This is a genomic window from Pseudomonas lutea (assembly GCF_000759445.1).
In the GTDB taxonomy this organism is placed as follows: Bacteria; Pseudomonadota; Gammaproteobacteria; order Pseudomonadales; family Pseudomonadaceae; genus Aquipseudomonas; species Aquipseudomonas lutea.
In genome coordinates this window covers 1,889,656-1,930,416 of the sequence record NZ_JRMB01000002.1, presented here as the reverse complement: position 1 = coordinate 1,930,416, position 40,761 = coordinate 1,889,656, and the positions used below count along the sequence as shown (strand labels likewise).

General features: G+C 57.2%; 33 protein-coding genes, 1 tRNA gene and 3 rRNA genes (1 of these 37 only partly in view). 21 read left to right on the top strand and 16 right to left on the bottom strand.

The window, feature by feature from the left end; all coding sequences use genetic code 11:
• From rrf to LT42_RS20765, 6 genes are all read right to left on the bottom strand, one after another.
• A 5S ribosomal RNA gene (gene rrf / locus LT42_RS20795) occupies positions 1–107 on the bottom strand; the annotation flags it as partial.
• A 144-nt stretch (positions 108–251) separates the two neighbouring features.
• Positions 252–3,125 (bottom strand): 23S ribosomal RNA (locus tag LT42_RS20790).
• Positions 3,126–3,442: 317 nt separating this feature from the next.
• Positions 3,443–3,519 (bottom strand) — tRNA-Ile (locus LT42_RS20780).
• 121 nt (positions 3,520–3,640) lie between these two features.
• Positions 3,641–5,177 (bottom strand): 16S ribosomal RNA (locus LT42_RS20775).
• A gap of 583 nt (positions 5,178–5,760) precedes the next feature.
• A complete protein-coding gene (locus LT42_RS20770) occupies positions 5,761–6,981 on the bottom strand; it encodes a CaiB/BaiF CoA transferase family protein (protein WP_037017167.1) in 1,221 nt (406 codons plus the stop codon).
• A gap of 10 nt (positions 6,982–6,991) precedes the next feature.
• Positions 6,992–8,173 carry an acyl-CoA dehydrogenase gene (locus LT42_RS20765; protein ID WP_037017165.1) on the bottom strand — a complete coding sequence of 394 codons (1,182 nt, stop codon included), beginning with the start codon at positions 8,171–8,173 and terminating at the stop codon, positions 6,992–6,994.
• A 172-nt stretch (positions 8,174–8,345) separates the two neighbouring features.
• Here LT42_RS20765 and LT42_RS20760 point away from each other — a divergent pair, with 172 nt between their 5' ends.
• From LT42_RS20760 to LT42_RS20715, 10 genes are all read left to right on the top strand, one after another.
• A complete protein-coding gene (locus LT42_RS20760) occupies positions 8,346–9,242 on the top strand; it encodes a LysR family transcriptional regulator (protein WP_037017164.1) in 897 nt (298 codons plus the stop codon).
• Positions 9,243–9,667: 425 nt separating this feature from the next.
• A complete protein-coding gene (locus LT42_RS20755; RefSeq protein ID WP_037017163.1) occupies positions 9,668–10,789 on the top strand; it encodes a Re/Si-specific NAD(P)(+) transhydrogenase subunit alpha in 1,122 nt (373 codons plus the stop codon).
• An 11-nt stretch (positions 10,790–10,800) separates the two neighbouring features.
• A complete protein-coding gene (locus LT42_RS20750) occupies positions 10,801–11,121 on the top strand; it encodes an NAD(P) transhydrogenase subunit alpha part 2 (RefSeq protein WP_037017162.1) in 321 nt (106 codons plus the stop codon).
• Positions 11,118–12,563 carry an NAD(P)(+) transhydrogenase (Re/Si-specific) subunit beta gene (locus LT42_RS20745; RefSeq protein ID WP_037017161.1) on the top strand — a complete coding sequence of 482 codons (1,446 nt, stop codon included), beginning with the start codon at positions 11,118–11,120 and terminating at the stop codon, positions 12,561–12,563. The genes LT42_RS20750 and LT42_RS20745 overlap by 4 nt, the downstream gene beginning before the upstream one ends.
• A gap of 185 nt (positions 12,564–12,748) precedes the next feature.
• Positions 12,749–14,242: an acetyl-CoA hydrolase/transferase family protein gene (locus LT42_RS20740; RefSeq protein WP_037017160.1), complete on the top strand. Its 1,494-nt coding sequence runs from the start codon at positions 12,749–12,751 to the stop codon at positions 14,240–14,242.
• Positions 14,243–14,561: 319 nt separating this feature from the next.
• Entirely contained in the window at positions 14,562–14,777 is a 216-nt protein-coding gene (locus LT42_RS20735) for a DUF1127 domain-containing protein (RefSeq protein ID WP_037017159.1), read from the top strand.
• A gap of 349 nt (positions 14,778–15,126) precedes the next feature.
• The gene (locus LT42_RS20730; RefSeq protein WP_037017158.1) at positions 15,127–15,444 is read left to right on the top strand and encodes a DUF2388 domain-containing protein; all 318 of its coding nucleotides are present in this window, start codon (positions 15,127–15,129) and stop codon (positions 15,442–15,444) included.
• Positions 15,445–15,571: 127 nt separating this feature from the next.
• Positions 15,572–15,856 carry a DUF2388 domain-containing protein gene (locus LT42_RS20725; protein WP_037017157.1) on the top strand — a complete coding sequence of 95 codons (285 nt, stop codon included), beginning with the start codon at positions 15,572–15,574 and terminating at the stop codon, positions 15,854–15,856.
• A 40-nt stretch (positions 15,857–15,896) separates the two neighbouring features.
• Positions 15,897–16,217 carry a DUF2388 domain-containing protein gene (locus LT42_RS20720; protein ID WP_037017155.1) on the top strand — a complete coding sequence of 107 codons (321 nt, stop codon included), beginning with the start codon at positions 15,897–15,899 and terminating at the stop codon, positions 16,215–16,217.
• A 23-nt stretch (positions 16,218–16,240) separates the two neighbouring features.
• On the top strand, positions 16,241–18,175 hold the full coding sequence (locus tag LT42_RS20715) for a DUF7844 domain-containing protein (RefSeq protein ID WP_194733998.1): 1,935 nt from the start codon (positions 16,241–16,243) through the stop codon (positions 18,173–18,175).
• A gap of 21 nt (positions 18,176–18,196) precedes the next feature.
• On the opposite strand, the gene LT42_RS20710 is transcribed toward LT42_RS20715, so the two are convergent.
• Entirely contained in the window at positions 18,197–18,598 is a 402-nt protein-coding gene (locus tag LT42_RS20710) for a GFA family protein (RefSeq protein ID WP_037017151.1), read from the bottom strand.
• A 322-nt stretch (positions 18,599–18,920) separates the two neighbouring features.
• On the opposite strand from LT42_RS20710, the gene LT42_RS20705 reads away from it, so the two are divergent.
• From LT42_RS20705 to LT42_RS20665, 9 genes are all read left to right on the top strand, one after another.
• Positions 18,921–20,228, top strand: coding sequence for a CitMHS family transporter (locus tag LT42_RS20705; protein WP_037017148.1), 1,308 nt, complete (start codon positions 18,921–18,923; stop codon positions 20,226–20,228).
• Positions 20,229–20,294: 66 nt separating this feature from the next.
• Positions 20,295–21,062: a TerC family protein gene (locus tag LT42_RS20700; protein ID WP_037017145.1), complete on the top strand. Its 768-nt coding sequence runs from the start codon at positions 20,295–20,297 to the stop codon at positions 21,060–21,062.
• 257 nt (positions 21,063–21,319) lie between these two features.
• A complete protein-coding gene (locus tag LT42_RS20695; protein ID WP_037017142.1) occupies positions 21,320–22,963 on the top strand; it encodes a Na/Pi cotransporter family protein in 1,644 nt (547 codons plus the stop codon).
• Between the two features lie 67 nt (positions 22,964–23,030).
• Positions 23,031–24,413, top strand: coding sequence for a M16 family metallopeptidase (locus LT42_RS20690; protein WP_037017139.1), 1,383 nt, complete (start codon positions 23,031–23,033; stop codon positions 24,411–24,413).
• Between the two features lie 71 nt (positions 24,414–24,484).
• Positions 24,485–25,660 carry a DUF5924 family protein gene (locus LT42_RS20685; RefSeq protein ID WP_037017136.1) on the top strand — a complete coding sequence of 392 codons (1,176 nt, stop codon included), beginning with the start codon at positions 24,485–24,487 and terminating at the stop codon, positions 25,658–25,660.
• A gap of 10 nt (positions 25,661–25,670) precedes the next feature.
• The gene (locus LT42_RS20680) at positions 25,671–26,840 is read left to right on the top strand and encodes an ABC transporter permease (RefSeq protein WP_037017133.1); all 1,170 of its coding nucleotides are present in this window, start codon (positions 25,671–25,673) and stop codon (positions 26,838–26,840) included.
• The gene (locus tag LT42_RS20675; protein ID WP_037017130.1) at positions 26,837–27,643 is read left to right on the top strand and encodes an ABC transporter ATP-binding protein; all 807 of its coding nucleotides are present in this window, start codon (positions 26,837–26,839) and stop codon (positions 27,641–27,643) included. The genes LT42_RS20680 and LT42_RS20675 overlap by 4 nt, the downstream gene beginning before the upstream one ends.
• Positions 27,643–28,581: an MlaD family protein gene (locus tag LT42_RS20670; protein ID WP_037017127.1), complete on the top strand. Its 939-nt coding sequence runs from the start codon at positions 27,643–27,645 to the stop codon at positions 28,579–28,581. The genes LT42_RS20675 and LT42_RS20670 overlap by 1 nt, the downstream gene beginning before the upstream one ends.
• Positions 28,578–29,216: an ABC-type transport auxiliary lipoprotein family protein gene (locus LT42_RS20665; protein ID WP_037017125.1), complete on the top strand. Its 639-nt coding sequence runs from the start codon at positions 28,578–28,580 to the stop codon at positions 29,214–29,216. Before LT42_RS20670 ends, LT42_RS20665 begins: the two co-directional genes overlap by 4 nt.
• Here LT42_RS20665 and LT42_RS20660 read toward each other — a convergent pair.
• From LT42_RS20660 to LT42_RS20635, 6 genes are all read right to left on the bottom strand, one after another.
• A complete protein-coding gene (locus tag LT42_RS20660; protein ID WP_037017123.1) occupies positions 29,189–30,427 on the bottom strand; it encodes a nucleoside recognition domain-containing protein in 1,239 nt (412 codons plus the stop codon). The two genes, LT42_RS20665 and LT42_RS20660, sit on opposite strands and share 28 nt — an antisense overlap.
• A 97-nt stretch (positions 30,428–30,524) precedes the next feature.
• A complete protein-coding gene (gltP, locus tag LT42_RS20655) occupies positions 30,525–31,856 on the bottom strand; it encodes a glutamate/aspartate:proton symporter GltP (protein WP_037017120.1) in 1,332 nt (443 codons plus the stop codon).
• Between the two features lie 704 nt (positions 31,857–32,560).
• On the bottom strand, positions 32,561–33,028 hold the full coding sequence (locus LT42_RS20650) for an inhibitor of vertebrate lysozyme family protein (protein WP_037017118.1): 468 nt from the start codon (positions 33,026–33,028) through the stop codon (positions 32,561–32,563).
• Positions 33,029–33,030: 2 nt separating this feature from the next.
• Positions 33,031–33,195 (bottom strand): DUF1328 domain-containing protein, encoded by a 165-nt coding sequence (locus LT42_RS25005; RefSeq protein WP_002555679.1) that lies wholly within the window; start codon positions 33,193–33,195, stop codon positions 33,031–33,033.
• Positions 33,196–33,283: 88 nt separating this feature from the next.
• Entirely contained in the window at positions 33,284–33,568 is a 285-nt protein-coding gene (locus LT42_RS20640; RefSeq protein WP_037017116.1) for a hypothetical protein, read from the bottom strand.
• Between the two features lie 270 nt (positions 33,569–33,838).
• Entirely contained in the window at positions 33,839–34,693 is an 855-nt protein-coding gene (locus LT42_RS20635) for a BON domain-containing protein (protein ID WP_037017113.1), read from the bottom strand.
• A gap of 256 nt (positions 34,694–34,949) precedes the next feature.
• On the opposite strand from LT42_RS20635, the gene algB reads away from it, so the two are divergent.
• On the top strand, positions 34,950–36,296 hold the full coding sequence (algB, locus tag LT42_RS20630; RefSeq protein WP_037017110.1) for a sigma-54-dependent response regulator transcription factor AlgB: 1,347 nt from the start codon (positions 34,950–34,952) through the stop codon (positions 36,294–36,296).
• 10 nt (positions 36,297–36,306) lie between these two features.
• Entirely contained in the window at positions 36,307–38,094 is a 1,788-nt protein-coding gene (locus LT42_RS20625; protein WP_037017108.1) for a KinB sensor domain-containing domain, read from the top strand.
• Between the two features lie 15 nt (positions 38,095–38,109).
• Here the strand turns inward: LT42_RS20625 and LT42_RS20620 are convergent, their stop codons facing one another.
• The 3 genes from LT42_RS20620 to LT42_RS20610 form a co-directional block, all read right to left on the bottom strand.
• A complete protein-coding gene (locus LT42_RS20620) occupies positions 38,110–39,729 on the bottom strand; it encodes an EAL domain-containing protein (RefSeq protein WP_037017105.1) in 1,620 nt (539 codons plus the stop codon).
• Positions 39,730–39,822: 93 nt separating this feature from the next.
• A complete protein-coding gene (locus LT42_RS20615) occupies positions 39,823–40,599 on the bottom strand; it encodes an N-acetylmuramoyl-L-alanine amidase (protein ID WP_037017102.1) in 777 nt (258 codons plus the stop codon).
• 99 nt (positions 40,600–40,698) lie between these two features.
• Positions 40,699–40,761, bottom strand: the end of a protein-coding gene (locus LT42_RS20610) for a GGDEF domain-containing protein (RefSeq protein WP_037017099.1). The gene runs 2,031 nt beyond the window's last position; 63 of the gene's 2,094 nt are visible here — the last part of the coding sequence; its start codon lies off the right edge, out of view; its stop codon occupies positions 40,699–40,701.

Below are 40,761 nucleotides of genomic sequence, written 5' to 3'. Positions count from 1 at the left end.
TGACCTACTCTCACATGGGGAAACCCCACACTACCATCGGCGATGCATCGTTTCACTGCTGAGTTCGGGATGGGATCAGGTGGTTCCAACGCTCTATGGTCGTCAAGAAATTCGGGTGCCGACTCGTCCTCTCGAACGCTTCGGCAAATCGGGTATGTGATCAGGTGTCTGTCTGTGTGGTCGCAAACTTTTCTTCATGCGTCTTCACACACCGCAATCTGCTGTCTGTCTGCAGATTGCTTGGGTGTTATATGGTCAAGCCTCACGGGCAATTAGTATTGGTTAGCTCAACGCCTCACAGCGCTTACACACCCAACCTATCAACGTCGTAGTCTTCGACGGCCCTTCAGGGAACTCAAGGTTCCAGTGAGATCTCATCTTGAGGCAAGTTTCCCGCTTAGATGCTTTCAGCGGTTATCTTTCCGAACATAGCTACCCGGCAATGCCACTGGCGTGACAACCGGAACACCAGAGGTTCGTCCACTCCGGTCCTCTCGTACTAGGAGCAGCCCTCTCAAATCTCAAACGTCCACGCAGATAGGGACCGAACTGTCTCACGACGTTCTAAACCAGCTCGCGTACCACTTATAAATGGCGAACAGCCATACCCTTGGACCGGCTTCAGCCCCAGGATGTGATGAGCCGACATCGAGGTGCCAAACACCGCCGTCGATATGAACTCTTGGGCGGTATCAGCCTGTTATCCCGGAGTACTTTTATCCGTGAGCGATGGCCCTTCCATACAGAACCACCGGATCACTAAGACCTACTTTCGTACCTGCTCGACGTGTCTGTCTCGCAGTCAAGCGCGCTTTTGCCTTTATACTCTACGACCGATTTCCGACCGGTCTGAGCGCACCTTCGTACTCCTCCGTTACTCTTTAGGAGGAGACCGCCCCAGTCAAACTACCCACCATACACTGTCCTCGATCCGGATAACGGACCTGAGTTAGAACCTCAAAGTTGCCAGGGTGTATTTCAAGGTGGCTCCACGCAGACTGGCGTCCACGCTTCAAAGCCTCCCACCTATCCTACACAAGCAAATTCAAAGTCCAGTGCAAAGCTATAGTAAAGTTCACGGGTCTTTCCGTCTAGCCGCGGATACACTGCATCTTCACAGCGATTTCAATTTCACTGAGTCTCGGTGGAGACAGCGCCGCCATCGTTACGCCATTCGTGCAGGTCGGAACTTACCCGACAAGGAATTCGCTACCTTAGGACCGTTATAGTTACGGCCGCCGTTTACCGGCTTCGATCAAGAGCTTCGCGTTAGCTAACCCCATCAATTAACCTTCCGGCACCGGGCAGGCGTCACACCCTATACGTCCACTTTCGTGTTTGCAGAGTGCTGTGTTTTTAATAAACAGTCGCAGCGGCCTGGTATCTTCGACCGGCATGAGCTTACGGAGCAAGTCCTTCACCCTCACCGCGCACCTTCTCCCGAAGTTACGGTGCCATTTTGCCTAGTTCCTTCACCCGAGTTCTCTCAAGCGCCTTGGTATTCTCTACCCAACCACCTGTGTCGGTTTGGGGTACGGTTCCTGGTTACCTGAAGCTTAGAAGCTTTTCTTGGAAGCATGGCATCAACCACTTCGTGTTCTAAAAGAACACTCGTCATCAGCTCTCGGCCTTGAAACCCCGGATTTACCTAAGATTTCAGCCTACCACCTTAAACCTGGACAACCAACGCCAGGCTGGCCTAGCCTTCTCCGTCCCTCCATCGCAATAACCAGAAGTACAGGAATATTAACCTGTTTTCCATCGACTACGCTTTTCAGCCTCGCCTTAGGGACCGACTAACCCTGCGTCGATTAACGTTGCGCAGGAAACCTTGGTCTTTCGGCGTGGGTGTTTTTCACACCCATTGTCGTTACTCATGTCAGCATTCGCACTTCTGATACCTCCAGCAAGCTTCTCAACTCACCTTCACAGGCTTACAGAACGCTCCTCTACCGCATCACTTGCGTGATACCCGTAGCTTCGGTGCATGGTTTGAGCCCCGTTACATCTTCCGCGCAGGCCGACTCGACTAGTGAGCTATTACGCTTTCTTTAAAGGGTGGCTGCTTCTAAGCCAACCTCCTAGCTGTCTAAGCCTTCCCACATCGTTTCCCACTTAACCATGACTTTGGGACCTTAGCTGACGGTCTGGGTTGTTTCCCTTTTCACGACGGACGTTAGCACCCGCCGTGTGTCTCCCATGCTCGGCACTTGTAGGTATTCGGAGTTTGCATCGGTTTGGTAAGTCGGGATGACCCCCTAGCCGAAACAGTGCTCTACCCCCTACAGTGATACATGAGGCGCTACCTAAATAGCTTTCGAGGAGAACCAGCTATCTCCGAGCTTGATTAGCCTTTCACTCCGATCCACAGGTCATCCGCTAACTTTTCAACGGTAGTCGGTTCGGTCCTCCAGTCAGTGTTACCTAACCTTCAACCTGCCCATGGATAGATCGCCCGGTTTCGGGTCTATTCCCAGCGACTAGACGCCCTATTAAGACTCGCTTTCGCTACGCCTCCCCTATTCGGTTAAGCTCGCCACTGAAAATAAGTCGCTGACCCATTATACAAAAGGTACGCAGTCACCCAACAAAGTGGGCTCCCACTGCTTGTACGCATACGGTTTCAGGATCTATTTCACTCCGCTCTCCGCGGTTCTTTTCGCCTTTCCCTCACGGTACTGGTTCACTATCGGTCAGTCAGTAGTATTTAGCCTTGGAGGATGGTCCCCCATGTTCAGACAAGGTTTCTCGTGCCCCGTCCTACTCGATTTCATTGACAAGAGATTTTCGCGTACAGGGCTATCACCCACTATGGCCGCACTTTCCAGAGCGTTCCGCTAATCTCAAATCAACTTAAGGGCTGGTCCCCGTTCGCTCGCCACTACTAAGGGAATCTCGGTTGATTTCTTTTCCTCAGGGTACTTAGATGTTTCAGTTCCCCTGGTTCGCTCCATACACCTATGTATTCAGTGTAAGGTAACTGTCTTATGACAGCTGGGTTCCCCATTCAGACATCTCCGGATCACAGTCTGTTTGCCGACTCCCCGAAGCTTTTCGCAGGCTACCACGTCTTTCATCGCCTCTGACTGCCAAGGCATCCACCGTATGCGCTTCTTCACTTGACCATATAACCCCAAGCAATCTGGTTATACTGTGAAGACGACATTCGCCGAAAGTTTGCATTTCACAAACTTTACCTTAGCCTGGACACGCACCAGTGAAAGAGGTGCCCAGTCTATATTTCAATCACATACCCAAATTTTTAAAGAACGATCTAATCAAAAGACTAGAAATCAACACTCATCATCCATCGGATGGAGCGCTCATTTCTAAGCTTTCAGCAGTCAGAAGCAGTTATGGTGGAGCCAAACGGGATCGAACCGTTGACCTCCTGCGTGCAAGGCAGGCGCTCTCCCAGCTGAGCTATGGCCCATAACAAAATTGGTGGGTCTGGGCAGATTCGAACTGCCGACCTCACCCTTATCAGGGGTGCGCTCTAACCAACTGAGCTACAGACCCAATTTCGAGCTTGTAACTGTTAGCGTGAGCTATCAGCTTGGAGCTTAAAGCTGCTTCTATCGTCTTCTTCAATGAATCAAGCAATTCGTGTGGGAACTTGCGAAGAAGCTGAGTCTTCGATTAAGGAGGTGATCCAGCCGCAGGTTCCCCTACGGCTACCTTGTTACGACTTCACCCCAGTCATGAATCACACCGTGGTAACCGTCCTCCCGAAGGTTAGACTAGCTACTTCTGGTGCAACCCACTCCCATGGTGTGACGGGCGGTGTGTACAAGGCCCGGGAACGTATTCACCGCGACATTCTGATTCGCGATTACTAGCGATTCCGACTTCACGCAGTCGAGTTGCAGACTGCGATCCGGACTACGATCGGTTTTCTGGGATTAGCTCCACCTCGCGGCTTGGCAACCCTCTGTACCGACCATTGTAGCACGTGTGTAGCCCAGGCCGTAAGGGCCATGATGACTTGACGTCATCCCCACCTTCCTCCGGTTTGTCACCGGCAGTCTCCTTAGAGTGCCCACCTTAACGTGCTGGTAACTAAGGACAAGGGTTGCGCTCGTTACGGGACTTAACCCAACATCTCACGACACGAGCTGACGACAGCCATGCAGCACCTGTCTCAATGTTCCCGAAGGCACCAATCCATCTCTGGAAAGTTCATTGGATGTCAAGGCCTGGTAAGGTTCTTCGCGTTGCTTCGAATTAAACCACATGCTCCACCGCTTGTGCGGGCCCCCGTCAATTCATTTGAGTTTTAACCTTGCGGCCGTACTCCCCAGGCGGTCAACTTAATGCGTTAGCTGCGCCACTAAAAGCTCAAGGCTTCCAACGGCTAGTTGACATCGTTTACGGCGTGGACTACCAGGGTATCTAATCCTGTTTGCTCCCCACGCTTTCGCACCTCAGTGTCAGTATGAGCCCAGGTGGTCGCCTTCGCCACTGGTGTTCCTTCCTATATCTACGCATTTCACCGCTACACAGGAAATTCCACCACCCTCTGCCCTACTCTAGCTTGCCAGTTTTGGATGCAGTTCCCAGGTTGAGCCCGGGGATTTCACATTCAACTTAACAAACCACCTACGCGCGCTTTACGCCCAGTAATTCCGATTAACGCTTGCACCCTCTGTATTACCGCGGCTGCTGGCACAGAGTTAGCCGGTGCTTATTCTGTCGGTAACGTCAAAACAGCGAAGTATTAATTAGCTGCCCTTCCTCCCAACTTAAAGTGCTTTACAATCCGAAGACCTTCTTCACACACGCGGCATGGCTGGATCAGGCTTTCGCCCATTGTCCAATATTCCCCACTGCTGCCTCCCGTAGGAGTCTGGACCGTGTCTCAGTTCCAGTGTGACTGATCATCCTCTCAGACCAGTTACGGATCGTCGCCTTGGTGAGCCATTACCTCACCAACTAGCTAATCCGACCTAGGCTCATCTGATAGCGCAAGGCCCGAAGGTCCCCTGCTTTCTCCCGTAGGACGTATGCGGTATTAGCGTCCCTTTCGAGACGTTGTCCCCCACTACCAGGCAGATTCCTAGGCATTACTCACCCGTCCGCCGCTGAATCAGGGAGCAAGCTCCCTTCATCCGCTCGACTTGCATGTGTTAGGCCTGCCGCCAGCGTTCAATCTGAGCCATGATCAAACTCTTCAGTTCAATACTGCAATTAGGTTTTGAGAAAACCTTATAAACTTGGCTCAGCAATCGTTGGTTAAACCATGATTTCTCGTGGAGTAACTTGCGATGCTGATAATCTTGCGACTTCAGTCTTACAGCACAAGCACCCACACGAATTGCTTGATTCAGTTGTTAAAGAGCGGGTGGTTAAGATCTTTCGTCTCAACCGAGGCGCGCATTCTACAGCGTCTCTTGTATCTGTCAAGCGGTTATTTTAAGAAGTTTTCAAAGTTTCCTTATCAACTTCAACCACTTGCGCTTCGTTCGACTTGGCGTCTCACGTCAGCGGGAGGCGAATTCTACAGCGTTACAACCTGCTGTCAACTGCCTTTTTCACCGCTGTCGATTCAAGCATCTGAACCGAAGCATTCCTCGCTGCTTACTTCGTCCAACCCTTTGATTACCAAGGAGTTTTCCGTTTCGTCTGCGCCGGAAGTGGGGCGAATTATAGACAGATCCAGAGGAGCGTCAACACCTAATTTGAACTTTTTGTGAAAAAGGTAAAACTTCAGGAGAATCAGCAATTTCCTTCTGTTTATATAGGCTCCCGGACAGCCTCCTGTTAAAGGACGCCAGCCTCACGTAGAGCATTCACTTCGGAACTGGACAATCCCAACACGCCGGCAAGCACTTCCAACGTATGCTCCCCCAGCAACGGCGGCGCATAGCGGTATTCAACGGGGGTGGCGGACAGGCGAATCGGACTTGCAACCTGAGGCACCGTACCACCCAATGAGTGAGGCAACTCAACTTGCAGGCCGCGCGACAGAACCTGCGGGTCAGCAAACACTTCGGCAACATCATTGATAGGCCCGCAAGGCACGCCCGCTCGCTCCAACGCCGTTACCCATTCTGCGGTGGTCTTGAATACTGTGGCCTGTCGGATGAGTGGAATCAGCTCCGCACGATGGGCAACACGAGCCTTGTTACTCGCGAAGCGAGGGTCTTCAGCCCATTGGGGATGGCCTGCAACTTCTGCAAATTTGCGAAACTGGTTATCGTTGCCCACCGTAAGAATGAAGTCTCCATCGGCCGTAGGGAAATCCTGGTAGGGCACAATGTTTGGGTGCGCGTTACCCAAGCGCCTCGGCGAGACTCCTGTCGTGAGGTAATTCATCGCCTGGTTCGCCAGACACGCCACCTGCACATCAAGCAGAGCCATATCGATATGCTGCCCCGGGCCACCCTGATCACGATGCGCTAAAGCAGCGAGGATGGCGGAGGTCGAGTAAAGCCCTGTAAGGATATCTGTAAGGGCCACACCGACCTTGACCGGTCCGGCACCATCCTCATTCTCGGCGCGGCCGGTTAAGCTCATCAGCCCGCCGAGGCCCTGAATCATAAAGTCGTAACCTGCACGCTTGGCGTAAGGCCCCGTCTGCCCAAAACCGGTAATAGAGCAGTAGATCAGCCTGGGATTCTCGACCTGCAGCGCCTCGTAATCGAGACCGTAAGCCTTCAATCCTCCAACCTTGAAGTTCTCGATGACAATATCGGACTTGGCCGCCAACGCCCGGACCAGCCTTTGCCCTTCAGGCTGGGTAAAGTCGATGGTGACAGACTGCTTGTTGCGGTTGGCTGAAAGGTAATAGGCCGCTTCGGAAGTGTCCTCTCCGCACGCATCCCTCAAAAAAGGCGGCCCCCACGCACGCGTGTCGTCGCCATTACCAGGCCGCTCGATCTTGATCACCTCGGCCCCCAAGTCCGCCAGTATCTGACCCGCCCAGGGCCCTGCAAGGACCCGGGACAAATCCAGTACACGTAGATGCGATAAAGCGCCCATTGCAGGCTCCTTAATAGAAGGCCTGAATGCCGGTCTGCGCCCGGCCAAGGATCAGCGCGTGGACGTCATGGGTGCCCTCGTACGTGTTGACTACCTCCAGATTGACCAGATGCCTGGCGATACCGAACTCGTCGGATATCCCATTGCCACCGAGCATGTCGCGCGCCATACGCGCGATATCCAGGGATTTGCCACAAGAGTTGCGCTTCATGATGGAAGTGATTTCGACCGCTGCCATGCCTTCGTCCTTCATGCGGCCCAGGCGCAAGCAGCCCTGGAGCGCCAATGTGATCTCGGTTTGCATATCTGCGAGCTTTTTCTGGATCAACTGATTAGCCGCAAGCGGACGACCGAATTGCTGACGATCCAGCGTGTACTGACGCGCGGTGTGCCAACAAAATTCAGCAGCCCCCAAGGCGCCCCAGGAGATGCCGTAACGAGCAGAGTTCAAGCAGGTGAACGGCCCTTTAAGGCCTCTGACGTCCGGGAAGATGTTTTCTTCCGGCACAAAGACGTTGTCCATGACGATTTCACCGGTGATCGAAGCGCGAAGCCCAACCTTGCCGTGAATCGTGGGAGCAGTAAGCCCCTGCCAGCCTTTTTCCAGCACGAAGCCGCGGATGTCCCCAGCGTCGTCTTTACCCCACACAACAAAAACGTCAGCGATCGGGCTGTTGGTGATCCACATTTTGCTGCCGGTCAGACGGTAGCCGCCTTCGACGCTCCGAGCACGGGTGATCATCGCGCCGGGATCCGATCCATGATTGGGTTCGGTAAGGCCGAAGCAGCCAATCCATTCACCGGACGCGAGTTTTGGCAGGTACTTCTGCTTTTGAGCTTCAGTGCCGAACTCGTTGATAGGCACCATGACCAGTGATGACTGTACGCTCATCATTGAGCGGTAACCGGAATCGACGCGCTCGACTTCGCGAGCGATCAAGCCGTAGCACACATAGTTAAGGCCGCTACCGCCGTACTGCTCCGGGATTGTCGCGCCAAGGAGACCTATCTCACCCATCTCGCGAAAGATCGCCGGATCTGTCTTCTCATGACGGAAGGCTTCGAGCACACGTGGCGCAAGCTTGTCCCTGGCGAACTGCTCGGCACTGTCGCGAACCATGCGCTCTTCTTCGGTAAGTTGCTGGTCCAGCAACAGGGGGTCGATCCAGCTGAAACTTGCCTTACCGCTCATTATCCTTTCCTCAACGAATGCGCTTCCGGACACCCCGGAAATGTAATAGCGCCAGCCTAGGCCTGAACCCTCGGTGGAACAAACGACGATTACGCATCAGGTTGTGCTAATTTCGCACTCCGGAGTGCGTGAAGCGCCGCTAAAGTCGTCGTTTCTAGTGAGGCAAAGGTACATGCGTCGTAAAATCCCTAGTACCGCTGCGCTGGTGAGCTTCGAAGCAGCCGCGCGGCATGAGAGCTTTACCAAGGCGGCCGAAGAGCTTTCGCTGACCCAGAGCGCTATCTGCCGACAAATCGCAAGCCTGGAAGAGTTCTTGAATGTAGGCCTGTTTCGACGTTCACGGCGAGGTGTGAAGCTCACGGAGGCAGGCCTTTCCTACAGCCGACGCATCGCAACACAACTCGACGCCGTTGAGCGCGACACCCTGTCCGTAATGGGTCATCAGGGCGTCAACGTCATCGAGCTCGCGGTGGTGCCAACATTCGGCACGCAATGGCTTCTTCCACGCCTGAATGATTTTCAGAAGAAATACCCTGACGTCACTATCAACTTGACCAACCGCACACGACCTTTTTTATTCGCGGACACTGAATTCGATGCGGCGATTTACTTTGGTGATGCGGATTGGTCCGGTACCGAATCCCACAGACTGATGGGCGAAAACCCGATGCCGGTCTGCAGCCCCAGGCTGCTTGATGCGAGACACAGCATCAGCCCTCACGAGCTGGCCGAGATGCCGCTGCTCCAACAGACCACTCGACCCTATGCCTGGCGGCAGTGGTTCAACTCGCTGGAAATGGGCGTGGCCCGCGACATGACAGGTCCGCGTTACGAGCTCTTCTCCATGCTCGCGCAGGCAGCCATGCACGACATGGGTGTGGCGCTGATCCCGCCATTTCTTATTCAGCATGAACTGGCTGAGAAGCGCCTGGTGATTGCCAACCCTCACCAATTGTCGAGCACGAAGGCGTACTACTTGATGATTCCGGAGCGCAAGACGGAATCGGCGTCACTGAAAGCGTTCCGCGACTGGCTGATTCAGCAAGCCGGGACCTATTCGCTGCCCTGAACGACTACTACAACCCGTCGGCGGCGGTGTAGCGCTAAAACCTACCAACCTACATATATCTTTATCTGTCGCATTTACGACTCCTCAGTATTTGTGCCTCCGCGCTTCAATAGTCATACAAATAGGGCTCTGTAGCCAAATTGGTGATTTTTTTTTGATTACCTTCGTCAGAAGGCTCATCAGAGCCAAGATTCCACTCAAATCTTTTCAGTATCAGTCACTTAAGCGCATGTAGGTCTTAATGGTCACGCGATGACTTGTAGTACATTTTTAGTTCAGTTACAGAAATCCTTGAAGGCCCGTGGCATCCCCTGCAAAATGCCGCGCCTGCCGGTTTTAGCGGGCGTAGTGATCGCAATCCCAGCTCTCGTGCCATGGCGCGCTGGCTTAATTAGAAGACAATAAGATCACGCAGGAGATTTGACGTGCATATTGGAGTCCCTCTCGAAACCCAGCTGGGTGAAACCCGCGTCGCTGCCACCCCAGAAACAGTCAAAAAGCTCATCGCTCAGGGTCACACGGTTACAGTGCAAACAACCGCGGGGATTGCCGCAAGCGTGACTGACAGCGCTTATGAGCTCGCCGGAGCAGTGATTGGAACCGCCACTGACGCATTCAGCGCCGAACTGATATTGAAGGTGGCCGCGCCCAGCGATGCTGAACTCTCGGCGATAAAGAGAGGAGCAGTGGTCGTAGGGATGCTCAATCCTTTCAACAACGATGCAATTGCACGGCTAGCCGAGCGCGGTGCCACCGCATTTGCGCTGGAAGCTGCGCCACGCACGTCTCGCGCGCAGAGCCTCGACGTGCTGTCGTCCCAGGCCAACATTGCCGGCTATAAAGCAGTGCTGTTGGCGGCGCATCACTATCCGCGGTTCATGCCGATGCTGATGACTGCGGCAGGCACTGTGAAGGCTGCGCGCGTGCTGGTTCTTGGAGCCGGCGTAGCGGGCCTGCAGGCGATCGCAACCGCCAAGCGGCTGGGCGCCGTCATAGAGGCCTCGGACGTGCGTCCTGCGGTTAAGGAGCAGATTGAGTCTCTGGGGGCCAAGTTTGTTGACGTGCCTTATGAGTCTGATGAGGAACGGGAAGCCGCAGTAGGCGTGGGCGGTTATGCCCGTCCAATGCCGGCTAGTTGGATGCAGCGTCAAGCGGTGGCCGTTCACGAGCGCGCCAAACTGGCGGATATCGTGATCACCACGGCGCTGATACCCGGTCGCAAGGCGCCCACATTGTTAAGCGCTGAAACCGTCGCGCAGATGAAGCCTGGGTCAGTCGTCATCGACCTGGCCGCAGCGCAGGGAGGGAACTGCCCTCTGACGGTTGCCGATCAGGTAGTGGTTGAGCACGGCGTGACAATCGTTGGCCACACCAATTTGCCTGCCCTCGTTGCGGCGGATGCTTCGGCGCTGTACGCCCGCAATCTGCTGGACTTCATGAAGCTGCTCTTCGATAAAGAAGGCCACTTCCAGATCAACCTCGAAGACGACATCGTCGCGGCGTGCCTGATGTGCCGTGACGGCAACGTCATCCGCAACAACGGCTGAGGATAAAAATAATGGAAGAGTTCATCTCGCCCGGCGTCTACAACCTGATCATCTTTGTCTTGGCCATTTATGTCGGCTACCACGTGGTCTGGAACGTGACGCCTGCGCTGCACACGCCTCTAATGGCGGTCACTAACGCTATCTCGGCCATTGTCATCGTCGGCGCAATGCTCGCTGCAGCGCTGACTGTGACGCCGCTGGGCAAAACCATGGGCACACTCGCCGTTGCGCTTGCCGCAGTTAACGTTTTTGGCGGTTTCCTTGTCACCCGGCGCATGCTGGAGATGTTCAAGAAGAAAGCGCCGAAGGCAAAAGACGAGGCCAAGTCATGAGCATGAACCTTGTGACCTTGCTGTATCTCGTGTCGGCCATTTGCTTTATTCAAGCACTGAAGGGCTTGTCTCACCCGACTACGTCCCGCCGGGGCAACATGTTCGGCATGCTGGGCATGGGGCTGGCCGTGCTGACCACAATCGGACTGGTGTTTAAACTGGCCGCTTTGTCCACCGACGGAGCGAGCGCTGGTATTGGTTACATCCTGATCGGCTTGCTGGTGGGCGGCACTGCTGGTTCGATCATGGCCAAGCGTGTTGAAATGACCAAGATGCCGGAGCTGGTGGCTTTCATGCACAGCATGATTGGCCTGGCAGCCGTGTTCATTGCGATTGCAGCGGTGGTGGAGCCGCAGTCTCTGGGCATTGTTCATCACTTGGGCGATCCGATCCCTGCCGGCAACCGTTTGGAGCTGTTTCTCGGCGCAGCCATCGGCGCAATCACCTTTTCCGGCTCGGTCATTGCTTTCGGCAAGTTGTCAGGCAAATACAAGTTCCGCCTGTTTCAAGGCGCACCGGTGCAGTTCACCGGCCAACACACACTCAATCTGGTGCTGGGTCTGGCCACGCTTCTGTTGGGTCTCACCTTTATGCTCACAGGGAGCCTGCTGGCGTTCAGCCTCATGTTGATACTGGCATTCGTGATCGGCGTGCTGCTCATCATCCCGATTGGCGGCGCGGACATGCCGGTTGTGGTGTCGATGCTCAACAGTTATTCGGGTTGGGCTGCGGCGGGTATCGGTTTCTCGCTGAACAACTCGATGCTGATCATCGCCGGCTCTCTGGTTGGCTCGTCTGGCGCGATTCTGTCGTACATCATGTGTAAGGCCATGAACCGCTCCTTCTTCAATGTCATCGGTGGCGGCTTCGGTGGCAGTGCAGATATCAGCGCAGTCAGCGGCACCAAGGAAGCCCGTCCCGTCAAATCCGGTTCGGCTGATGACGCGACCTTTTTGCTGACCAATGCCGATACCGTCATCATCGTCCCGGGCTACGGTTTGGCGGTCGCCCGAGCGCAACACGCCCTAAAGGAGCTGACGGAAAAGCTGACTCACGCTGGAGTGACGGTCAAGTACGCCATTCACCCGGTCGCTGGCCGGATGCCAGGGCATATGAACGTGCTGCTGGCAGAAGCCGAGGTGCCTTATGACCAGGTCTTTGAAATGGAAGACATCAACTCCGAGTTCGGTCAGGCCGACGTTGTTCTGGTGCTCGGCGCTAACGATGTGGTGAATCCGGCTGCTAAAAATGACCCTAAATCACCTATTGCCGGTATGCCTATTCTTGAGGCGTACAAGGCCAAAACAATCATCGTCAACAAACGCTCCATGGCCAGCGGCTACGCTGGGCTTGATAACGAGTTGTTCTACCTGGACAAGACCATGATGGTTTTCGGCGATGCGAAGAAGGTCATCGAAGACATGGTGAAAGCCATCGATTAGCGCTCAAAAGAGCTCGTCTATAAACCCTCGTCGCATTTAATGGCCGAGGGTTTTTTACAGATCAGGTAAAAGTGTTTTTCACTGAGAGGCCCTGATTAGAGCCCTTCATGCGACCTTGGTAGCGGGACGCACGCAGACCAAATCTCTAGACTTCCCTCCACGAATTTGTCTAGAGACCCAATACCATGCACCGTGAACGCATCCGCCTGCCCTCGTTGACGAGCAAGATTATGAGCGCCGCCGACGCCGCGTCCTTGATAAAGGATGGCATGACCATCGGCATGAGCGGCTTTACGCGCGCCGGGGAGGCCAAGGCGGTTCCCAAAGCACTGGCTGAACGGGCCAAGGCAACACCGTTGAAGATCAGCCTGATGACCGGTGCCAGCTTGGGCAACGACCTGGATAAGCAGCTGACTGAGGCAGGCGTGCTGTCACGTCGCATGCCATTTCAAGTCGACAGCACCCTGCGTAAAGCCATTAATGACGGAACCGTGATGTTCATTGATCAGCATCTGTCTGACACAGTTGAGCAGCTGCGCAATCGCCAGATAAAAGCAGTGGATATCGCAGTAATCGAATGCGTGGCGATTAACGAAGAGGGCCATTTGGTGCTCAGCACGTCGGTCGGCAACTCTGCCAGTTTCGCTATCTTGGCCGAGCACGTGATCGTCGAGATCAATCTCGCACAGCCAATGGCGCTTGAAGGGCTGCATGACATTTACATACCCACGTACCGACCAACACGTCTACCGATTCCGGTGCTCAAAACTGACACGCGCATCGGCGGCCACGCCGTAAAGATCGATCCCGCCAAAATCGTCGGCATCGTGATCAGCAATCAACCTGATTCCCCGTCAACAGTGTTGCCCGCAGATACCGACACCCAAGCCATCGCCGGGCATCTGGTGGACTTCTTCAAGAGCGAAGTACGGCTAAACCGCCTGACCAATCAGCTGATGCCGTTGCAGGCTGGCGTCGGCACAATTGCAAATGCGGTGATGACCGGGCTGATCGATTCGCCCTTTCACGGCATGACGATGTACTCGGAGGTCTTGCAAGACTCAACCTTCGACTTGTTCGAGGCGGGCAAGCTGGATTTCGCATCGGGTTGTTCGATGACATTGTCCGAACGCAAACACGCCGCGCTCTACGACGATCTCGAGCAGTACAGATCCAGACTGTTATTGCGTCCTCAGGAAATTTCCAATCATCCTGAAATAGTGCGGCGGTTGGGTATCATCGCCATCAACACGGCGCTTGAATTCGATTTGTATGGGAACGTTAACTCGACCCACGTCGGCGGCACTCGGATGATGAATGGCATCGGCGGCTCCGGTGACTTTGCCCGAAACGCTCACCTGGCGATTTTCGTAACCAAGTCCATTGCGAAGGCGGGTGCCATTTCGAGCGTGGTGCCCATGGTTAGCCACGTGGACCACACCGAGCACGACGTAGATATCCTTGTGACAGAAGTGGGTTTGGCAGATTTGCGTGGCCTTGCACCGCGTGAGCGGGCGCGAGTCATCATCGACAACTGCGTGCACCCGGCGTATCGGGATGCACTGAATGACTACTTCCGCCGAGCCTGCGCGATCGGTGGCCACACGCCGCACGTTTTGCGAGATGCGCTTAGCTGGCACCTGAATCTTGAAGAGACCGGACGCATGATCGGGGTCTGACAGTACAGTTGCGTTGTGGCAGTCCCGCTCAGCTCGCGCGTTGGAATAGCTGCTCTCTGATCTGAGAAAAACTGTACTGCTGTACTGGTCATTGAGCAGCAGAGTAGAGGCTTTTTAAAGCCAAATGCGCACGAAAAGCACTCTATTGGTGCAGACCCGTACAGTTGCCCCACTTATGAACAAAACAGTGGGGCTGAACAGATAACTGGAGCAGCGCAATACAAATGAACTGTGTCTAGAGAGAAGGGGACGATGAGAGGAATATTGTCACCAATCAAGTCACTCTCTAATCCCGCCACAAGCGGAAGGAAGAAGCATCATGGAACGCACCCTCAGTTCCGAACTGTTCTACGAAGACACCGCAAAAACCGCACAAGCCTCGTTGCCGCTGCGCATGTTCGCTAACCTGATGCTATGGCAGCGCCGCCTGTCCAGCCGCCACCAACTGGCTCGTCTGGATGCACGCTTGCTCGCCGATGCCGGTATCAGCGAATCCCAGCGTTACGAAGAGCTGAGCAAGCCGTTCTGGCGCTAAGTTAAGCGCCCGCTGGTTTCAGGCTAACAGCCTCTCGCCAGCACCTCGAATTGTTCAAACAAAACCCGCCGCATTCATCTGCTGGCGGGTTTTGTCGTTTTAGGGATCGATACCGGTACAGTTTTTTAGATCGGCGATCAACCTATACAGTTCTTCATTGCGCAGGTGTATTGGGGCTAAACATTGGACCGCTGCTCACATGACCACGCGATATCCCAAGCCGTGATGGTGAGCGGGCCCAGATATAAGCTAATCTTGCGCCACCTAAAATTGTGCACCTGCGTCAGCTCTCGCTGAGCTTAGGCAAACGGTCCATGATTTTTGAATCCTGTTATTTTGGAGTACCCGTATGTCTCGCGTTCGCCTGCTTAGTGCTGCCTTCCTGATTGTTGCTGCAACGGGAGCCCAGGCTTCCAGCTTCGTGGTCACTACTGACACCATCGTCCGTGCTCTCGACGCATCATCAAATGCGACCTCCAAGATCTCGTCCTCTTTTCACGACGACAAAATCGTCCTGGCCGCCCGCGACGATGCAGCAAGCTTCGTTGCCAGCCAAGGCGAGATTCGTGGCGTTAAACTCCAGGGCGCCCTGCAGCACATCCGCGAGGTCGCGCCGACTCTGCAGGCGTCGGATGCGCAGCTCGCCGAAGCGATTCTTGCCATCTGATTCAGCCTGGAGACAGGTTTCTCGTGAGCATATCCGGGCCTCGGCGCTGGCCCTGTCCCGGGCGTTGCGCTAGCCTTGCGACTCGTTTCGCAGATCCTGAATTCCCATGCCTTTATTGACTCGGCTAATGGCAGTTTTTGCCGCCACGATAAGTGTCTCGACCCCCGCTCTGGCGCTGGATGTGACTACCCAAAGCCTGGTTAAAACCGGGTATGCCACCAGCCAGGTAACGACCGGACCCTTCGACAGCAAGTTGATCATTGCCGCTCAGGACGATGCTGCGGTGTTTGTTGCCACTGATGGCCAGGTGCGCGGGGCTCGGCTGCAGGCAGCGATGGCTTACATACACCAGTCCCAGCCAAAACTTCATGCAGACGATCTTGAACTGGCGCAGGCAATCCTCGTCCAATAGTCACTTTTTTCCAGTCACATCCGTATTTTGGAGAGGTTCCATGCGTACCCCATTGATCGCTGCCGCCCTTGGCTTGCTCTTGCTGACAGACATGGCACAGGCACAAACCCTGAAGGCCACCAGTAACATCGTCGTTCGTGCCCTCGGTCGCAGCATCGACTTCACCTCTGACACCACGTCGTCGGTGCGCAACTGGAAGCTCGTGCTTGAAGCCCGTGACGATGCCGCAAGCTATGTCGCCAGCAACGGTGATATCCATGGGGCGTTGCTCGACGCAGCCTTCATCACGCTGCGCGACCGCTTGCCTGAAGCCCGTAACGCCAGCGACCAGGACCTCGCCGAGGCCATTCTCGCCCTGTGAAACGCCTTGCTGTCTGGCTCCTGATGTCGGCGCTGTCGCTGATGTGCACGAATGCCTTCGCCGACCTCAGCCTGTCGCTTCATACCGACGGGCTTAGCCCTGCACAACAAAAAGCCAGCCAGACACTGCTGGACGAAGCCATGGCGCATTTGCCGCCACTCTTTGTCAGCAAGCTCGATCGCAAGGTTGAGGTGCATTGGACCGACGACATGCCGTCTAATGCCTACGGCCGAGCGGACGGCCCCTATCGGCTGGACCTGAACCAGCACCTGCTTGCCGGATTGACTGACGGCAGCGCTGCGACGACCCGAACCAGCCGTCCTCATGGCACCGTGCGCGAAGAAATGCTCGCCACGGTGCTGCACGAGCTGACCCACATCTATGATCACGCCCAGCTATGGTCGCCCGAAGACCGCAAGCTGATTGTGGCATGTGCCCGACAGGGTAAAAGCGTGGGCAAGGTCGGCTTGCGTGACAGCTGCCGGGGGCAAACTGACCGGCGCTTCACGCTGAGCGATGATCCGCGCCTCCTGGACCTGGCGGGATGGCCGCAGTACGTCGGCCGCCGTGGCGAACGAGAGGATCGCAACGGCCAGGTCGCCCGCAGCCCCGACATTTACGAGATCAGCAGCCCGCTGGAATTCGTTGCAGTGAACATGGAGTACTTTCTTCTTGATCCTGCCTACGCCTGCCGCCGCCCAGCGCTGTACGACTACTACAAATCCCGGTTCGACTGGGCACCGAAGGCGAAAGAGCAATGCCCGACGTCGTACCCTTACCTCAACGCCGGCAACGATTTTGCTCGTGAACCGCTGGGCAAACTTGACCCCGAACGCGTGTACGAAGTGGACTACCTGCTGGCAGAGGCCAATCAGAACCTGGCCAGCCGTTGGGGCCACAGCATGTTGCGCCTGGTGATCTGCAAGCCTGGTCGCCCACGCGGACCTGATTGCCGACTGGATCTGGATCAACACCTCGTGTTGTCGTATCGCGCGTTCGTCAACGACCTGCAGCTGTCGAGCTGGAGCGGCTTGACTGGCAAGTATCCATCGCGCCTGTTTGTCCTTCCGCTGGGTCAGGTGATCGATGAATACACCAAGACTGAGCTGCGCAGCCTGTCATCAGTACCGCTCAAACTGTCCCGTGAGGAGATCAACGGCCTGGTTCAGCACTCTGCGGAGATGCATTGGGCCTATGACGGGGACTACTGGTTCCTGTCGAACAACTGCGCCGTCGAAAACTTGAAGCTGTTGCGCAGCGGTACTCATGATCCGCGCCTTGTCGGGCTGGACAGCATCATGCCCAACGGGCTGCTGGAAGTGCTGAAGGGCAGGGGTCTGGCGGACACCAGCGTGCTGGACGATCCGAAGAAAGCGCTGCGCATGGGCTACCGCTTCGATTCCTACAGAGACCGTTACCAGGCGATGTTCGACGTGCTGCGCAAGACGACGAACGTCAAGCAAACCACGGTAGAAGACTGGCTGGCATTGACCGCTGAGGAGCGACGTCCGTATTTCGCCCAGGCGGACCTGCGCACCAGCGCCGCAATGTTGCTACTGGAACAGGCCGGGCTGCGTCGTCAGCTGCTGCTGGCTCAAGATGAGGTAAAGCAACGATATCTGAGCGCTGTGGAGCAGAAAGACAACGGCGTGTCAAAGGCAACAGGCACGCTGCAGGACATACTGGCGAATAGCGGATTCCTGAGCCGCCCGGCCGAACTGCTGGGGAGTGGCGGCTACGGGCTGCCGCAAGAAGGCGAGTGGCAGCGTTTGGAAAACGAAAGCAGCCAACGTCAGAAACAGCTGCAGCGACTCAGCGGCGATCTGGATAAAGAGGTGAGGGCGCTACTCGACCCCGCCCGCGCCGCCGAGATAGCCGCGTCCGAAGAGAATCTCAAGCAAGTGGGCGAACATTTGCGAGCGCTGCACAAGGCGGCAGGTGGCTTGGAGCTGCCTTAAAAGCTGAAGCGGCCACCGTAATCACGCGCTTTCTTCAGGCTCCCCCGGCAGATGCTCATCCACGTGCAGCCAAGGCAAGCGGCTGTCAGTCCAGATATGTCGGTTGGCAGGTGTCAGCTCCGGGTGATCCAGAGTGGCAATGGTTACGTCCATCATCTCCGGGCTGTTGCGGCTGAACAAGGCGACCTGAGCGCCACAGTTGTTGCAGAAATACCGTACGCATGTCGGGCCCGAGTCATACGTTGTAGGGCTTCCAGCCAGCCATTTGAAGGCCTCAACCGGCACACTGGTCCATGTCATCACGATGCCGCCGGACGTGCGCCGACAAATCGAACAGTGACAGTGCGCAACGTCATCGACAGGCGCATCGAGTTGATAGCGCAGGTTGCCGCAATGGCATCCGCCGGTTTGCAATTCGCTCATGGTCACTCTCCGGATTATGTATGCAGGTCTGACCGCGCATTGGGGTCGATAACTCCATCTTCCGCTCACTCCCTATCTGGGCGACGAAAGCTGGCTGAAAGCTTCTCCCTTTAGCATCACCTCACCGCCGGCAACAGACCGGTCAGCCAGGACGAACGCGCATGACGTTCTCCGGCCCATCTACAACAACAATCAGGTGATTTCCGATGCTCGCATATGCCCCGCAAAACCTCTGCGCAATTCCCCAGATTTACGCGCCGCTCGTTCTGAGCTGATCGACTCTTCTCGTCTGTCCCATGCCGCGTAACACTGGAGTATTGCTATGTTGACCTTCCTCGGCTTCGCCATGGTCGTCGCCTTCATGTACCTGATCATGAGCAAGCGCTTGTCGGCGCTGATTGCACTGATCATTGTTCCTATTGTCTTCGCCCTGTTCGGCGGCTTTGCGTCCGAAATCGGCCCAATGATGCTTGCCGGGATCACCAAGCTTGCGCCAACGGGCGTGATGCTGATGTTCGCCATCCTTTATTTTGCGCTGATGATCGATTCAGGCCTGTTCGACCCGGCCGTGCGCAAGATTCTTAAACTGGTCAAAGGCGACCCGGTCAAAGTGTCGGTCGGCACCGCCGTGCTGGCGTTGGTCGTCTCGCTGGACGGTGACGGCGCCACGACCTACATGATCTGCGTGGCGGCCATGCTGCCACTTTACAGCCGCCTGGGGATGAGCCCGCGCATTATGGCTGGCCTGATCATCCTGGCTGGCGGGGTCATGAACATGACGCCATGGGGCGGTCCGACTGCACGCGCGGCGAGTGCCCTGCATGTAGATCCGTCTGACATCTTCGTACCTATGATTCCGGCAATGCTTGCAGGCGTCGTGGCCATCCTGGTCATCGCCTACTTCTACGGTAAGCGCGAACGCGCCCGTTTGGGTGAACTGCACTTGCCGGGTGATGAGGTCGATCACAGCGAGATCAGCGTTTCTCAGTTCCCCGAAGCCCGTCGTCCGAAGCTGATCTGGTTCAACGCAGCACTGACCCTCGTGTTAATGGTCGCGCTGATCATGGGCCTGCTGCCGCTGCCAGTGCTGTTCATGATCGCGTTCAGCATCGCGATGATCGTTAACTATCCTTGCCTGCAAGCCCAGAAAGACCGCGTGGCCGCTCATGCCGGCAGCGTGCTGGCAGTGGTCGGACTGATTTTCGCTGCAGGGATTTTTACCGGTATCCTGTCCGGCACCGGAATGGTCGATGCAATGTCGAAGAGCCTGCTGGCTGTGATTCCCGAGGCGATGGGGCCTTATCTCGCCGTGATCACCGCCGTTGTCAGCATGCCGTTCACCTTCTTCATGTCCAACGATGCCTTCTACTATGGAGTGCTCCCGGTACTGGCCGAAGCTGCGTCGCATTACGGCATCAGCCCGGTGGAGATGGCACGTGCCTCGATCGTCGGACAGCCCGTCCATCTGTTGAGTCCGTTGGTGCCGTCAACCTACTTGCTGGTTGCACTGGCGGGTATTGAATTCGGTGATCATCAGCGTTTCACCCTCAAATGGGCCGTGCTGGTGTGCGTGTGCATCTTGATCGCCGCGCTGCTGATGGGGATTTTCCCGCTGTTCAGCAGTCTATAACGCAACATAACGCTCCCGGCGGCGCAGTCGCGACGATGGGAATACAAAAGCTCAAAGGAATACGTAATGGAATGGCTGACCAACCCTGAGATCTGGGTTGCTTTCTTCACGCTCACTGCTCTGGAAATCGTCCTCGGCATCGACAACATCATCATGATCTCGATCCTGGTCAGCCGCATGCCCAAGGCAATGCAGCCGCGCACCCGGATCTTCGGCCTCGCGCTGGCAATGGTGACGCGGATTCTGTTGCTGCTGTCGATCACATGGGTCATGCGCCTGACCGACGATCTGTTCGTGGTTCTGGGCCAGGGTATTTCCGGACGTGATCTGATTCTGTTCTTCGGTGGCCTGTTTCTGCTGTGGAAAAGCTCGCAAGAGATTTACCACGGCATGGAAGGAGAGGAAGAAACGCCGGACGAGCCCAAGGGCAAAGGCGGCATGTTTCTGTACACCATTCTCCAGATCGCGATCATCGACATCGTGTTCTCGCTGGACTCCGTTATCACGGCCGTCGGCATGGTTTCTCATGTGCCTGTGATGGTCGCAGCGATCATCGTGGCGGTGTTGATCATGATGCTGTGCGCGGGCGTTATCAGCGACTTCATCGAAAAGCACCCTTCGCTGAAGATGCTGGCCTTGTCGTTCCTGATTGTCGTCGGCACCGTGCTGATCGCAGAATCGTTCGACGTGCACGTGCCCAAAGGCTACGTCTACTTCGCCATGGCGTTCTCGCTGGCGGTGGAGGCGATCAACATAAAGATGCGCACATCGGTGGCGAAGAAACGTGCGATGCAGGACCCGACGAAGCTGCGCAAGGATGTTCCAGAGCAGTGAGCTTGATCGTGTGAGGGATAACAAAACGGGGCGATTGCCCCGTTTTTTCTTTGCGGGCCTAATCACGCCCTGCTCGCAAGCCCCTTGTTTTGTTACAGTTTTGTTTCAACGAATAATCCGCTGTGCCATGCTGGCATTCGGGCCACAGGCCAACTAAAGCTTAAGTGGGCACGCTGCGGGTCTGTCACCAATACCTGCGTTTACTACTCGCTGGACCTTTAACTTTGCCCAATGGGCAACCACAGGGGGCTCTCCATATGCTGACCCTGCTCGATTTGCTTTCCGCCGTCGCGCTGCTGATCTGGGGCACACATATCGTTCGTACGGGCATTCTGCGCGTCTACGGCTCGCAGCTGCGCCGCGTCATCGGGCAAAACATGTCCAAGCGCCCGCTGGCTTTCGTCGCGGGGATACTCGTAACGGCAGTCGTGCAGAGCAGTAACGCCACAGCGATGCTGGTGACGTCATTCGTAGGCCAGGGGCTGATGGGGCTAACGCCCGCACTGGCAATCATGCTCGGCGCCGACGTCGGTACGGCCGTCATGTCGCGAATCCTCACCTTCGACCTGTCATGGCTGTCACCTCTGCTCATCTTCCTCGGCGTGATCTTTTTTCTCTCGCGCAAGCAGACCCGGATCGGTCAAATGGGTCGAGTCGGCATCGGTCTGGGCCTGATCATTCTGGCATTACAACTGATCGTCACCGCTGCGGCGCCCATCACTCAGGCGGCCGGGGTCAAGGTACTGTTCGCGTCACTGACCGGCGACCTACTGCTTGATGCTCTGGTGGGTGCGATGTTCGCGCTGATTTCCTACTCCAGTCTCGCAGCCGTGTTGTTGACCGCGACGCTCGCCGGCGCGGAAATCATAAGCCTGCCGGTGGCGATCGGCCTGGTCATTGGTGCGAACATCGGCAGCGGTCTGTTGGCGTTCCTCAGCACCAGCATGCAAAACGTCGCAGGTCGTCAAGTTGCGCTAGGCAGCCTGTTGTACAAACTGATCGGCCTGGTGCTCATCACTCCCTTGCTCACCCCACTGGTCGCGTGGATGGACACACTCAATGTCAGCCCGTCCAGCCTGGTGATCAGTTTCCATGTGATCTACAACTCGCTGCGCTGCCTGATCATGTTGCCGACGGTGGGCCCGATGGGCCGCCTGTGTGCCTCGATCCTGCCCCGGCAGGCTGAGATCAACGGCCAGACCAAGCCTCGACATCTGGACCTGACCGCACTGGCCACGCCAAGCCTGGCACTGGCAAACGCAGTGCGTGAGACCCTGCGCATGGGCGATCTGATAGACAGCATGCTCAATGCCATGCAGGAAGTCCTGCGTGGCAACCAGACGGCCGTGACGCAGGAGGTGCGCAGGCTCAATGATGATGTCGAGGTGCTTTACAACGCTATCAAGCTGTATCTGGCGCAGATGCCGCGTGATGAGCTAAGCGATCAGGACAATCGCCGCTGGGCGGAGATCATCGAACTGGCAATCAACCTTGAGCTCGCCAGTGGCCTCATAGAGCGCATGTTGCGCAAGGTGCAGCAGCAGAAGACGTCGCAACGACGGTCTTTTTCCGACGTCGGTCTGGAGGAACTCTCCGGACTGCACGAGCAATTGATGGCGAACCTACGGCTGGGCTTGTCGGTGTTCCTGAGTGGCGACCCGGAGAGTGCGCGTCAATTGTTACGTGAGAAACGTCGCTTTCGCGCGCAGGAGCGCCGCCTGGCACACGCCCATGTCAGCAGGCTGCAACGCAAGATCGTGCAGAGTATCGAGACCAGCTCACTGCACCTTGAGCTGATTTCTGACATGAAACGCTTGAACTCGCTGTTCTGCAGCAGCGCCTATGCGGTCCTCGAAACCTCCGACACAGGTGCCTTGGCCAGCGACAGTCAAGCGGACTGATGAAGGTGAACGCAGCGCCGGTTGTGAAGTCTGTTACACATACCGGCCCGCAAGGAAGCCCGTTTTGATGCGTCGCCTGCTGTTCGTTTGTTTGTTGCTCACATCCCTATCTTCGATGGCACTCGACCGGTTTCAGGTCGAGGGCTATGTGCTGCCCAATGGTTTGCAACTGCTGCTCAAGCCGGGGGACAAAGGCCACGTTGCGATTCGTCTTGTGGTGGGCATCGGCTTTGACGACTTCAAGTGCGAGGACAAGGAGCTGCCGCACCTGCTGGAGCATCTGCTTTTCAGTGGGATCGACAACAGCGGGGAAGGCGGCCTTGAGCAGCAGATGCAGGCCCTCGGCGGCGAGTGGAATGCTTTCACCAGCAATACCGACACGACCTTTGTCATCGAGGCCCCAGCCCAGAACCAGCGCAAGGTCCTCGACCTATTACTCAATTTGCTGACCCATACGCAGCTCAATCAGGCCAACCTGGACACCGCCAAGCGTATTGTTGCTCGTGAGGACGGTGGCCATTATTCACATCTGCAACGCTGGCTGGACAAGCGCGACGTTGGCCACGGCGCCGGTAATCAACTCGCTGTCGAGCTGGGGCTCAAATGCCCGGAGCGGCCTGAGGTTGATCATCTGACCCTGGAGCAGGTCGAGAACATCCACGACAACTGGTACGCCTCCAACAACATGACCCTGATCATCGTCGGAGACCTCGACAAGCTCCTGCCGGCGTATCTGGACCGCACGTTTGGCCAGCTCAACGCTGTCGATCCGACTGAGCATCCTCCCCTCCGCTCGATTTCCGAAAAGGCAGAGCCTGAACGGACATTGGTACGCGGTGCATTGGGCGATGGCGCGAAGCTGCATCTGTTTTTTCCTGAGCCGGACATGGGCGAGCAGCATGACGAAACCTGGGATCTGGTGAAGGCCTATCTGGACTGGGCGCTCTACAGCGAACTGCGTCTGGACAAAGGCTATTCTTACGGCCCGTGGGCTGACCGTGAAGCCTTCGGTGACACCGGATTTCTTAGCCTCAATGCCGACCTGAGCCGTGACGACGTGGACCCGGCCACCGCAGCGGTGCGCGCAATGCTTCAGCGGCTGCGCAAGGAGGGCATGGACCCGGCCACCTTCGCGCGATTGCAGCAGGCGTCGATCGCCAAGCAGGCCTGGACCGTTCAAGGCAACAGCGCGCTGGCCGACTATTACTGGGGAGCTTTGAACGACTACGACGATGGCCGCTTTCAGGATCCGGCCAAGCGCACCCGGGGCGTTAGCCTGGATCTGGCGAACGTGGCGATGCGTCAATTGCTGGCACAACCGGGTTACGTTCGTGTTGAAGAACCATTGCTGAGCTACGACGAGCTCTACGGGATCGGCGTGGTACTGAGCGCAGTGTTAGCGTTGCTGGTCCTCTGGCGCTGGCGCGCCTACAAAAAGCGGCCGCTTTAACGAAACAACCCGGCATGCTGGATTCGTTCAGCGCTGCCTCTCAACCCCAATACCCAGAGTGACATTCCGAGATGCCAGACATTAACGCCATCATTCAGCACACGCTGGTACAGCGCGTACTGGAGTTCATCAAGCGTTATCCCGGTCTGATCGCGTTTTTCGGATTCTGCTCAGGCATCGGCAGTTTCATTCTGGTCGATCGCCAGGCCAAACTGGCGACGTGGATCGCCGTCATTCTTCTGGTGAGCTGGATTTGGCTGATGGTAGAAAACAGCGCTGTCGCGTTGTTCGCCAAGATGTTCAAACGCGAGATTCCCCAGCCGCTGTTGCGCTACGCAACGCAAATGATTCACCAGGAGAGCCTGTTCTTCGTCCTGCCATTTTTCTTCGTGACCACCACCTGGAACAGTGGCCAACTGGCATTCACCGGGCTGCTGGGTGCAGCTGGCCTGATCTCGATCATCGATCCGCTGTATTACAAATGGCTGGCACCGCGGCGCTGGCTGTTCATGGGGCTGCATACGCTGACGCTGTTCGCGGCGTTGCTCACGGCACTGCCGATCATTGTTCACCTCACCACCGCCGAGAGTTACAAGCTGGCACTGGGCATTGCCATGCTGTTGTCGTTTCCGAGCCTGGCTTCGGGCTACCCGATCAATAACTGGAAGCGCGGCGTCGGCCTGGTAGTGATGACACTGGCAATCGGCGGCGCGGGCTGGCTGCTGCGGTTCTGGGTGCCGCCGGCAACGCTTTGGCTGACCGAGGCCGCGATCAGCACACGCTTCGATAACCAGAACCGAACGCCTGGCGAAAGCATTCAGGAGATCGGGGTCAATCAGTTGCGCAGCGCGGGTCTTTACGCGTACACCTCGATCAACGCACCGCGCGGGCTGAACGAGCGGATTTATCACGTCTGGCGCCACAACGGCGAGGAAATAGAGCGTATTGCTCTAGACATTCGTGGTGGCCGTGAGGAAGGCTATCGGGCCTGGACGCACAAGCAGAATTTTCCGCCGGATGTCCTTGGCAAATGGCAGGTGAGAGTACTGACCGAGGACGGACAAATGATCGGTGTGCTGCGCTTTGAGGTGACTGAACGCGATCAACCTGCGGTCACTCGCAACAAGACCAAGCCGGCAGGTTTGAAACCGGGCACCGACGCCGTGGGACCGGATGACAGCGCTGCCAAAAAACCGGGGAACAGCGCGCCAGCAGAGACCCCATCCGCGCCAGCCGAAACCAACTAAGCTCGTCGCTATGACACTACTGAACACCCCGGCGGCTCCCCCGTCCGCGACGGCGGGACGCCTATCACTGGACACGTCCAGCGACCCCGCACGGTTGCGGATCAGCGGAGACTGGACGCTCGCCCACTACCGCGAGCTCAGGCGGCAAAGCGATGCCTTGACCGCAGGATTCGGGCCCACCACCGATGTGGACATGGACGAGCTTGGCGCGCTGGATACCGCAGGCGCCTCGCTTCTGGTGGAGCTATTGGGCGCGCAGCGCCTGCGACTGCTCGCGGTACAGGCCCCCCATTTGCCGGAATCCAGCCGCGCGCTAATGCAAACCATCCAGAGCGCATTGGCGGACTATTGCAGGCCCGTTCGAGAGCCCGACGCTGCCGTTGGCATGCAGTTGCTGGCGCGGATCGGCGCAGCAGTGGACGTGATCTGGAAGGACACCCTGCAACTACTGGGTTTTATCGGGCTGATCCTGCAAACCTTTGCCTCTATGCTGTTTCGTCCGAGGCGCTGGCGAACCACTTCCGTTATCGCCCACATCGAGCAAATCGGCCTGGACGCTGCGCCCATCGTAGCGCTGCTGACGTTCATGGTCGGCGCCGTCGTGGCTTTTCTCGGCGCCACCGTGCTAAGAGCGTTTGGCGCCACCATTTTCACAGTGGACTTGATCGGGTTTTCGTTCCTGCGCGAGTTCGCGGTGCTGCTGACCGCCATTCTATTGGCCGGTCGCACCGCCAGTGCTTTCACCGCGCAGATCGGCTCAATGAAGGCCAACGAAGAGCTGGATGCTCTGCAGACCCTGGGGTTGAGTCCTACAGAGCTGCTGGTGCTGCCCCGCGTACTGGCGTTACTCATCTCCCTTCCTATCCTCACGTTCCTCGCGATGATCTGCGGCATCGTTGGCGGTGGCGTGGTGTGCGCGCTGTCACTCGGTATTTCCCCGGCAATGTTTCTGTCGTTGATGCAGGCCGACATCGGGGTGCAGCACTTTCTTGTGGGCATCGCCAAGGCGCCCCTTTTTGCTTTTTTCATCGCCGCCATCGGTTGTCTTGAAGGCTTCAAGGTCGAAGGCAGCGCTGAGTCAGTAGGCGCTCACACCACATCGAGCGTGGTGCAGTCCATTTTTGTAGTGATCGTGCTGGACGCACTGGTGGCAATGTTTTGCATGGAGATCGGCTGGTGACCCGACGTTGCGTACAACCCGTTGAGACGGTGATCGAGGTCCGCGGCCTGAGCAATCGTTTCGGACCGCAAGTGGTGCATGAAAACCTCGACCTGGATCTGTATCGCGGCGAGATACTCGGTGTAGTGGGCGGCTCTGGCGCGGGCAAATCGGTGTTGCTGCGCAGCATCGTCGGCCTGCAACGGCCCGCGGCGGGTAACGTCCGCGTGCTGGGTCAGGACTTGCTGAATCTGCCCGACAAAGCGCGCTCTCAGGTTGAGCGACGTTTCGGCGTACTGTTTCAGAAGGGTGCGCTGTTCTCCTCGCTGACCATTAGTGAGAACGTCGCATTGCCTCTGATGGAGCATGCCGGACTGAGCCGTGAAGAGGCCGAGCACCTGGCCGGGATCAAGATGGCACTGGCCGGGTTGCCTCTTTCAGCCGCGCACAAATACCCGGCGTCCCTATCAGGCGGCATGATCAAACGGGCGGCGCTGGCGCGAGCGTTGGCTCTGGACCCGGACATACTGTTTCTTGACGAGCCCACCGCCGGACTCGATCCGATTGGCGCAGGCGCGTTCGACCAGTTGATCCTGACTTTGCGCGATGCGTTGGGGTTGAGCGTATTCATGGTCACCCACGATCTCGATACGCTTTATACAATCACCGACCGCGTCGCCGTGCTCGCGCAGAAGCGCGTGCTGGTCGCGGACAGCATCGATCGGGTGTCCGCCACCAAGGACGCCTGGGTTCACGAGTACTTTCACGGACCGCGCGGCCGCTCGGCCTATTCAGCGGCCACCCACCCACACGAGGTCTCATGATGGAAACCCGCGCCCATCACGTTTTGATCGGCCTGTTCACGGTCATCGTGGTCGCCGCTGCCTTGCTGTTCGGCCTGTGGCTGGCCAAGTCCAGTGTCGACTCCGCATTCAAGGACTATCAGGTCGTCTTCAATGAAGCAGTGACCGGGTTGTCCCGCGGCAGCCCGGTGCAATACAGCGGGATCAAGGTCGGCGACGTTGTGCAGTTGCGCCTTGACCCCCAAGACCCACGCCGCGTATTGGCGCAGATCCGCGTCGCCGGTGAAACGCCCATCAAACGCGACACGTTCGCCAAGCTCGCGCTGGCCGGCATCACCGGGACGTCGCTCATCCAGCTCAGTGGGGGCACGCCGCAGAGCGAGGCGCTGAAAGGTGAGGGCGGCAACTTACCGGTGATTATCGCTTCGCCGTCGCCCATTTCACGGTTGCTCAACGACAGTGATGACCTGCTGAGCGGGACCAATACGCTGCTGCACAACGCCAACGCGATGTTTTCCTCCAATAACGTGCAAACCCTGTCACGCACGCTTGAACACCTGGAGCAAACCACCGGGGCCATCGCCGATCAACGCGACGATATTCGTCAGGCGCTGAAGCAGATGACGCTATTGAGCAAGCAGGCCGGCGCAACGCTGGAGCAGACATCCACGCTGATGCGCAATGCCAACCAACTGCTGACCAGCGACGGCAGGCAAACCATGGCCAGCGCCCAACAGACCATGAAGTCCCTTGAGCAAAGCAGCCAGACCATCAATTCGCTGCTCAAGACCAATCAGAATTCGGTAAACGAAGGCCTGCAGGGGCTGGGCGAATTGGGTCCGGCCATTCGAGAGTTACGTGAGACCCTGAGTTCGTTGAAAACCATCTCGCGGAGCCTGAACGCCAATCCCAGTGGTTACCTGCTGGGCAGCGAGAAGAACAAGGAGTTTGAGCCATGAGGTTTGTCGGTCAGTCTTTCACTGCACCGTTGTTGGCGGCGACATTGTTGTCATTGAGCGCCTGCTCCATCCTGCCCGAACAGCCGCCGTCGGATGTCTACCGTTTGCCGGCAGCGCAGTCGGCAAGCAGAGAAACGACGCCGATGCTGTGGTCGTTGCGGGTAGTGCGGCCCAAGTCGAGCGAAACCCTGGACAGCCCCCGGATCGCAGTTTTGCCTCAGGGCAATATCATCAGCAGCTACAAGGGCGCGCGTTGGAGCGATCCGGCACCGCTGCTACTGCGCAATCGGCTGACCGACGCCTTCTATCGTGACGGACGCGTCAAGTCGATCAGCACCGATGACAGCAATCTGCAGGCTGACTTTGAATTGGGCGGCGAGCTGCAGGCGTTTCAGAGCGAGTACGTCGGATCGGCAATCGAGGTGGTGATTCGTCTGGATGCAAGACTTGCAGATGACCGTCAGCGGATTGTGGCGAGCCGGCGGTTTGAAGTGCGCCAACCGGTGGCGGACAAGCAAGTACCAGCGGTTGTTTCGGCGTTCGGCCAAGCCAGCGATACGCTGGCAGGCCAAGTGTTGCAGTGGACGGTCGAGCAGGGCCAGCGGCGCTACGTTGCCGAGCCAAAGAACCAGTAGCAGACGGCGATTGCAGCAACGACGCCGGCGAATTCCGCCAGCAGCGCGCAACCTACAGCGTGTCGTGCCCGTTGAATGCCCACAGCGCCGAAATACACCGCCAGAACGTAGAAAGTGGTTTCAGTGCTGCCCTGAATGGTCGCTGCGACGAGTGCAGGGAAGCTGTCGACGCCTTGGGTTTTCATGGTTTCGATCAGCATTGCCCGTGCGGCGCTGCCGGAAAATGGTTTAACCAGTGCGGTCGGCAGCGCATCAACGAAGCGGGTGTCCATGCCCAGCCACTGTATCGCGTGGCGAACGCCTTCAAGAATGAAGTCCAGCGCGCCCGATGCACGCAGCACACCCACCGCGCACAACATCGCAACCAGATACGGCAGCAGATTTTTGGCGACATCGAAGCCTTCTTTTGCCCCTTCGACGAAGGTTTCGTACACCTTGACCTTGCGCAGTGCGCCGATCACCAGAAACAGCATGATGATGCCGAACAGGGTGACGTTGCCCAGCACCGAAGAGAGGCTGGACAGCGCAGCGGCAGACAGCCCAGCCAGCACGGCCATGAAGCCGCCCAGCAGGAGCGCTCCGGGGATGAGGTAAGCGAGCACTACCGGATCCCACAGCTTGAGCCGCTGCATGAACGCCACCGATAACAGCCCGACCAGCGTCGACGCACTGGTCGCGAGCAATATCGGCAGAAACACCATTGTAGGGTCAGCGGCGCCTTGCTGGGCGCGATACATAAAGATGGTAACCGGCAGCAACGTCAGCGAAGAGGCGTTGAGCACCAGAAAAAGGATTTGCGCATTGCTGGCAATGGTTTTACTGGGATTGAGCTCTTGCAGTGAGCGCATCGCCTTGAGGCCAATGGGCGTGGCAGCGTTGTCCAGGCCCAGTGCGTTGGCGGCGAAGTTGAGGGTGATAAGGCCCAAGGCCGGATGACCGCGGGGCACTTCGGGCATAAGGCGATGAAACAGCGGAGCGAGGATTTTACCGAGCCAGTCGACGATCCCGGCCTTCTCGGCAATGTTGAGAAAGCCCAGCCACAGGGTCAGCGTACCGAATAGCAGCACCATGACCTCCACGGACAGCTTGGCCATGGCGAAGATGCTCTCGACCATCGCAGCGAAAACGCCCGCATTTCCCCCGACGAGCCACTGCGCCAGGGCAGAAATCGCCGCGACCACGAAAAACCCGAGCCATAGGCCGTTCAGCATACAAATCCCCTCGCAAGATGCGGCGATGATAACGGCGGGGGAAGAAACAACAAACCCCGGCGGTGGCCAGGGTTTGTTGATTCAGGCTATGCAGCACTCAGTCCAGAGTTGATTGCCCTGCAGGCAGCGGCTCTTTGCTGCGCCAGTGCGGCAACGAGTTCCAGTAGCGTTCGCCCTTGGCGTCGTCATACATGCCCTCCCAGCGGGAGATCACCAGAACGGCAAGTGCGTTGCCGATCACGTTGAGCGCCGTACGGGCCATGTCCATGATCCGGTCGACGCCGGCAATGAACGCCAGTCCTTCCAGCGGGATGCCAACGCTGCCCAGGGTCGCCAAAAGCACCACAAACGACACGCCCGGCACGCCGGCGATGCCCTTGGAGGTCACCATCAAGGTCAGAACAAGCATCAGCTGCTGGCCGATCGACAGGTCGATGCCGTATAGCTGCGCGATGAACAGCGCGGCGATGCTCTGATACAGCGTCGATCCGTCGAGGTTGAAGGAGTATCCAGTCGGCACTACAAAGCTGCTGATGGCCTTGGGAGCGCCATAGGCTTCCATCTTCTCGATCACACGTGGCAACACGGTTTCGGAACTGGCGGTGGAATAGGCCAGGACCAGCTCATCCTTGAAGATGCGCATGAGCTTAAGCACCGAAAAGCCAAACAGGCGTGCGATCAGGCCAAGCACCACAAAAGCGAAAAAGGCGATCGCAACGTAAACCAGGATCACCAGCTTGGCCAATGGCAGCAGCGAGGCGAAGCCGAAGTTGGCGACTGTTACAGCGATCAGCGCAAATACGCCAATTGGCGCGTAGTTCATGATCATGTGCGTGACCTTGAACATGGTTTCCGAGACGCCCTGGAACACCTTCACCAATGGGTCGCGCACTTCCGCATTCAGGCTCGACAGGCCCAGCCCGAAGAACACAGAGAAGAAGATGATCGGCAGCATGTCCCCACGCGCGACGGCCGCGAATATGTTCGAGGGGATCAGGTTGAGGATGGTCGCAACAAAGGCATGGTCATGCTGCACTTCTGCAGTGGTTTTCTGGTACTGGGAAATATCCACGGTTCCCAGCGTGCTCATGTCGATCCCTGTGCCGGGATGGAATACATTGGCCAGCCCCAAGCCTACGACGATGGCGATCGTGGTAACGACTTCGAAATAGAGGATGGTCTTCAGACCGATGCGTCCCAGTTTTTTCGCATCGCCGACACCTGCAATGCCCACCACCAGGGACGAGATCACGATAGGGATAACGATCATCTTGATCAGCCGGATGAAGATATCACCCGCCGGCTGCAGGATATTACTGATCCACCAGGCCTTCTCGGTGCTGAAATGGTTGAGGAGGGCGCCGATGGCGATTCCTAGAACCAGGCCAATGAGGATCTGCCAGGCGAGGCTCAGCTTTGCCTTCTTCATGTCATTACCTTGTTGTCGTTGCCGGGACATCCTCCAACCATGCGTCGTCATGAATGTTTATCCAGCTGACGCCGCATTTGCCGTTGGAGCTGTCCAGTGGGATAGCCGCAGTTGAGCATCCGAGCTCTGAGCAGGCGAAAAAGGCGCAACTATTCCCACGCCGACTGGCATCGTCTAATGCCGTAAACGACTACCCTATGCCGAATCGGCATGATGTAAATCAATGACTTAGCAGTATGGCCGCGCTAACAGTCCAATTGCAGATTCAGTTAAAGGGCTCAGAGGCGGCTACGCCGGCGTCTGCAGCGTAAGACTTCAGCTGCGAAAACAGGTGACGGATTGGTCATCTATGGCAGACGTGGCGTCTATAGAGACCGATTTTGACGCGATGTACGGTCGTAGGACGCAGGAATGGGCGTTGTAGGACTTGAGAGCGAGGAGACTTGGAGGGGAGCGGAAGGTGACAGCGACGAATTTGCGCCTCACAAGTCCACTGTCGGATACGAGCTCAGGCCGTATCGGACGATGGACTTGCGTTGCGGCTTGCCTGACCCGGCCCACGAATGGGAGTACTCCCTGTACACCTAGGCCGCTTCAATCACTCCATTGATCAAAACGCCCCGACCCCTTGGTCATACGCGCACCGTCTTCGGGCTGCGCGTCTATCAGGAAAACCGGTATTTACAGGTCTTCCATCATTCGAATCAGTACCAGTTCGGATCTTTTTTGAGCTGCTCTTTCAAAAGCCCTTGCATACCCTCATCCGGTTTACCCAGGAAGCGGTAGTCCGCATGACGCGTAGGCGATTTGTCTGCAGGGAGTCCTGCAGGCACTTCTACCAACATCGCGTATGCGTGGGATTTATCGAGGCTGAACGCCACGATGAGCCGTTTGTTGATGCAGGTTTCTTTGGTTTCGCAAAGCGGCCCCACCAGATACTTGTCACCGTCTTCCGTAACAGCGTTCATCTGCTCTGAGGCGCCAGAGAGGTTGATAACCCAATCGGGTAACCGCTCTTCTTTCTTGACCACACTCGACCACGTTTCGCGGTAGTCAGGGTCAGCGCTTAACAGCTCATTGACCCGGGACTGCCCGTCGTTAGCGGCCCAAGCTGTAACGCTGGCGCTCGCAAGGAGCGCCAGTGCCAGTGCATGGAAGTGCTTGGAGCCCATACTCAGCCTCGGCCGCGACGGCCAAAGAAGAACGACACCACGAACATGACCAGGAAGACTACGAACAGGATCTTGGCAATGCCGGTCGCAGTACCTGCGATACCACCAAAACCAAGGACGGCTGCAACGATAGCGATGATCAGAAATGTGATTGCCCAACTCAACATGGTGACTCTCCTTCAGTTTATTGATTTTCTTGCTACGTCGAGGCGTCGGTATGACCCTCGGGGTAGATCGCGTCTTCGACCCTGAGGATCAGAAAACCCAGCTCTGCTGACGTGGCGCTTCGTCGTTACTCGCGGCCGCGTCATCAACTTGGAGACTCAGCGCAACATCCGACGCTTTCAACGCGCTGGCCTCTGCAAAAGGCGCAGCATGAGCGTGGGAATAATGAGCCTGAGTCACTTCTTGATTTTGATTCCAGTGATTGAATTGCTGAACGACGATAAGCGTGATCATCAGCGCCAAGCTGGCAAACAAACCCTGCTGCACGTGCATAGGGGAGATACGCAGTTTGTTGGCGAGATGTTGAACGTTCATTCAGCTGACTCCTGGCAATCTTGTCGGCCATCTGTCCGGCCCGTGTTACCAAGAACATTGCACGGCGTGTGCCAGCTTTTTAAGTACCGATAAATCCTTGAAAATCAATAAGTTATGAATAGCAGAAAACCTGGCGCTGCACGCAAGCTGCACGATTGAACATTTGCCATCGTGCGGAATGCACGAATAAGCTGACAGCGGGTGGCATCACGAATTCAATCAGCATCGAATTTCGATTGTCGCACCCGCCGTTTGCGCTTGTTCGACGCTCTAGCCTGCACTTCGCGCGGTAACGCGCAGCGTGTCGGCGTCAACACCCTTAACCCCGCGAATGTTGCGTGCAATCTCCACAGCTAGCTCCTTCTCGGCGTAATTAGCGACAACGCCGTCGAGCGTCACAACGCCATTCCTGGTCTCGACCTTGATGTTCAAGCCGTCAAGAGTGCGGCTATATATAAGGCTGGATTTCACCTTGCTGGTAATCCACGCGTCACTGAATTCCTCCCGGACGCTACTGGCCTGCAGTTCGCTCTGCTCCTTGATCGCCTGGGTATCACGGGCACTGACACTGATGAGGTTGTTAACCTCAGTCACACCGTCGGTGTTCGTGGCGAGGCTCCCGGCCAGTTGCTTGGCATCCGCATCCTTGGCCTGGCCTTTGAGCGTAACCACGCCTTGAGCCGCGCTCACGTCGATATTCAGAGCTTCCGTTACGCTGTTCCAGAGCAGTTTGGATTTGATGGTGGCCGTAAGCGTAGCGTCATCAAATCGCTGGGCCATGGTGGCTTTAGTGCCAGGGTCGGCCGCCACTTGCGGATCAATCTCCAGCTGATTGTCGACTTTGTTGATGCCTTGAATATCACCTGCAATTTGCGCAGCCAGATCCTTGTCCACCTGGTTTTCGACCTTGCCCTTGAGAATTGCGGTGCCTTGCTCGACATCGACGCTGATCTTGAATGGACTCAAATGGCGATTCAGCGCGAAGGCCGTCCAGATCGAGCCTTCCTGACGCGCTTCGGCCAGTTGGGTTTGCACATCGGCGGCGGCAGCTTGTGCCATGACCGGCGCCAGTCCGAGCAACCCTGCGGCGGCGAGGGCCAGGGTGATTTTCTTCAGTGGGGGCATGGGGGGTCTCCGGGCAATTGCAAAAAGGTACCTCTGGACAGACTGGTCATTTGTCCAGACGTTCTCTATTGAATACCTCTGATCAGCCTCTGGGAGACCTGACCAGCGTCTGAGCAGGGTCGGGGTGCGGATCAGCAACTCAGGTTTTTAAGAAGATCGCTATCATCCAGCGCAAAGAATCAATCAGAATGAACCATGCAACTTGCCCGATCTTTCCGGGACTAACACAGACTATTCATTGAGGAGCGTAGGAAAAATGGAAGCAGCCGCTGAGAATCAGGGCCGTATTCTGCTTGTGGATGATGAATCCGCCATCCTTCGCACCTTCCGTTATTGCCTGGAAGATGAAGGCTACAGCGTAGCCACTGCCAACAGTGCGGCGCAGGCAGAGGCGCTACTGCAGCGTCAGGTGTTCGATGTGTGTTTTCTGGACCTGCGTCTGGGCGAGGACAATGGGCTGGATGTCCTGGCGCAGATGCGCGTACAGGCGCCATGGATGCGGGTTGTGATCGTTACGGCGCACTCCGCTGTCGACACCGCAGTGGACGCCATTCAGGCAGGCGCGGCTGATTATCTGGTCAAGCCTTGCAGCCCGGATCAGTTGCGTCTGGCCACCGCCAAACAACTCGAAGTTCGCCAGCTGTCCGCTCGACTCGAAGCGCTTGAGGGTGAAGTTCGCAAACCGAAGGATGGCCTGGATTCCCACAGCCCGTCGATGATGGCGATTCTGGAAACAGCACGTCAGGTGGCGAACACAGACGCCAATATTCTCATCCTTGGCGAGTCCGGTACCGGCAAGGGTGAGCTGGCACGGGCCATCCACGGTTGGAGCAAGCGCGCCAAAAAGGCCTGCGTGACCATCAACTGCCCGTCTCTGACCGCCGAGCTGATGGAAAGCGAGCTGTTCGGTCATAGCCGCGGCGCGTTCACCGGCGCCAGCGAGAGCACCCTCGGCAGGGTAAATCAGGCGGACGGCGGGACGTTGTTTCTGGACGAAATCGGCGATTTCCCGCTGACCTTGCAGCCAAAGCTGCTGCGTTTTATTCAGGACAAGGAATACGAGCGCGTCGGCGACCCGGTCACTCGACGCGCTGATGTGCGAATTCTGGCGGCAACCAACCTCAACCTGGAAGACATGGTTCGCGAAGGGCGTTTTCGTGAGGATTTGCTGTATCGCCTGAACGTGATCACCTTGAACTTGCCTCCCTTGCGCGAGCGAAGTGAAGACATTCTGACGCTGGCCGATCGTTTTCTGGCCCGTTTCGTCAAGGAGTACAGCCGTCCCGCACGCGGGTTCAGCGAGCAGGCGCGCAGTGCCTTGCTCAACTATCGCTGGCCCGGAAACATTCGCGAGCTGCGAAACGTGATTGAGCGGGCGAGCATTATCTGCCCTCAGGAAAAAGTCGAGATCACCCATCTGGGTATGGCCGAACAGCCTGTGAACAACGCCCCGCGCGTTGGCGCCGCCTTGAGTCTGGATGAGCTGGAAAAAGCCCACATTGGCGCGGTGCTGGCCACGAGCGACACCCTGGATCAGGCGGCACGCACGTTAGGCATCGATGCCTCGACGCTGTATCGCAAACGCAAGCAATACAACCTGTGACAGGGCGTCGATGATGTTTGCGATGAAGTTGCGCACCCGGCTCTTTCTGAGCATATCGGCACTCATCACCGTCGCCCTGCTGGGGTTGGTGTTAGGGCTGGTCAGTGTCATGCAAATGGCTAAATCTCAGGAATCCTCAATTCGGCACAACTTCATCACCCTCGATATCGGCCTGAGGCTGCGACAAAACCTGGGTGACCAACTGGTCATGATGCTCAAGGACAATCCCGATCAGGCCGAGCTGCAGCGCAACCAGCAGCAGTTCCAGAGCCTGCTTGATCAAGGGATCGAGCATGATCAGCAGACGGGCGTTCCAAGCGGGTTCGAAACGGCGCGGGTGAATTACGCCCGGTTTATCGAGACAATCACTCAATCCAGCGAACGTGCAGACGCCATACGCGACGATCAGTCCGTAACGGAAGCGTTCAATGTGCTGCGCAACGGGCTGCTCGACGCCCACCGTCAGGCGCTTGAGAACATCAGCCAGGCCGAGAGCGCCTCAAGGTCGCGGGCACTGTGGGTGGCCGCGTTACTGGGCCTGGTTGGCCTGGCAGTGCTGGTGATCGGCTTCATTACGGCCCATGGCATTGCCCGGCGTTTCGGTGGGCCCATCGAGCAACTGGCCAAGGCGGCGGACCGGATCGCCCAAGGGGATTTCGATGTCGCGCTTCCTACCTCATCGTCAGCAGAAATGAACCTGCTCACCCACCGATTCGGGATGATGGCCGACGCACTGCGTCAGCACCAGAAAACCAATGTCGATGAACTGCTTGCCGGCCAGCAGCGTTTGCAGGCGGTCCTGGACAGCATCGATGACGGGTTGCTGATGATTGACCGCCAAGGGCGTCTCGAACACCTTAACCCCGTCGCGCAGCGTCAGTTAGGCTGGGAAGAAAGCCGGCTGGGTCAAGGCCTGGGCGAAGCGCTGCAGCGCCCGGAGCTGGACGAACAGCTGTATCTGGTATTACGCGGCGGGACTCTGGAGCGCGCGCCCGATGATCTTTCAATCGAGATCGATGGCGAAACGCGGTTGCTGACGTATAGCCTCACGCCGGTCAGCCATACCAAGGGTCACATCGTTGGCGCGGTCATGGTGCTGCATGACGTCACTGAGCAACGAGCGTTTGAGCGGGTTCGCAGCGAGTTTGTATTGCGCGCTTCCCATGAGCTGCGCACGCCCGTCACCGGCATGCACATGGCCTTCGGTCTGCTGCAAGAGCGCGTACATTTCGCCCCGGATTCTCGGGAGAAAGACCTGCTCGACACGGTCAATGAAGAAATGCAGCGCCTGATGCAACTGATCAACGACCTGCTCAATTTCTCGCGCTACCAGAACGGCCTGCAAAAGCTGACGCTGGAGCCCTGCGATATCGGGGAATTGCTCGAAGCGGCACGTCAGCGTTTCGCTGATACCGCCCACGACCAAGACGTGATGGTGCTGTTGGAAACCCAGGAACCGTTGCCACGAGTACAAGCGGACAAAGCGCAGCTAGACCGAGTACTCGACAATCTGCTCGACAACGCACTGCGCCACACGCCCAAGTCCGGCCTGATTCGTCTGCAGGCCAGGCGGCACGGTGAACGGTTGATCATTAGCGTGGAAGACAACGGCGAGGGCATCGCTTACGGCCAGCAAGCGCGCATTTTCGAGCCGTTTGTACAAGTGGGACGCAAAAAAGGCGGTGCAGGGCTGGGGCTGGCGCTATGCAAGGAGATCGTCCAGTTGCACGGCGGACGGATGGGCGTCTATTCACGGCCTGGGCAGGGCACGCAGTTCTATATGGCGCTACCGCTTTAACGCCTACTTGAAGGCCTAGGCCACATCATCCGTACGGCGGCCGCCGCTGCGCCTGCCACCAATCACCAACTCGATGAACTTGGTCGCGGTCAATGGTCGTGCAAACAGCCAGCCCTGGCCATAAATCACCCCTTCGCTCTTGAGCAGCAGCGCCTGAGACTCGAATTCGATGCCCTCGGCGATCACCTTCAGTTGCAGCGCATGAGCCATGCGGATGATGTGGGGTGCCACGCCGCTGCTGGCTGCATCGTGGCCCAGCGCGTCGATGAATGCCTTGTCGATCTTCAGGCAGTCCACCGGCAGGGTTTGCAGGTAGGCCAGACTGCAGTAACCGGTTCCAAAGTCATCGATGAGCACTTGGTGCCCCCGGTCGCGTAACGCTTGCAGATGATTACGCGCAACGACGACATCCACGAGGCCGCGCTCGGTCACTTCAAATGCGATCTGTCGCGGTGCCACACGGTGCAGCGCAAGGAGCTTGGCGGTAACCCTGCCGATGCGAGGGGCGATGACATCACAGGCGGCCAGATTCACTGACACGTACAAATGGGGGTTTGCCCGCAACAGGTGCCCCAACTGCTCAAGCAGCTGCTGCAGGACGAAGTCGGTGATTTGACGGATCTGCCCGGTGTTCTCCGCCAGCGGAATGAACAGGTCGGGGCTGGTCAGCGTACCGTCGGGTCTGCGCCAGCGCACCAGCGCTTCAGCGCCAACGCACAGCCGGGTGTTGAGATCGAATATTGGCTGATACAAAACCTTCAGCTCGCCTCGACGCAGCGCGCCATGCAGCTCGCCGCCCAACGACTGCCGCTGACGCACCAGTTGCAGGACGAGAATCCCGATGCACAGGGAAATCAGCAGGCTCGTGGGCACCAACAGCCACCACGCGCCGGTGATCTTCTGTTGCAGGCCACTGCGCGGGGTAATCAGAACGAGCTGATATTCGGGGCTTTGAGTCGGCATCCGGTAGACGAGCTTGTCCTGGGTCGTCATCAACGTTGCGTCAGAGTTGGGAGCCCAGTCCGGGGTAGGAGGCCATTTTTGAGCAGGTCCCAGGACTGGGACCGCTTTGGTGCCATGGTCGAGTAAAACGACCAGGCTGCCCCCTGCGGGTAAATCGACCACGTCCGTGAGGTGCCCGCGGGAGGTCGATACTCGAAAATCTCCACGACCCAGCATCAGTGAAGCGAGGTTATCGTCAGGCTGCGTTGAAGTGTTCAACCAATAGTCGTAGGTGGGGCCGCGAATGTCCGCAGGTCTTGCTTTGCCGATCAGGCTTTGACGGGTCCAGCTTGAGCAGAACTGGCGCTCGGTGACATACGCCACTTCGTAGATAAAGCGGTAGCGGGAATTGACCTGCCTTAACTGCTCGATCATCTCGGGGCTGCAGCCTCGCAAAGGCTGAGCTTCCAGTTGATCGAGCCCGGCCCTGAGCTGACCGAAAAGCTGCTCCAGACGGACGAGAAATCGCTCGCCCTGGGCGTTCATCTGCGCCCGCTCGTCCTGCCGGGCCTGGTGCATTGCCAGGCCAAAACTGCCCACCAGCAAGACGGCCGCGCTCAGCACCGCGGCCAATAAAGCCAGAAGCCATGGGCGGTAAATGAAAGAGCGCAGGGGCGGCGTCGCCGTGAACATCAACAGTCATCCAGATGGCTTTCGGTTCGAGAAACCTTGAGGTGCGGCAACAAGCGTGGAAATAGCCAGATGAACACAGACAACTAGGGGAGTTTAGTGCCTGAGGTTAAGTACTTGCAGCATAGCTGCACTTTGCAGATCCGGCTCGCCGTCAAATTTTTGTGGTCGATAATGCATTTGAAAGGCTGCCAGCACGTGCCGAGTCGCAATGTCCAGCTCTCCGGTCTGCGGTGTTGGATAACCCAATAGCGCCAATTGCTGCTGGAACCAGACGACACTTGGGACGATACCCATGAATTGGGCCTGGCGCTGGGCGACTTGTTGCTCATCCGGCCATATCCCCAAACCTTCCTGCGCCAGCCGTTTCCAGGGAAACAGCGGCCCCGGATCGAGCTTGCGAAGCGGGGCGATGTCGCTGTGGCCGATAACATTCCGCGGCTCGATATGATTGCGCTTGACGATGTCTTTGAGCAAAACGATGAGCTTCTGGATCTGTGCTTCGCTGTAGGGATACCACAGCCGCCCGGTCGGCGTGTCGCGGTACCCGGGATTGACGATTTCGATGCCGATGCTGCTTGAGTTGAGCCAGGTTCGACCGTCCCACTCACTCTCTCCGGCATGCCACGCGCGCTGAGACTCGTCTACCAGCTTATAGACCGTCGCTGGGCCGTCGCCGATCAGGTAGTGCGCACTGACCTCACCATGGGTCAGCAACTCCAATGAACGGTCCAGCGACGCAGACGTGTAATGGACCACTACAAACTGCGCACGACTGTCGTAGTTCACCGAGGGGTGGCTGGTGTCAAACGCTGGACCACTGCTACACGCGGTCAGCAGCATGAGCAGGATCGGAGCAACAATAAACTTCATGGCGGCACGACGCGTAGGAAATTAATGCAACAGTGTAACGTAACGCCGCGAACGCATTCAAAAACCACATGCATGCGTTCATGCGACCCGTGGACAGCCTCAGCCTTGTTCGATCCGATTGCGGCCCTCGTGCTTCGCACGGTAAAGCGCTTGATCCGCGCG

Coding starts and splice junctions, on each gene's coding strand:
- LT42_RS20620 (WP_037017105.1), bottom strand. CDS start 39,729: ATGTTCACGGCGACGCCGCCCCTGCGCTCTTTCATTTACCGCCCATGG.
- LT42_RS20625 (WP_037017108.1), top strand. CDS start 36,307: ATGATGTTTGCGATGAAGTTGCGCACCCGGCTCTTTCTGAGCATATCG.
- LT42_RS20680 (WP_037017133.1), top strand. CDS start 25,671: ATGACACTACTGAACACCCCGGCGGCTCCCCCGTCCGCGACGGCGGGA.
- gltP (WP_037017120.1), bottom strand. CDS start 31,856: ATGAAGAAGGCAAAGCTGAGCCTCGCCTGGCAGATCCTCATTGGCCTG.
- LT42_RS20765 (WP_037017165.1), bottom strand. CDS start 8,173: ATGAGCGGTAAGGCAAGTTTCAGCTGGATCGACCCCCTGTTGCTGGAC.
- LT42_RS20760 (WP_037017164.1), top strand. CDS start 8,346: ATGCGTCGTAAAATCCCTAGTACCGCTGCGCTGGTGAGCTTCGAAGCA.
- LT42_RS20700 (WP_037017145.1), top strand. CDS start 20,295: ATGGAATGGCTGACCAACCCTGAGATCTGGGTTGCTTTCTTCACGCTC.
- LT42_RS20725 (WP_037017157.1), top strand. CDS start 15,572: ATGGCAGTTTTTGCCGCCACGATAAGTGTCTCGACCCCCGCTCTGGCG.
- LT42_RS20740 (WP_037017160.1), top strand. CDS start 12,749: ATGCACCGTGAACGCATCCGCCTGCCCTCGTTGACGAGCAAGATTATG.
- LT42_RS20705 (WP_037017148.1), top strand. CDS start 18,921: ATGTTGACCTTCCTCGGCTTCGCCATGGTCGTCGCCTTCATGTACCTG.
- LT42_RS20770 (WP_037017167.1), bottom strand. CDS start 6,981: ATGGGCGCTTTATCGCATCTACGTGTACTGGATTTGTCCCGGGTCCTT.
- LT42_RS20720 (WP_037017155.1), top strand. CDS start 15,897: ATGCGTACCCCATTGATCGCTGCCGCCCTTGGCTTGCTCTTGCTGACA.
- LT42_RS20715 (WP_194733998.1), top strand. CDS start 16,241: ATGTCGGCGCTGTCGCTGATGTGCACGAATGCCTTCGCCGACCTCAGC.
- LT42_RS20710 (WP_037017151.1), bottom strand. CDS start 18,598: ATGAGCGAATTGCAAACCGGCGGATGCCATTGCGGCAACCTGCGCTAT.
- LT42_RS20690 (WP_037017139.1), top strand. CDS start 23,031: ATGCGTCGCCTGCTGTTCGTTTGTTTGTTGCTCACATCCCTATCTTCG.
- LT42_RS20640 (WP_037017116.1), bottom strand. CDS start 33,568: ATGAACGTTCAACATCTCGCCAACAAACTGCGTATCTCCCCTATGCAC.
- LT42_RS20685 (WP_037017136.1), top strand. CDS start 24,485: ATGCCAGACATTAACGCCATCATTCAGCACACGCTGGTACAGCGCGTA.
- LT42_RS20615 (WP_037017102.1), bottom strand. CDS start 40,599: ATGAAGTTTATTGTTGCTCCGATCCTGCTCATGCTGCTGACCGCGTGT.
- LT42_RS20735 (WP_037017159.1), top strand. CDS start 14,562: ATGGAACGCACCCTCAGTTCCGAACTGTTCTACGAAGACACCGCAAAA.
- LT42_RS20660 (WP_037017123.1), bottom strand. CDS start 30,427: ATGCTGAACGGCCTATGGCTCGGGTTTTTCGTGGTCGCGGCGATTTCT.
- LT42_RS20730 (WP_037017158.1), top strand. CDS start 15,127: ATGTCTCGCGTTCGCCTGCTTAGTGCTGCCTTCCTGATTGTTGCTGCA.
- LT42_RS20695 (WP_037017142.1), top strand. CDS start 21,320: ATGCTGACCCTGCTCGATTTGCTTTCCGCCGTCGCGCTGCTGATCTGG.
- LT42_RS25005 (WP_002555679.1), bottom strand. CDS start 33,195: ATGTTGAGTTGGGCAATCACATTTCTGATCATCGCTATCGTTGCAGCC.
- LT42_RS20670 (WP_037017127.1), top strand. CDS start 27,643: ATGGAAACCCGCGCCCATCACGTTTTGATCGGCCTGTTCACGGTCATC.
- LT42_RS20750 (WP_037017162.1), top strand. CDS start 10,801: ATGGAAGAGTTCATCTCGCCCGGCGTCTACAACCTGATCATCTTTGTC.
- LT42_RS20650 (WP_037017118.1), bottom strand. CDS start 33,028: ATGGGCTCCAAGCACTTCCATGCACTGGCACTGGCGCTCCTTGCGAGC.
- LT42_RS20635 (WP_037017113.1), bottom strand. CDS start 34,693: ATGCCCCCACTGAAGAAAATCACCCTGGCCCTCGCCGCCGCAGGGTTG.
- LT42_RS20665 (WP_037017125.1), top strand. CDS start 28,578: ATGAGGTTTGTCGGTCAGTCTTTCACTGCACCGTTGTTGGCGGCGACA.
- LT42_RS20745 (WP_037017161.1), top strand. CDS start 11,118: ATGAGCATGAACCTTGTGACCTTGCTGTATCTCGTGTCGGCCATTTGC.
- algB (WP_037017110.1), top strand. CDS start 34,950: ATGGAAGCAGCCGCTGAGAATCAGGGCCGTATTCTGCTTGTGGATGAT.